Raw genomic sequence first — 57671 nt, forward strand, 5'->3', positions numbered from 1 at the left:
CGGTTCTACCCGGCGGGCCACGTGGCTGCCAATCTGCTGGGCTTTACCAATGTTGATAATCAGGGCATCGAAGGGGTGGAGAAAAGCTTTAACGCCCAGTTGACCGGTAAACCCGGGCGACGTCTGGTGCGTAAAGATAAACATGGTAATGTCATTGAGAACATTACCGAAGTGCCGCCGGTACCGGCGCATAATCTGCAGCTGAGTATTGATGAACGCCTGCAGACGGTGACGGAAGACGCCCTCGACAACGCCGTCCGCTGGAACAAAGCAGAGTCCGGGGCGGCGGTATTGATCAAAATTGATACCGGCGAGATCCTGGCGATGGCCAGCTATCCGGACTTCAATCCGAACAATCGCGATAGCGCGACGCTGGATGATTTTCGCAACCGGGCCATCAGCGACACCTTCGAGCCCGGGTCGACGGTCAAACCGCTGGTGATCATGACTGCGCTACAGCAGGGGATTGTCCAGCCAGACAGCGTGGTGGATACCCATCCGTTCGTCCTCGATGGCCATCGTATTCGCGATGTGGGCTATTATCCGGAGCTGAGCCTGACCGGGATCCTGCAGAAATCCAGCGATACCGGCGTGTCCCATCTCTCGCTCGCCATGCCGGTGCAGCATCTGATCGATACCTATAAAGCTTTCGGCTTTGGCGAACCGACGGGGCTGGGGTTGACCGGCGAAAGCGCCGGGCTGATGCCGCATCGCCGCTACTGGGGGCAACTGGATCGCGCCACCTTCGCCTTCGGCTATGGTTTGATGGTCACCCCGCTCCAGCTCGCCCACGTCTACGCCACCATCGGCGGCTTCGGCATTGCGCGACCACTGTCGATTACCCGCATCGATCCGCCGGTGATGGGCACGCGGGTGATGCCGGAGAGTATTGTGCATAGCGTGGAACATATGATGGAGAGCGTGGCGCTCCCGGGCGGGGGCGGTACCAAAGCGGCGGTACGCGACTACCGGGTGGCGGTAAAAACCGGCACGGCGAAGAAAATTGGCCCGGACGGCAAATATATCGATAAGTATGTGGCCTATACCGCCGGCGTGGCGCCCGCCAGTCGACCACAGTTCGCGCTGGTGGTGGTGATGAACGATCCGAGCAATGGTTCCTATTACGGCGGCGCTGTGTCCGCGCCGGTCTTCAGCCAGATCATGGGCGATGTCCTGCGGCTGGAGAACGTCATGCCGGACGGCATGCCGCAAGGGGCGGAGAATCTGATCGTAATGCACGATAGCCACCCACAGGGGCCGGCGCTGTAACAGTGGTCTGCAGGGGCGAATAGCGCTACACTTTCGCCCTTTCAGCAACACCGGAGCCGTCATGTCATACAGTTGCCCCCTTTGTCACGCGCCGCTCAGCCGTAGCGACAACCACTATTCCTGCCCGCAGCGGCACCAGTTCGATCTGGCGAAAGAGGGGTACGTCAATCTGCTACCGGTGCAGTTCAAGCGGTCGCGCGATCCCGGCGATAGCGCCGAAATGATGCAGGCCCGGCGGGCGTTCCTCGACGCCGGACATTATCAGCCGCTACGGGATGCTATCGCTGAGCGGCTGCGACATTACGCCCCTACGGATTTACTGGATATCGGCTGTGGCGAGGGGTATTACACCCACGCGTTTGCCGCCATCGCCAGCCGCAGCTGGGGGCTGGACGTGTCGAAGCCGGCGATCCGCGCGGCGGCAAAACGCTACCCGCAGGTGAATTTTTGCGTGGCCTCCAGCCAGCGCCTGCCATTTTCCGACGCTAGCTTCGACGCGGTGGTGCGCATTTACGCGCCCTGCAACGCCGAAGAGCTGGCGCGGGTGGTGCGTCCCGGTGGTTGGGTGATCACCGCCACGCCGGGTCCCCGTCACTTACTGGAGCTGAAAGGGCTTATTTACGATGAAGTTCGCCTGCATGAGCTGAAGACGGAAGCGATGCCGGGGTTCCGCCTGGAGGCTCAGCAGCAGCTGGCTTATCCGATGATCCTGACGGGAAGTGAAGCGCAGGCCCTGCTGCAGATGACGCCGTTCGCATGGCGGGCTAAAGCCGAAGTGCACGCCGCGCTGCGTCAGCAGCCGACCTTTGGTTGCCAGACCGATTTTATGATCCACTGCTGGCAGCGCGAAGCGTAAAGCTTAACCGGCGAAATGGCTCCAGAGGATTTCGCTGCCGATGCCAATCAGCACGATACCGCCGAGAATTTCGGCTCGTTTGCCAAGCAGCGGGCCGATAAAGCGACCGACCATCATCCCCAGCGTCGACATGATAAAGGTGGCGCAGCCGATCGCCAGCGCGGTGGTCACAATGCTGACCTGCAGGAAGGCCAGACCGACGCCGACGGCCATCGCGTCAAGGCTGGTGGCGAAGGCGGTGGTGACCAGAAGCCAGAAACCATGTCGGTGAGGCGCCTCGCACGCCTCGTCGCTGTCGCCGCGAAAACCTTCGACGATCATTCGCCCGCCGAGAAACACCAGTAAAATAAAGGCAATCCAGTGATTCCACTCGAGGATAAACTGGCTGGCCAGCATGCCAAGCCCCCAGCCGACCAGCGGTGTCAGGGTTTCAATGGCGCCAAAAATCAGCCCGGTGCGTACTGCCTCTGAAAATTTGGGTTTATGCAGGGTGGCGCCTTTGCCGATGGAGGCTGCGAAGGCGTCCATGGACATGCCGAAAGCGAGAAGAATGGTAGCGGATAAATTCATGTGCGTGTCCTGACCGGGGATAATCCATATGACACATCGCTGCCCCCAGTAAACATACGCGGAGCCGCTCAATGGCTGAGCAATACGTACAGCAGTGATGTATCTATGGTCTCGCCTGATTGAATCTCTTCAACCCGTACGTGCCACGTTTTGCAACGAGTATGTTGACACGTACATTTCCTGGCGGGCAGGAAATCGGCTACTCCCCAACGACGGGCGCAACCTTAACATATTTTTAGAATATAAAACAATAACAGAAGAGGGCTATTTTAATAACCAAATGATAACGATTTTCATTTAAATTTATAAGTGAAAAAATAGTTAATAAAAAAGATAAGGTTAGGCGGGAAATATAGCCGTGGCTATAATATTTCTCCGCTGCTAACGGGAATAATATAGCGCTGGCTATATTTTTAAGTCATTGAGTTGTAATGAGAAGTTTGTATATCTTCTCCAGATCGTCGATATTTCGTACGCGTATCAGCAGCCGCCGTTGCTCTAATTGCATCACCAGCACACCGTCCTCGGATAAATTCATCTCTTTAATCCGCTGATATTCTATCCACACGTTGGCGAAGAAAAAGCCGTGCGGTTTAAAAATGATTTTCGGCGTACGGATCCAGAATAAATAGAGCCCCATCAGCGCCAGCGCAGATAATAGCCAGGTGGTGATCGCCGTGCCGTGCTGGGTGATGTTGTTATAGATCAGAATGGCGGTGAGGCCGACAAAGATCATGCCGTCAACGCGACTGCGGCGAAGCAGGGGGATGGCCAGCAGTACCGGGCCGTTTCGCCTCGGCATAATAAACTGGTCATATATCGCGTAGGCCAGTAGCGCAAGGATAAACAGGATGATCACCAGGTCCGTGAAGGTCATTGCTTTGCGTTTCTCCTGATAAAAAAAAGCCGGGGGCAAGCCCCCGGCGTACAGCCTGGAAATTACAGACCCAGCAGGCCGACCGCGTAGCCGGCGATACCGATGACGAAGAAGCCAACGATGATCCACAGCGGGTTAACTTTCTTACGCAGCAGCCACATACAGGCGAAGGTCAACAGCAGCGGCACCAGACCCGGCATCAGCTGATCAAGGATAGTCTGCACCGTGGTGACGTGAACCTGTCCGTCAGAGCCGGTGATTTTTGACACCACCATCGGAATGTTCACATGCGTCCACTTGTTAACCAGCGCCCCCATGACAAACAGGCCGAGGATTGACGCCCCCTCAGTCAGTTTCTGCAGGAAGCCGCCGCCCATATCTTTAACGATATCCACGCCTTTGCGATAACCATAGGCGACGCCGTAGTAACGGGTCAGCAGACGCACCGCGTTGAACAGGATAAAGAACAGCAGAGGACCGAGCAGGCTACCGCTCATCGCGATCCCGGCGCCTAAGGCTGCAAACACCGGACGCACGGTACCCCAGAAGATCGGGTCGCCAACGCCGGCCAGCGGTCCCATCAGACCGACTTTGATGCCGTTGATAGCGCCATCGTCAATCTCTGCGCCATTGGCGCGCTGCTCTTCCATCGCCAGCGTTACGCCCAGTACCGGAGCGGCAACGTAAGGGTGGGTGTTGAAAAACTCAAGGTGACGCTTAATCGCCTGCTTACGCGCATCGTTGTTCTCCGGGTACAGACGACGAATCGCCGGAACCATAGAGAAGCAGAACCCCAGCGCCTGCATACGTTCGAAGTTCCATGAACCCTGGAACAGGTTAGAACGAATGAACACGCCACGAATATCACTCTGTGTGAGTTTTTTCTCGGTGGTATTTTTAGTCATATCAACCATTTCGCTCACCTGTTAGTCCAGTTCGTTATCGAGATCGTTGTTACCAGCCGCCTGAGCCGGCGCACCGGCGACGCGGTTATATTTCGGGCTCAGCTGGATGTAGAGGATTGCCATGACCGCACCAATCACACCCAGGGCCACCAGGTTGAAGTTGGTGAAGGCGGCGGTGACGAAGCCGAGGTAGAAGAACGGCATCAGATAGCCTGCGCGCATCATGTTGATGACCATTGCATAACCGACAACCACGATCATACCGCCGGCGATGTTCAGACCGCTGGTGACCACTTCCGGGATAGCATTCAGCAGGCCCTGAACTTCGCTGGTGCCGACGGAAATCGCCACGATAACGGCCGGGATAGCGATACGCATCGCCTGCAGGAACAGGGACGAGACGTGCAGCCACGACAGGGCGGTCAGGTTGCCATTCTCCGCCGCTTTATCCGCCGCGTGCTGGAAGGCCACGGTGATGGTGCGCACGATGATGGTCAGCACCTGGCCTGCCGCCGCCAGCGGGATAGCCAGCGCGATACCGGCGCCGATGCTCTGATGGCCGGCAATAACCAGGACGGTGGAAATAATGGACGCCAGCGCGGCATCAGGGGCTACCGCCGCACCGATGTTCATCCAGCCCAGGGCTATCATCTCCAGCGTACCGCCGATGATAATACCGGTTTTCATATCGCCGAGAACGGCGCCGATCAGCGTACAGGCGATCAGAGGACGGTGGAACTGAAATTCATCAAGTACCGACTCCATACCCGCAATACACGCGACGATGAACACCAGCACAATCTGAAGAAGGGTAATCTCCATTGTACTTCTCCTGTTGATTAAGTCTTAAAGTGAAAACTGGGGCGCGATCCGCCGGGTTATTTATCAACCTTAGCGATCAGATCCATCATTTTCAGTTTCGGGTCGGTGGACACTTTACGTGCCTCCAGCTCGATACCGCGGGCGTTCAGCTTTTTAAACGCCTCAATATCTTTGGCATCGACTGAAATCGCGTTGTTAACCTGGGTTTTACCCTGGCGGAACGCCATACCGCCGATGTTGACGCTGGTGATTTTCACGCCGCCCTCGACGATACGTTCAACGTCGGTCGGGTTAGTAAACAGCAGCATAACGCGCTGTCCGGCATACTTGGGGTTGTTGTAGACGCGGATCATTTTGGCCACATCCACCACGTGAGCGGTGACGCCCGGCGGCGCAACCTGGGTCAGCAGAGTTTTACGCACGGTATCCGCGGCCACTTCATCACTGACAACGATGATGCGGGTAACGTTGGTCTCTTTGGTCCAGCGGGTGGCGACCTGACCATGGATCAGACGGTCGTCTATACGCGCAAGGCCAATTACCATGTAGTCGTTCGGGCCCATGGGTTTGGCCGGTGCGGCGGCTTTTGGCGCTGCGGCAGGCGCGGGCGCAGGGGCCGCTTTTTCCACCGGTTTGGCTTTAAGCGCTTTCACGCCTTCGCTGCCGGTTTCAACCGCTAAGGCGACCAGTTCATCAAAGGAAGGATCGTCGTCGCGGGCCATGAAGGTTTCCACCAGCATCGGGATATTGACGCCGGCGATAACTTCGTAATGCTCTTTATCGACGACAATGCGGCTCGCAGCGTTGAAAGGGCTGCCTCCCCATGTATCGACGAGAAATAGCACGCCTTTACTGGTATCCAGTTTTGCCAACTGGGCGTTGTATTTCTCGATCAACGTTTCGGCATTTTCACCCGGAACGAAATCGATCCAGCCAACGTTTTCCTGCTCGCCCAACAGCATTTCTGCTGTTTTCAGCAGCTGTTCTGCAGCCCAACCATGTGTGCCTATTACAATAGCAATCGTCACTTGCTACCTCCTTTATTATCGTGAATGCATCATCTGCTTTGATACATCCTGAATCACTCTTGAGGACAAAATCGATTCAGTTAGGGTGTAAGATAGAAAATAGTTACTACCGCGAATTATTTTAGACAGTGAAAAAATAATTAATGTGATGAAGATCCGTTAATCACGTATCGTCTGCGAATAATTTTGCAGCGCAAAAAATAGCCTTAGTTATTGCAAATTCAGGTAAATTATTTCCAATTTCGATCTATATTTTGCTATGTTTAACTTCCGTTTAATTACTCAGGAGTATAGGGCATAGCCCGCAGTATGGACCGTCATCGACGTCTTTTCACTTTCTGGCATCTGATTGCCACCTCTACGTATCCCGCATTTCTTTCAGCACCTGGTGTCGCGCCCCTGCATGGCATGGCGATGACTGACCTTGCCGCAAACCGGAGTCGTACATGGAATTGTTAATGGATCCCTCAATCTGGGCCGGCCTGTTGACGCTTATCGTTCTGGAAATTGTGCTCGGTATCGACAACCTGGTGTTTATTGCCATCCTGGCGGACAAACTGCCGCCGAAGCAGCGCGATAAAGCGCGTCTGATCGGCCTGTCACTGGCGCTGGTGATGCGCCTGGGGCTGCTGTCGGTCATCTCCTGGATGGTGACGCTGACGAAACCACTGATTACCATCGCCGATTTCTCCTTTTCCGGGCGCGATCTCATCATGCTGCTCGGCGGGATCTTCTTATTGTTTAAGGCGACAACCGAGCTGCATGAACGGCTGGAAAACCGCCAGCACGATGCCGGTCACGGTAAAGGCTATGCCAGTTTCTGGGTAGTAGTATTGCAGATAGTGGTGCTGGATGCCGTCTTCTCCCTGGACGCCGTGATCACGGCGGTCGGGATGGTTAACCATCTGCCGGTGATGATGGCGGCGGTGGTGATCGCGATGATCTTGATGCTGCTGGCCTCCAAGCCGTTGACGCGCTTTGTCAACCAGCACCCGACGGTGGTCGTGCTCTGTCTGAGCTTCCTGTTGATGATTGGCCTGAGCCTGGTGGCGGAAGGGTTTGGCTTCCATATTCCGAAAGGGTATCTGTACGCGGCGATCGGTTTCTCGATCATTATCGAGTTCTTTAACCAGGTGGCGCGCCGTAACTTTGTTCGCCACCAGTCGACGCTGCCGCTGCGCGCTCGGACCGCGGATGCCATCCTGCGCCTGATGGGCGGCCGCAAACAGGCCTCCGTCAGCCATGACGCGGACAGTCCAGCCGCGGTGCCCGTTCCTGAGGGCGCCTTTGCGGAAGAAGAGCGCTACATGATTAACGGCGTGCTGACCCTGGCCCAGCGCTCCCTGCGCAGCATCATGACCCCGCGCGGAGAAATCAGCTGGGTCGACGCTGAGCAGAGTGAAGATGAAATTCGTCGTCAACTGCTGTCGTCGCCGCACAGCCTCTTCCCGGTCTGCCGCGGAGAGCTGGATGAAATCATTGGTATCGTGCGGGCGAAAGAGATGCTGGTGGCCCTGGAGTCGGGGGAAAACGTCGCGGCGCTGGCTTCTGCCTCCCCGGCAATTGTCGTTCCGGAAACGCTGGACCCGATCAATCTGCTCGGGGTCCTGCGTCGGGCGCGCGGCAGCTTCGTCATCGTAACTAATGAATTTGGCGTGGTGCAGGGGCTGGTCACGCCGCTGGACGTCCTTGAAGCCATCGCCGGTGAATTCCCGGACGCTGATGAGACGCCAGAGATTGTCATCGATGGCGATGGCTGGCTTATTAAGGGGTCGACCGACCTGCATGCGCTGCAGCAGGCGCTGGGGCTGGATCCACTGATCAATGACGATGAGGATATTGCCACCGTTGCCGGGCTGGTGATCTCCGCCAATGGTCATATCCCGCGCATTGGCGACGTCGTGTCGCTTCCGCCGCTGCATTTTACCGTAGTGGAAGCGAATGATTACCGGGTCGATCTGGTGCGCGCGGTGGTCACTCGTCCGCCGAGCGACGAAGAAGAGTAATCGCCAGGCTCGCCGGCCGCTGCGGCCGGCGAGTTATTCTGTCGTCTCGCTCTCACTCTCACTCTCACTCTCCTCCCTGCTGGCCAGCCACGCCGGGAACGCCTCCACCGGCATCGGCCGCGCATAATAAAACCCCTGCAGCACATCGACGCCGTGGCTACGCAGGTAGTTTTCCTGCTCCAGCGTCTCCACCCCTTCGGCAACGGTAACAATATGCAGGCGGTTGGCGAGGGCGATAATAATATCTGTCACCGTCGCGTTCACGCTATCTATGCCGACCGAGCTGGTGAACGAGCGGTCGATCTTCAAAACATCCGGGCGCAGCTTTTCCAGCCATGAGAGCGAAGTATTGCCGGTACCAAAATCATCGATCGCCAGCTGTACGCCCTTAAAGTGCAGATGTTCGGCCATATGCTGGTCGCCATCCTGCAGGACATCGCGTTCGGTTAGCTCGACCACCAGCTGCTGCACCGGATCCACGCTGAACCAGTAATTGTGCAGGTCGCGCAGCAGGAGTCCGTTAGCGAAATGGCGCGCGGCGACATTGATCGCGATGTGAAAATGGCGGTCGCGAGGAAAAGCGTCCAGGCGGCGAGCGGTTTCGGCAATCACATAGCGGGTGAGAGGGATGATCAGATTATTGCCTTCGGCGATGGGGATAAATACCTCCGGCGAAATCGTCCCACGGCGGGGATTATTCCAGCGCAGCAGGATCTCCACCCCGCAGCAGCGGCCGCTGCGCGCATCCTGCAGCGGCTGGCACCAGAGGGCAAACTCCCGGGCCGAAATGCCAAGGCTTATTTCCCGCGAGAAACTCATTCTGCCGGCGGTGGCCAGCCAGGCGATGCCGGTCATTAGCAGGCTAAAAATCAGCGCCAGCGGCAGCTCGCCGGGCAGCTCCTCAAGCGCAATCGCCGAGGCGCCAGGGCCGTTAATATTGACAGTAAACGGAAACTCCGTAGAGCGCTGGCGATAAATCACCGTGCCCTGCGGGACATGCGCTTTTTCGAGAAGCCCATGGCGGCTGCTAAAATAACGATCGCCAACCTGCAGGCTGACGTCGCTGATCAGGGCCGATTTTTCATTAAGAATTAAGGTTCCCAGCAGCTCAATATTCACCACCAGCATCACGCCGTCCAGGCCGCTCTCCGCGGCTGGATACCATTGGATCAGTACCGGCGAGCCTTTGAGCAAGGAGCTGTCGTTCGAGAAGAGCAGCAGAGGGCGGGGCGCAGGAAGCGCGGGCTGCAGGCGATGTAAGTCTGCCTGTCGCGGGCCAAAAATACTGGAACAGTAAACGATACCTGACGTGACGAGGGCGACGGAACGAATGGTTTGCAACGAGGCCGCCATTTTGCGCAGCGTCAGATGGATATCAGGGCAGGGTTTGCCCACCAGAGGGAGCAGGGTGGCTCGCTGTGCGCTTAGCGGGCGCAAGATGTCATTGAGCGCCGCCACCCGTTGGCTGGCGGCCGTGCGAATATAATCTTCATTTACGCTGCGCTGCGAAATAAATCGGATGGCTAATGTGGCGCCCAGGGTCGCCAGGGCTACCAGCAGGCAGACAATAATGCGTTTGTGACGATAGGCCGTAATGACTTTTTGTGCAGTCTGCATGTGCGACACCCTGTCGACAGGACGAGTGGTTAAGCGTGGCTTATTTTATAGAGCAAGTGTAGTGGCAGAATATCGCCAGGTATAGAAAAAAGAAAATGCGCCGTTGAAGGCGCATCAGGGAGATTTCAGTCACCAGGGTTAACCCCCTGCGCGCTTTGCAGGCGCAGAGGGGCACGAAAAGTTTAGTCACACTGAACTTTAATCGCCAGGCCGCCGCGCGAGGTTTCGCGGTACTTGGCGTTCATGTCTTTACCGGTTTCATACATGGTCTCGATCACCTTATCGAGCGAGACGCGCGGTTCGCTGGTGCGGCGCATCGCCATTCGCGCGGCGTTGATCGCCTTGACGGAGGCGATGGCGTTACGTTCAATGCATGGCACCTGCACCTGACCGGCGACCGGATCACAGGTCAGGCCGAGGTTGTGTTCCATGCCGATCTCCGCTGCCACGCAAACCTGTTCCGGGCTGGCGCCGAGCAGTTCAGCCAGGCCCGCCGCCGCCATCGAGCAGGCGACGCCCACCTCGCCCTGACAGCCGACTTCCGCGCCGGAAATGGACGCATTCATCTTATACAGCGCGCCGATCGCCCCGCAGGCCATAAAGTAGCGAATATAGATCTCCGGGCTGACGGACTCGATAAAGTGATCGTAATAGGCGAGTACCGCCGGAACGATGCCGCAGGCGCCGTTGGTCGGCGCGGTTACCACGCGACCGCCTGCGGCGTTCTCTTCATTGACCGCCAGCGCGAACATATTGACCCAGTCAACAACGTTCATTGGATCGCTGGAGAGCTTATCGCTGGCCACCAGCAGACGACGCAGCGCCGAGGCGCGACGCGGTACGCGCAGCGGGCCAGGCAGCACGCCCTCGGTGTTCATCCCGCGGTCGATACAGGCGCGCATGGTCTGCCAGACGTTGGCGAAATAATCCTCGATCTCTTTTTTGCTGTGCAGAGCCAGCTCGTTCTGCATCACCATCCCGGAGAGCGACAGGCCAGTCTCTTTGCAGTAGGCCAGCATTTCCTGCGCCGATTTAAATGGGTAGGGCACCTGCAGTTCGTTGGCGTTTTCCTTGCCGAAGTGCTCTTCGTCGACAATAAAGCCGCCGCCGATCGAGTAGTAGGTCTTGCAGTAGATCTCTTTCTCGCCGGCCCAGGCGTGAATGGTCATGCCGTTTTCGTGCAGCGGCAGGTTGTCGCTGCGAAAACGCATGCCGTCATCCGCCGGGAAGTCGACCTCGTGCTGGCCGTTGGCCAGCAGCAGACGACCGCGCGCTTCGACGTCACGGATAAAAGCCGGGATCGCGTCAATATCGACCGTATCGGGCTGATTGCCCGCCAGTCCCATGATAATGGCGATGTCCGTATGGTGGCCTTTGCCGGTTAATGACAGTGAACCGTAGACGTCAACCGCCACACGAGTCACTGCATTAAGCAATCCTTTTTCGACCAGGTCATCGACGAACTGTTTTCCGGCCTTCATCGGGCCAACAGTGTGGGAAGATGAGGGACCAATCCCCACCTTGAACATGTCGAATAGACTAATCACGATAATACTCCTGACAGGGTTACCGCGGGTGCGGTAACGATGTAATAACTGCGCATAGTGTAAGAGGGAAGCGCCCTGTCAGTTCAACTATTCACATGAATTAAACTAATGGCTAACCGCGATTTTACTAATAATGAGAGCGCCCTCTCATTATCAGTATAGCTAAGGACGTGCGCCAATTTGCAGCGCCAGCTCGCGAATGATCCCGGCGGTCATTCCCCAGACAAAATAATGCTGGTACCAGGAGAGCCAGACGCGGTGGTCGTTGCCCCGGCGGTGGATATCGAGTGGATGGTAGCGCCCAAGGCGCAGGGCTTCGGCGAGCGGCATTTCAAATACCGCGGAGACTTCGTCCTGGCTGGCGTGGTAGTGCAGATCCGGGGGAATAATGCCCACCACCGGCGTCACCTGAAAGCCGGTGACGCTGTCCACCGGCGGCAGGACGCCGATCACCTCGACCGCCTCCGGCGGGATCGCCACCTCTTCCTGAGCTTCGCGCAGGGCGGCGGCGATAAGCGTCGCGTCGGTATTATCTACTGCGCCGCCGGGAAAGGCGACCTGGCCGGCGTGCTTGCGCAGCAGCGGCGAACGCTGGGTCAGCAGCAGGCCGGGCTGCGGCCGGCGCACGATCGGCACCAGCACCGCCGCCTGCCGCTGATTGAGCGCATGGCGCGAAGGCTGCGGGCGCAGAAGCTGAAAGCGGGACAGAAAATCATCCAGATTAAGGGCGCGATCCGCCATGGTCTAGTTCTCCAGTTGCTGCAGGATACGATTAACTTTATCAAAAGTTTCCTGATATTCCGCCGCTTCCTCGCTATCCGCCACAATTCCGCCGCCGGCGGAGCAGTACAGCTGTCCCTGCCATGCCGTCAGGGTGCGAATGGTGATGCTGGTATCCATATTGCCGCAATAGCTCAGGTAGCCAATGCTCCCACACCAGGCGTTGCGTCGTTGGGGCTCCAGTTCATCGATAATCTCCATCGCCCGCACTTTCGGCGCGCCGGTGATCGAGCCGCCGGGAAAGGCGGCGCGCAGCAGGTCGCTGGCGTGCAGCGTCATTGGCAGGCGGGCGGTGATGGTGCTGACCAGATGATGGACCGCCGGGAACGGCTCCACCACGAACAGCTCGGGGACCCGGACGCTGCCCGGGACGGCGACGCGGCCGATGTCGTTGCGCATCAGGTCGACAATCATTAAATTCTCGGCGCGATCTTTCGGCGAATTCGCCAGCTTCTCAGCCTGCTGCGCATCTGCCAGCGGCGAATCGAGCCGCGGCAGGGTGCCTTTTATCGGCCGCGTCTGGATCTCCCCCTGGCGCAGCTGGATAAAGCGCTCCGGCGACAGGCTTAAAATCGCCCCTTCATCGAGGCGAATAAAGGCGCTAAAGGGGGCGCGGTTGACGGCGTTCAGCTGGCGGAAGGCCTGCCATTCATCACCGACGTAGCTGGCCTGAAAACGCTGGGCGAGGTTGACCTGATAGCAGTCGCCGCTGTGCAGATAGGCCTGTACCTGGCGAAATTTTTCGCCGTACTGCTGGCGGCTCATATTTGACTGCCAGGCAGAGGTCAGGGCGAAGGTTTCACCCGGCGTCGGCGTTTGCGCCTCCAGCCACTGTAGACGCTGCTGCGGGTCGTCATAGCTGAGCAGCGATATCTGTTGGCGCTGGTGGTCGACGATAAGCGCCCAGTCATAGATCCCCACCGCCATATCCGCCAGCGCGATATCGGCCTGCGCGTGCGAAGGGAGACGCTCAAAGCGACGGCCCAGGTCGTAACCGAATAATCCCAGCGCGCCGCCGAGAAACGGCAGATCGTCATGGGGTTGCGGCGTGAACGGCTGACGATCCAACTGCTGCTGCAGGAGCTGCAGCGGATCTTCCGCTGAGACAACAACGGTTTCGCCGTCGTCGACCCACGTCTGTTCATCGCGCGTCAGTAGCGTGGCGCGCGGGGCAGCCACCAGAATATCAAAGCGGTTATGCGGATGGTCGGCAAAGCCGGAATGCAGCAGCATCGCCCAGGGCAGGGCGCTTAACGGCGCAAAATAGTGTTCGGCCGCATCCGGGCGCCAGGGCAGGGTAATAATCGCGGGGGACAACATCTTTCTCGATCCTGAACGTTGCCGCCCCTCTGGCGTAGTTGGGGACGGCGTGAAATAATTACGCCCCACAATGTAGCAGGAGTAAAAGATGTTTGCAGGTTTACCTTCGCTGAGCCACGAGCAACAGCAAAAAGCGGTCGAACGTATCCATGAGCTAATGGCTCAGGGGATAAGCAGCGGCCAGGCGATTGCCCTGGTGGCGGAAGAGCTGCGCGCAACGCATACCGGCGAGCAGATCGTTGCGCGCTTTGAAGATGAGGATGAGGACGAGTAATTACACCGCGGCGATAATTTTGATCTCAACTTTATACTGCGGGTTCATCAGCGTCGCTTCCACCGTGCAGCGCACCGGGGCGTGACCAGCCACCACCCACGCGTCCCAGGCTTTATTCATCGCCGCAAAGTCGCTTTTATCGGCGAGGAAGATGGTGGCGTCAAGAATACGCGACTTGTCGCTGCCCTGTTTTTCCAGCACCGCGTCAATCTGCGCCAGGGTATTGGCGGTCTGCTCGAAAGCGTCGGCATCGAGATTTGCCGGCACGCCGGTGTAGTACAGGGTCTGGTTGTGGATCACCACGTCTGACCAACGGGCTTCGGCATCAATACGCGTAATTGTCATTGCTTTTCCTCTTTAAGCATTCCATTCGGCTGCGGCAAGACTGCCATAATGTGCCGCTCGCGTCACTACCCGGACTGGCGAAACGCCGTCCTCCCTGACATAATCACTGTCCAAATAACCAGGGGGCAATGTGATCGACGATTTTGCAGCAGACGGCCAGCTAGCCAAAGCCATACCGGGATTTAAACCGCGCGAGCCGCAGCGCCAGATGGCGGTGGCGGTCAGCGAAGCGATTGAGGCCTCCCGGCCGCTGGTGGTGGAAGCGGGGACCGGAACCGGTAAAACCTACGCTTACCTGGCGCCTGCGCTGCGGGCGAAAAAAAAGGTGATTATCTCCACCGGCTCGAAAGCGCTGCAGGATCAGCTTTACAGCCGCGATCTGCCCACCGTCGCCAAAGCGCTCAAATTCACCGGGAAACTGGCGCTGCTCAAAGGGCGCTCCAACTACCTGTGTCTCGAACGTCTTGAGCAGCAGGCGCTGGCGGGCGGCGATCTGCCGGTGCAAACCCTCAGCGATGTGATCCTCCTGCGCTCCTGGTCGAATCAAACCCAGGATGGCGATATCAGCACCTGCGCCAGCGTCGCGGAAGACTCTCAGGCCTGGCCGCTGGTCACCAGCACCAACGATAACTGTCTCGGTAGCGACTGCCCACTGTATAAAGATTGCTTCGTGGTGAAGGCGCGTAAAAAAGCGATGGACGCCGACGTGGTGGTGGTCAACCATCACCTGTTTCTGGCCGATATGGTGGTCAAAGAGAGCGGCTTTGCCGAGCTGATCCCCGAGGCGGAAGTGATGATCTTCGATGAAGCCCATCAGCTGCCGGATATCGCCAGTCAGTACTTTGGCCAGTCGCTCTCCAGCCGCCAGCTGCTGGACCTGGCGAAAGACATCACCATTGCCTACCGCACCGAACTGAAAGACACTCAGCAGCTGCAAAAATGCGCCGACCGCCTGGCGCAAAGCGCGCAGGATTTCCGCCTGCAGCTGGGAGACCCGGGCTACCGCGGCAATCTGCGCGAGCTGCTGGCGGACAGCCACATTCAGCGAGCGCTGCTGCTGCTCGATGACGCGCTCGAGCTATGCTATGACGTCGCCAAACTTTCGCTGGGTCGCTCGGCGCTGCTCGACGCCGCTTTTGAGCGCGCCACCCTCTATCGCGGGCGCCTGAAGCGGTTGAAAGAGATCAACCAGCCGGGCTACAGCTACTGGTATGAGTGTACCTCGCGCCACTTTACTCTCGCGCTGACGCCGCTGACCGTGGCCGAGAAGTTTAAAGAGGTGATGGCGCAGAAGTCGGGGAGCTGGATCTTTACCTCGGCGACGCTGTCGGTGAACGACGATCTGCATCACTTTACCGCCCGGCTGGGGATCGACGAGGCGCAGACTCTACTGCTGCCGAGTCCCTTTGACTATCAGCACCAGGCGCTGCTCTGCGTGCCGCGCAACCTACCCCTGCCGAACCAGCCCGGCGCGGCGCGACACCTGGCGGCGATGCTCAAGCCGCTGATCGAGGCCAACGATGGTCGCTGCTTTATGTTGTGCACCTCGCACGCCATGATGCGCGATCTGGCTGAGCAGTTCCGCGCCACCATGACGCTACCGGTGCTGCTGCAGGGCGAGACCAGCAAAGGCCAGCTGCTGCAGCAGTTCGTCAGCGCCGGCAACGCGCTGCTGGTGGCTACCAGCAGCTTCTGGGAGGGAGTCGATGTGCGCGGCGACGCGCTGTCGCTGGTGATTATCGATAAGCTACCGTTCACCTCGCCGGACGATCCGCTGCTAAAAGCGCGGATGGAAGATTGCCGGCTGCGCGGCGGCGATCCCTTCGATGAAGTGCAGCTCCCGGATGCGGTGATCACCCTCAAGCAGGGGGTGGGTCGCCTGATCCGCGATATCGACGACCGCGGGGTGCTGGTGATCTGCGACAACCGGCTGGTGATGCGCCCCTACGGCGCGGTGTTCCTGGCCAGTCTGCCGCCGGCGCCGCGAACCCGCGATATCCGTCGGGCGGTGCGCTTTCTCGCCGTACCGCCGGCAAGGTAATCCGCACTAAAATGTGTTAAGCTGCGCGCCATTTTGTTAATTAGCGGTTCCCAATAGACTTCGGGCGGCATGGCGGCGGGTTGGCCGTTTGCCGGAAATCAGGCTGCCTGAAGGCCTGAACTATGTAACGAGAGCGTGACCACCCATGCGAATTTTGGCTATCGATACCGCCACAGAGGCCTGCTCCGCGGCTCTGTGGAATGATGGCACCCTTAGTGCTCATTTCGAAATTTGTCCCCGCGAACATACCCAACGTATCCTGCCGCTGGTGCAGGAGGTCCTCACCGAGAGCGGCACCACGCTGAGCGAGCTGGACGCGCTGGCCTTTGGCCGCGGTCCGGGCAGCTTTACCGGCGTGCGCATCGGCATCGGTATCGCTCAGGGGCTGGCGCTGGGCGCCGAACTGCCAATGATTGGCGTTTCCACGCTGGCCACCATGGCGCAGGGCGCCTGGCGCAAAACCGGCGCCACCCGTGTGCTGGCGGCCATTGATGCGCGTATGGGCGAAGTCTACTGGGCCGAGTACCAGCGCGACGAGCAGGGCGTCTGGCATGGCGAAGAGACGGAAGCGGTGCTCAAACCGGACGCGGTAGCCGAACGACTGGCACAGCTTTCCGGCGAATGGGCCACCGTCGGCACCGGATGGCAGGCGTGGCCGGATCTGGCGAAAGCGAGCGGACTGACCTTAAGCAGCGGCGAAATTGAATTGCCGGCGGCGGAGGATATGCTGCCGTTAGCCTGTTACCTGCTGGCGGCGGGGAAAACCGTGGCCGTGGAGAAAGCGGAGCCGGTTTATTTGCGAAACGAGGTGGCGTGGAAGAAACTTCCAGGCCGCGAGTGAATCTCAGTAACAAGAAGACTGAGAAAAGGAGTCGCATCATGGCGGGTCAAAAACAGGGCGTTCGCTGGCTGTTAGCCGCGGCGGTTGCCGTTGCGCTAAGCGGCTGCGTGTCAGTGCCGGATGCCATCAAAGGCACCAGCCCGACGCCGCAGCAGGATTTGGTGCGGGTGATGAACGCCCCGCAGCTGTACGTTGGCCAGGAAGCGCGCTTTGGCGGTAAGGTGGTCAATGTGCAAAACCAGCAGGGGAAAACCCGCTTAGAAATCGCCACCGTACCGCTGGACAGCGGCGCGCGGCCAGTGCTGGGCGAGCCGTCCCGCGGAAGGATTTTTGCTGACGTCAATGGCTTCCTCGATCCGGTGGATTTCCGCGGTCAACTAGTGACCGTGGTCGGACCGATCGCCGGGGTGGTTGACGGCAAGGTGGGCAGCACGCCGTATAAATTTATGCTGATGAACGCCACCGGCTACAAGCGCTGGAACGTAGTGCAGCAGGTGGTGATGCCTCCGCAACCTATCGACCCGTGGATGCTGGGTCCGCGCCCCTGGGGCTACGGCTATGGCGGCTGGGGCTGGTACAATCCCGGCCCTGCTGAGGTGAGAAACGTTGTAACCGAATGATTTTGTTGTTTATGTTAGTTCAAAGAAACAGCGGCCGGTCCGCTGTTTCTTTGTTTTCAGTCGAATAAGAAAAAAAATAGTGACGCGCTTCGCAACCTGCTCATTGCCTAATTAATAAACTGGTACGCTGAGTTAATATAATGTTAACAAAATGTATTATCCAGGGGCTGTGATGACGACGAATAACTATTTCAGAGGTGATGCAGTGAAAAAGGTTTGGCTAAACCGTTATCCCGCAGATGTTCCGGCGGAGATAAATCCTGACCGCTATCAATCCCTGGTTGAACTGTTTGAACATGCCACCACCCGTTACGCCGACCAACCGGCGTTTATCAATATGGGTGAAGTGATGACCTACCGTAAGCTGGAGGAGCGTAGTCGCGCCTTCGCCGCTTATCTTCAGGAGGGGTTGGGGTTACAGAAGGGCGATCGCGTGGCCCTGATGATGCCTAACCTGCTGCAGTATCCGGTGGCTCTGTTTGGCATCCTGCGCGCCGGGATGATCGTGGTTAACGTCAACCCCTTATATACCCCGCGCGAACTGGAGCATCAGCTCAACGACAGCGGCGCGGCGGCGATCGTCATAGTCTCCAACTTTGCCCATACCCTGGAAAAAGTGGTGGCGAAAACTCAGGTCCAGCATGTGATCCTGACGCGCATGGGCGACCAGCTTTCCACCGCCAAAGGCACGCTGGTGAACTTTGTGGTCAAGTACATTAAGCGCCTGGTGCCGAAGTACCACCTGCCGGACGCCATCTCGTTTCGCAGCGCGTTGCAGCACGGCTATCGCATGCAGTACGTCAAGCCGGAGATCGTTGCGGAAGATCTGGCGTTTCTGCAGTACACCGGGGGCACCACCGGCGTGGCCAAAGGTGCGATGCTCACCCACCGCAATATGCTGGCTAACCTCGAGCAGGTCAATGCCACCTACGGCCCGCTGCTGCATCGCGGCAAAGAGTTCGTGGTGACCGCGCTGCCGCTGTATCACATTTTCGCCCTGACCATGAACTGCCTGCTGTTTATCGAACTGGGCGGGCAAAATTTGCTGATCACCAACCCACGCGATATCCCCGGGCTGGTGAAGGAGCTGGCGAAGTATCCTTTTACCGCCATGACCGGGGTCAATACCCTGTTCAACGCCTTGCTGAACAACAAAGAGTTCCAGCAGCTTGATTTCTCCTCGCTGCATTTGTCCGCCGGCGGTGGGATGCCGGTGCAGCAGGCGGTGGCCGAGCGCTGGGTAAAACTGACCGGGCAATATCTGCTGGAGGGCTACGGCCTGACAGAGTGTTCTCCGCTGGTCAGCGTTAACCCGCACGATATTGACTACCACAGCGGCAGCATTGGCCTGCCGGTGCCCTCCACCGAAGCCAAACTGGTGGATGATGATGATAACGAAGTGGCGCCGGGTCAGCCGGGCGAGCTCTGTATTAAAGGGCCGCAGGTGATGCTGGGCTACTGGCAGCGCCCTGACGCGACGGATGAGATTATCAAAGACGGCTGGCTGCACACCGGGGATATCGCGGTGATGGATGAAGAGGGGTTCCTGCGCATCGTCGATCGCAAAAAAGATATGATCCTGGTGTCGGGTTTTAACGTCTATCCGAACGAAATCGAAGATGTGGTCATGCAGCATAGCGGGGTGCTGGAAGTGGCGGCCATCGGCGTGCCGTCAGGCAGCAGCGGCGAAGCGGTGAAGATTTTCGTAGTCAAGAAAGATGCTGCGTTAACCGAAGAGGCGCTGATTACGTTCTGCCGTCGCCATTTGACCGGATACAAGGTGCCGAAGCTGGTGGAATTCCGTGATGAACTGCCGAAATCCAACGTCGGGAAAATTTTGCGGCGAGAACTGCGTGACGAAGCGCGCGCTAAAGTGGACAATAAAGGCTAAGTAACGAATGAGTCGCCTGACGCCGGCTACGCCGGCGTTTTTTATGGGCGCAAGTTAAGAGAGTATGCTTTGAACTATCAGATGATCACCACCGACGATGGCCTGCGCGCTGTCTGCGAAGCGGCAAGCACGGCCTCCGCCGTCGCTCTGGATACGGAATTTGTCCGCACCCGCACCTATTACCCGCAGCTGGGCCTGCTGCAGCTGTTCGACGGCCAGCAGGTCTCTCTGATCGATCCCTTGACGATTAACGACTGGGCGCCGATGCGCGACCTGCTGCTCAACCAGGATGTGACTAAATACCTGCATGCCGGCAGCGAAGATTTAGAAGTCTTCCTTAATGCATTTAACCTGATGCCGCAGCCGCTGATTGACACCCAGATCCTGGCGGCCTTCTGCGGCCGCCCAATGTCCTGGGGCTTCGCCTCGATGGTGGAAGAGTATTCCGGGGTAGCGCTGGATAAAAGCGAATCCCGCACCGACTGGCTGGCGCGCCCGCTGACTGAGCGTCAGTGTGAATATGCCGCGGCCGACGTCTGGTATCTGCTGCCGATCGCCAGCCAGTTAATGGCGGAGACCGATCGCGCTGGCTGGCTGCCGGCGGCGCTCGACGAGTGCCGCGTGATGCAGCAGCGTCGTCAGGAGGTGGTCGACCCGGCCGAGGCCTGGCGCGATATCGGCAACGCCTGGCAGCTGCGTACCCGCCAGCTGGGTTGTCTGCAGCTGTTGGCGGAGTGGCGCCTGCGCAAAGCGCGCGAGCGCGACCTGGCGGTAAACTTTGTGGTGCGGGAAGAGCATCTGTGGAGCGTGGCGCGCTATATGCCCACCAGCCTGGGCGAGCTCGACAGCCTCGGGTTATCCGGTAGCGAAATTCGCTTCCACGGCAAAACGCTGATTAGCCTGGTCGAAAAAGCGCAGGCGCTGCCGGAGTCGGCCCTGCCGGCGCCGCTGCAGAACCTGATCGACATGCCGGGCTACCGCAAAGCCTTTAAAGATATTAAAGCGCTGGTGCAGGAAGTGAGCACGGAGAAGGGCGTAAGCGCGGAGCTGCTGGCGTCGCGTCGGCAGATCAACCAGCTGCTGAACTGGCACTGGCAGCTGAAAACGCAAGCCGGTGAACCTGAGCTGATTTCCGGTTGGCGCGGGGAGCTGATGGCCGAGCGGCTGAAGAGGCTGTTAAACGACTATCCGCGCTAGTTCGCGGCCAGGTTCAGACCATTAAAAAACCGGCGGCGCGTGGCATAGCCGGTTTTTTTCGCGATGGCGCGAAAGGTCAGGATTTCGACTCTTCCGTTTCGGGTAGGGTCACGTTCAGCTCAAGAATGGATATATCCCCGTCCCGCTGCTCCAGCTGCACGCTGACCATCTCCGGGTCGATCTGTACGTATTTACAGATCACTTCCAGGATATCTTTGCGTAACTGCGGCAGGTAATGCGGCTCCGCGTCTCCGCGGCGGCGCTCGGCGACGATGATTTGCAGGCGTTCTTTCGCAATATTAGCCGTGTTCTTTTTTCGCGAGAGAAAAAAGTCGAGTAAAGCCATAATTTATCCTCCGAACAGGCGTTTGAGGAATCCTTTCTTCTCTTCTTCAATGAAGCGGAAAGGGCGTTCTTCTCCGAGCAGACGTTCAACGGTATCGGCATAGGCTTTGCCTGCGTCCGAGGCGGCATCGAGGATCACCGGCTCACCCTGGTTGGATGCGCGCAGGACTGACTGGTCTTCCGGGATCACGCCTACCAGGTTGATGCGCAGAATTTCCAGCACGTCTTCCATGCTCAGCATATCGCCTTTATTAACGCGGCCTGGATTGTAGCGGGTCAGCAGCAGATGCTCTTTGATTGGCTCTTCGCCATTTTCCGCGCGGCGGGATTTAGAGGCGAGAATGCCAAGGATACGGTCGGAGTCGCGAACGGAGGAGACTTCCGGGTTAGTGGTGATGATGGCTTCATCAGCAAAGTAAAGCGCCATCAGCGCACCGGTTTCAATGCCTGCCGGGGAATCACAGACGATGAAATCGAATTCCATTTTCTTCAGTTCTTCGAGAACCTTGTCGACGCCTTCGCGAGTCAGAGCGTCTTTATCCCGGGTCTGGGAAGCCGGGAGAATGTAGAGATTTTCCGTGCGCTTATCTTTAATCAGCGCCTGGTTCAGTGTGGCATCGCCCTGAATGACGTTGACGAAATCATAAACGACGCGACGTTCGCAGCCCATAATCAGGTCGAGGTTACGCAGGCCGATGTCGAAGTCGATAACGACGGTTTTCTTTCCCTTCTGGGCCAAACCTGTAGCGATGGCCGCGCTGGAGGTGGTCTTGCCAACGCCCCCTTTACCCGAAGTCACAACAATAATGCGTGCCATAGAAATTCCTTGTTAAAAAGGGATTAATTTAACGGTTGAATTGCCAAAGCGCTTTCACCTAAACGCAGGCGCGCCGCTTTGCCATAAAATTCGGCCGGGATGTTATCGCTCAGCCAATATTCCCCGGCGATGGAGACCAGCTCCGCCGCAAGGTGGGTACAAAATATCTGGGCGTCTCTGTCGCCACCGGCGCCTGCCAGCGCGCGTCCTCGCATCATGCCATATACATGGATATTTCCGTCAGCGATAAGTTCCGCACCGGCACTCACATGATTTGTAACAATAAGATCACAGTGTGGCGCATAAATGCGCTGACCGGAACGTACCGGCTGATCAATCAAACGCGTTTTTGTGATCTGACTAGCAACTGGCGGCGGCGGGGTGGGTTCGGACGGTGCCGGACGAGAGGCTTTTTCTTTCCCTTCGGTTAATAACGGGATGCCGGCGCGGTCGATTTCGGTTTTCAGGCGCGGAATTTTGCATCCGCTAACGCCCATAATACGTAAACCGGTCGCGGCGATAGCCTCGTTGATGGCGCGCCATTCTACCTCCTCCTCGATGCTGGCGATATTCACCACCACCGGAGCATGACGTAAAAAGGCGGGAGCCTGGGCGATTTTGTCTTCTAACGCCTGACGAATAACCTCGGGATTTGCATCGTGCAAATGAACGACAGATAACGTGAAGCTACTGCCTTTAAGTTCGATTGGCGTATTTGACATCCTGGCCTTACTCAATTTGCTGTTTATCAACCGCCGAAGTGCGGTGATATTCCGAAGACTAAAAGGCATGTTATAGTCACTCATATATTGAGGCAAGTGACCACGGGTCTAATTCCGAGTAAAACTATGTTTTGTGTGATCTATCGAAGTACTAAACGTGAACAAACCTATTTATACGTCGAAAAAAAGGACGATTTCTCGCGCGTTCCTGACGAGCTAATGCGCAGCTTTGGCACGCCGCAAATGGCGATGCTGCTGCCGCTGGATGGGCGCAAAAAACTGGTTAACGCCGATCTGGAAAAAGTGAAACAGGCGTTAAGCGAACAGGGCTATTACCTGCAACTGCCTCCGCCGTCTGAAAATCTACTAAAGAAACACCTGGCGGAACAGGGGAAACAATCCGATTAACCCACGAGGGAAAATAATGTACCAACATCATAACTGGCAGGGTGCGCTTCTGGATTATCCAGTAAGCAAAGTAGTGTGCGTCGGCAGTAATTATGCGAAACACATCAAGGAAATGGGCAGTGCGACGCCGGAAGAGCCGGTGCTGTTTATTAAACCTGAGACTGCGCTGTGCGATCTTCGTCAGCCGTTGGTGCTTCCTGAGGGGCTGGGCTCGGTGCATCACGAAGTCGAGCTGGCGGTGCTTATCGGCAGCACGCTGCGTCAGGCGACGGAAGAGCATGTGCTGAAAGGGATTGCCGGCTATGGTGTCGCGCTGGATCTCACGCTGCGCGACCTGCAGGCGAAAATGAAAAAAGCGGGACAACCCTGGGAGAAGGCCAAAGGCTTCGATAACGCCTGTCCGATCTCCGGCTTTATCCCGGCCGCTGAGTTCCACGGCGACCCGCAGAATACGTCGTTAAGCCTGAAGATTAATGGCGAAGTGCGCCAGCAGGGCACCACTGCCGACATGATCCATAAGATTGTGCCGCTGATCGCCTATATGTCGCGCTTCTTTACCCTCAAAGCCGGGGATGTGATCCTCACCGGCACCCCGGAAGGCGTGGGGCCGCTGCACAGCGGTGACGAGCTGGAGGTCGGCTTCAACGGCCTGGCGCTCACTACCCGCGTGCTGTAAGCGCTATTTGCCGCCTTTTGGGGCGGCAAAACTTGCATCGGCGTGCCAGACTGGTTATAAGGTGCACCCTTAACTGGCAACGACGGACACTCCGATGAGCGAACAACCTTTCTGGCAACAAAAAACACTGGATGACATGAGCGACGCGGAGTGGGAATCGCTGTGTGACGGCTGCGGCCAGTGCTGCCTGCACAAGCTGATGGATGAAGACACTGACGAGATCTACTTCACCAACGTCGCCTGTCGTCAGCTCAATATCAAAACCTGCCAGTGTCGTAACTACGCGCGTCGCTTTGAGTATGAGCCGGACTGCATCAAGCTTACCCGCGAAAATCTGCCGACCTTCGAATGGCTGCCGCCGACCTGTGCCTATCGCCTGCTGGCGGAAGGCAAGCCTCTGCCGGCCTGGCACCCGCTGCTGACTGGCTCAAAAGCGGCGATGCACGGCGAACGCATCTCCGTTCGCCATATTGCGGTGCCTGAGTCCACGGTGGTCGACTGGCAGGACCATATCCTTAATCTGCCTGACAGGGCGCGCTAAGCGCCGTCACGCTTTCTTCGCGTGGAACAGCCCGTTTTCACCGTCGGTTTCTTCCGCCACCCAGAAGTGAATATTGAAGCGGGCGTCGTCACTGAGTTCGACGCGGTGCCAGTACTGCGGCGGACTGGTAGCAAACTGCCCGGCATGAATCACGACTTTTTTCTCCGGCTCCGTCGCCTGTTCATTGGCAAAACCGTAATAGGTCACCGTTCCCTCCATGACGCACAGCTGGCCGAAGACGCCAGCCGCGGTGTTGTGGTGGCTCAGCAGGGCGGCAGGGACATTCTCTTTGGTAAAGAATGGGGTGGAGCGTTTAACTTTCCAGTCTGCGGGGATCAGTAAAGATGACATGTGAGCTCCTGTGGGGTTTTAAAAGATGTATTTAATATGCGCCTTTTGGTGGCTGTGGTCAACCATAGACATGAAACGATTCAGCGATGCGCAGGAGGCATAAAAAAACGCCCCGCAGGGCGTTTCATTGTGGGCTGTACTCGCCGCGGCTTAACGACCAAACAGATCGCGTTTTTTCGCTTTGAAAGGCTGAGCAACGATCACCAGAATAGCGACCAGCAGATAGGCGGCGAAAATCCCCACCAGCCATTGCGGCATCTCCAGCGACAGGAACTGCCACTGACGTACTGAACAGTCTCCGGACGCAACGAAAACCTGCGGCAGCCATTTATCCAGCGGCAGCCAGGTTGGGAAGCGGGCGGCGAAATCGCAGGTCTGGAACGGTGAAGGGTGCAGCTGGATCATCGTATGCTCCCACGCCAGCTGTAGTCCGCGTATCGCGCTGTACAACCAGATTGCCATGGCGACATAGCGCAGCGGCGTTTTGGGGGCGATGGCGCCCACCAGTCCCGCGCCCATGATGCCGAACAGCGCGCAGCGTTCGTAAATACACATGACACACGGCTGCAGCAGCATCACGTGCTGGAACCACAGCGCGACAAGTTCGAGAATAAAAGCGGTCAACGCCATCAGGAGCCAGGCACCGCGTCCTCTTGAGCACTGGTTTAAATATTGCAACATAATCATTTCCCTGGAAGATGCTAAATCATGGCAGTGTAAACGAAAACCGAACCGACGCCAGAGGCGCGGCGGAAAATATTCCGTAACGGGTTATTGATGCGCCCGGGCGAACCCGGGCAAAAACTGACTCAGGGCAGGGTGGGCGTCACCAGCCAGCCGTGCGCCAGCAGCCAGTCGGTGACTGGCATCAGGGTGAACTCGACGCATAACAGGCCGACCAGCGTCAGTACGATGGTGTAGGGCAGCGCCATCCACACCATACGGCCATAGGAGAGCCTAATAAGCGGCGCCAGGGCGGAAGTCAGCAGGAAGAGAAACGCCGCCTGGCCGTTCGGGGTGGCCACCGAGGGCAGGTTGGTGCCGGTGTTGATCGCTACCGCCAGCATCTCAAACTGGGGCAGGCTGATGGCGCCATGTTCGAGCGCCGCTTTCGCTTCGTTGATGTAGACCGTGCCGACAAACACGTTATCCGAAATGGACGACAGCAGGCCGTTGAACAGATAAAACAGCGACAGCTGCGCGTGCGGCGAGGCCTGCAGGACAAACTCGATCACCGGCGTGAACAGCTGCTGATCGATGATAACCGCGACGATGGAGAAGAAGACCGTCAGCAGCGCGGTAAAGGGCAGCGCCTCGGTGAACGCCTTGCCAATGGCGTGCTCATCGGTAACGCCGGTAAAGGTGGTGGCGAGGATGATCACCGACAGGCCAATCAGGCCGACCTCAGCCAGGTGAAAAGCCAGGGCCACGATCAGCCAAACGCCAATGAGCGCCTGGGCAATCAGCCGCAGTCGCTCCTGACGGCTGCGCTGGGCGCGGCTGCGATCGTCAAACTCCTGCAGCACCTTGCGCACCGTCGGCGGTAGCGGTTCGCCGTAGCCAAACAGGCGATACTTTTCGACCAGCAGACAGGTTAACAGACCGCAGACCATCACCGGCAGGGTCACGGGCGCCATGCGAAGAAAGAACTCGCCAAAATGCCAGCCCGCGGCTTTGGCGATAATCAGGTTTTGCGGCTCGCCGACCATGGTCATGACGCCGCCGAGCGCGGTCCCGACGCCGGCGTGCATCATCAGGCTGCGCAGAAAGCCGCGGAACTGCTCCAGCACTTCACGGTAGTGCTGCTCGATATGGCTGTCATCGAGCAGGTCGCTATCGTCCGGGCGCGCCGAGGCGACGCGGTGATAGATGCCGTAGAACCCGACGGCGACGCTGATCACTACCGCCACCACCGTCAGCGCATCGAGAAAGGCCGAGAGGAAGGCGGCCGCCAGGCAGAAGGACAGCGATAGCAGCATTTTGCTGCGGATCCCCAGCAGCAGGCGCGTAAACACGAACAGCAAAAGCTGTTTCATAAAGTAGATACCCGCCACCATGAACATCAGCAGGAGCAGCACCTCCAGATTGCCGGCGATCTCGTCCCGCACGTGCGCCGGGCTGGTCATGCCGATCAGCAGCGCCTCGATAGCCAGCAGACCACCCGGCAGCAGCGGATAGCACTTCAGCGCCATGGCGAGGGTAAAGATAAACTCGACCACCAGCAGCCAGCCGGCGACAAACGGCGCCACGGCGAACACCAGCGGATTTACGATTAAGAAAATGATTAATGCCAGCTTGTACCAGTCCGGCGACTGGCCAAGAAAATTGCGCCACAGCGCGCGGCCATAAGAAATTTCCACGACAGAATCCTTCCCCGTCAATGAGTGCATGGTTTTGTGCATAACGATTGGCAAGAGTACCAGTTGAGCAAAATGAGAAGCAACTTTCTTCGCGCCGTGCTGGCGGTTTGTGAAGATAAGGAAAAGCGCAAAGTAAAAGCGGAAAATGAAACGGCGATCCCTTTTTAATTCACTTGCCATGCTATCTGCGCTATAGCGGCTCTGGTATGATGAGTGCAATTGTAACGCTGTGTAATGGAAATCTTACTATGGTCATTAAGGCGCAGAGCCCTGCGGGTTTCGCGGAAGAGTACATCATTGAGAGTATCTGGAATAACCGCTTCCCTCCCGGATCGATTCTCCCCGCTGAACGCGAGCTTTCTGAGCTGATCGGTGTCACCCGCACAACCCTGCGCGAAGTATTGCAGCGTCTGGCCCGTGACGGCTGGCTGACCATTCAGCATGGTAAGCCCACTAAAGTGAATAACTTTTGGGAAACCTCAGGCCTGAATATCCTCGAAACGCTGGCGCGCCTCGATCACGACAGCGTACCGCAGTTGATTGATAATCTGCTCTCCGTGCGCACCAACATTTCCACGATTTTTATCCGCACCGCGTTTCGCCAGCATCCGGATAAAGCGCTGGCGGTCCTGGACAGCGCCCGGGAGGTGGAGGATCACGCCGACGCCTTCGCCGAGCTTGATTATAATATTTTCCGTGGTCTGGCGTTTGCCTCCGGCAACCCGATCTACGGTCTGATCCTCAACGGCATGAAGGGGTTGTATACCCGCATCGGCCGCCACTATTTCTCCAGCCCGGAAGCGCGCAGCCTGGCGCTCGGTTTCTATCATCAGCTGGCGAAAGTGTGTGAGGCTGGCCTGCATGACCAGGTTTACGAGCTGGTTCGTCGCTACGGCCATGACAGTGGCGAGATCTGGCACCGGATGCAGAAATCGCTGCCCGGTGATTTAGCCATGAATATGCGTTAAGCGGGCTTTTCGCGATCGATATACAGAACAAGGGGGCCAATGGCCCCCTTTGTTATTTTACTCGCCCCGCAATGCTATAGCGCGTTCGGCCGCGCCGGGCAGCGGTCCAACAGCTCAATGCTGCCGTCGGCGTTCTGCTGCTCCAGCAGCACATCGAACCCCCACAGACGATGCACATGCTTCAGCACTTCGCGCCGGCCTTTGTCCAGCGGGACGCGGTTGTGCGGCACATAGCGCAAGGTCAGCGATCGGTCGCCGCGCAGGTCAACGTTCCACACCTGGATGTTCGGCTCAAGATTGCTGAGGTTATACTGCGCGGAGAGCTTATTGCGGATCTCGCGATAACCCTCTTCGTTGTGAATCGCCGAGATCTCCAGATAATTGTTGTGATCGTCGTCGAGCACGGTAAAGAAGCGGAAATCGCGCATGATCTTCGGCGACAGGAACTGACTGATAAAGCTTTCATCCTTAAAGTCGCGCATGGCGAAATGCAGCGTTTCCAGCCAGTCAGAACCGGCGATATCGGGAAACCAGTACTTATCCTCTTCCGTGGGCGACTGACAGATGCGCTTGATGTCCTGGAACATGGCGAAGCCCAGCGCGTAGGGGTTAATCCCGCTGTACCACGGACTGTTGTACGGCGGCTGGAACACCACGTTGGTATGGCTGTGGAGAAACTCCAGCATAAAGCGCTCAGTCACTTTCCCTTCATCGTAGAGATGGTTGAGGATGGTGTAGTGCCAGAAGGTGGCCCACCCCTCGTTCATCACCTGGGTCTGTTTCTGCGGGTAGAAATACTGGCTGACTTTACGCACGATGCGCAGGATCTCGCGCTGCCACGGTTCGAGCAGCGGGGCGTTCTTCTCCATAAAGTACAGCAGGTTCTCCTGCGGTTCGGAGGGATAGCGACGAGCGGATTCAATCGCTTTTTCTTCCTCGCGCTTCGGCAGGGTGCGCCACAGCATATTCACCTGGCTTTGCAGATACTCTTCCCGGCTTTTCTGCCGCGCTTTCTCCTCCTGCAGAGAGATTTTTTGCGGACGTTTATAGCGGTCGACGCCGTAGTTCATCAGCGCGTGGCAGGAGTCGAGCAGTTTCTCTACTTCGTCGACGCCATAGCGCTCTTCGCACTCGGTGATGTACTTACGGGCAAAGATCAGATAGTCGATGATCGAGCTGGCGTCGGTCCAGCTGCGAAACAGATAGTTATTTTTAAAAAACGAGTTATGCCCGTAGCAGGCATGGGCCATCACCAGCGCCTGCATGGTGATGGTGTTTTCCTCCATCAGGTAGGCGATACAGGGGTTGGAGTTGATGACTATCTCATACGCCAGACCCTGCTGACCGTGCTTATAGGCCTGCTCGGTCTCAATAAATTTTTTGCCAAACGACCAGTGCGGATAGTTGATGGGCATGCCGACGCTGGAGTAGGCGTCCATCATCTGCTCGGAAGTAATGACTTCGATCTGGTGCGGGTAGGTGTCAAGACGATAGAGCTTGGCGACCCGGTCCACTTCGGCCAGGTAGGTTTCCAGTAACTCGAACGTCCAGTCGGGTCCATCGCTTAAACGGGTGGTGTCCCTGTTCATGGAGTCAATCGTAGCCATTAGCGCGCCCTCGTTGTTGTTGGTTTTCTCTGAACGGAAAACCTCTAAACAAGCATAGAACACGGTGCAGCAAACTGTGCTGTACGCCAATCGCTTTTCTTCGCGATTTCCCCATCTCAAAGCCGTTTTTTTGCCTTGTTTGCAGAATTTAATGCTGGGTAAAAATAAAGCGCAGCATGAGATCGTAAATCTCACAGCGCAGGGCTGGTGCGGTTTGCTGTGAGTTAAGTCACCATAAATAAAGCGTATGTTGAATAATATTTTCAACTGAGTTATCAATTTGTAATTAGATGATTGTTCTTTAACTGTTACGGAGTCGCTATGCGTGTCGTCATACTGGGAAGTGGGGTGGTTGGGGTAGCCAGCGCGTGGTATTTGAGTCAGGCGGGTCATGACGTGACGGTCATCGACCGTCAGCCCGGTCCGGCAGAGGAGACCAGCGCGGCCAACGCCGGGCAGATTTCTCCCGGCTATGCGGCGCCCTGGGCGGCGCCGGGGGTGCCGCTGAAGGCGATCAAATGGATGTTTCAGCGCCATGCGCCGCTGGCGATCGGTCTTGACGGCACCTCGTTCCAGTTGAAGTGGATGTGGCAGATGCTGCGCAACTGCGACACCCGCCACTATATGGAGAACAAAGGCCGTATGGTGCGCCTGGCGGAGTACAGCCGCGACTGCCTGAAGGCGCTGCGCGACACCACCGGCATTCAGTATGAAGGGCGCCAGGGCGGGACGCTGCAGCTGTTCCGTACCGCCAAACAGTATGAAAATGCCACCCGCGACATCGCGGTGCTGGAGGACGCCGGCGTGCCGTATCAGCTGCTGGAAGCGAAGCGGTTGGCGGAGGTGGAGCCGGCGCTGGCGGAGGTCAGCCACAAACTGACCGGCGGCCTGCGCCTGCCAAATGATGAAACCGGCGACTGCCAGCTGTTTACCACCCGTCTGGCGGCAATGGCGGAACAGGCCGGCGTGACCTTCCGCTTCAACACCGCAGTGGATGCGCTGCTGCACGAGGGCGATCGCATTGCCGGGGTGAAATGCGGCGATGAGATTATTAAGGGCGACGCCTATGTGATGGCCTTCGGCTCCTACTCGACGGCGATGCTTAAAGGGCTGGTGGATATACCGGTCTACCCGCTGAAAGGCTACTCATTGACTATTCCGATCGCTCAGGAGGACGGCGCGCCGGTTTCAACTATCCTTGATGAGACTTACAAAATCGCCATCACCCGCTTCGATGAGCGCATTCGGGTCGGCGGCATGGCGGAGATCGTCGGTTTTAACAAAGCGCTGCTGCAGCCGCGTCGCGAAACCCTGGAGATGGTGGTGCGCGATCTGTTCCCGCGCGGCGGCCACGTGGAGCAGGCGACGTTCTGGACGGGCCTGCGGCCGATGACGCCGGACGGCACGCCGGTGGTCGGCCGCACAGCGTATAAAAATCTGTGGCTCAACACCGGCCACGGCACGCTTGGCTGGACCATGGCCTGCGGCTCCGGGCAGCTTATCAGCGATCTGATCTCCGGCCGCACGCCGGCGATCCCTTACGACGATCTGGCGGTTGCCCGCTACAGCCCCGGTTTTACCCCGGCGCGCCCGCAGCACCTGCACGGCGCACACAACTAAGGAGCTTGCATGACCCGTCCGGTAGTGGCCAGCATCGACCTGCTGGCCTTGCGGCAGAATTTACAGATAGTGCGTCGCGCGGCCCCCGGGTCGCGCCTGTGGGCGGTGGTCAAGGCCAACGCCTACGGCCACGGCGTGGCGCGCGTATGGAGTGCGTTAAGCGCGGCGGATGGTTTCGCCTTGCTCAACCTGGAAGAGGCGATCCTGCTGCGCGAGCAGGGCTGGAAAGGCCCGATCCTGCTGCTGGAGGGCTTCTTCCATGCCGATGAGCTGGCGGTGCTGGATCAATATCGTTTAACCACCAGCGTCCACAGCAACTGGCAGATTAAGGCCCTGCAACAGGCGAAGCTGCGCGCGCCGCTGGATATCTATCTCAAGGTGAACAGCGGCATGAACCGGCTGGGCTTTATGCCTGAGCGGGTCCACACCGTCTGGCAGCAGCTGCGGGCGATAAGCAACGTCGGCGAGATGACGCTGATGTCGCACTTCGCGGAGGCGGAGAACCCGCAGGGAATTGTCGAGCCGATGCGCCGTATCGAACAGGCGGCGGAGGGGCTGGATTGCCCGCGCTCGCTGGCCAACTCGGCGGCGACCCTCTGGCATCCGGAAGCGCATTTTGACTGGGTTCGTCCAGGCATCGTGCTGTATGGCGCGTCGCCTTCCGGGCAGTGGCAGGACATCGCCAACACCGGGCTGAAGCCGGTGATGACGCTGCGCAGCGAGATCATCGGCGTGCAGAACCTGCGTCCCGGCGAGGCGATTGGCTATGGCGGCCTGTACCGCACCACCCAGGAGCAGCGGATCGGCATCGTCGCCTGCGGCTATGCCGACGGCTACCCGCGGGTGGCGCCGAGCGGCACGTCGGTGCTGGTGGATGGCGTACGTACCACTACCGTGGGACGCGTATCGATGGATATGCTGGCGGTCGATTTAACGCCTTGTCCGCAGGCCGGGATCGGCGCGCCGGTCGAGCTGTGGGGCAAAGAGATTAAAATCGACGACGTGGCGGCCAGCAGCGGCACCGTCGGCTATGAGCTGATGTGCGCCCTGGCGCCGCGGGTGCCAGTTGTGACCCTGTAACCTATTCCGGGGCGGATCACTCCGCCTCGTCTTCCGCGACCCGCACCCCAACCTTCAGCACGTGATCGTTCTCTTTTTCAGCTACCGTCCACACCATCCCGGCGAACTCCACCTGGTCGCCCACCACCGGCGCGGCGCCCAGCAGCTGCTGCACCACTTCCCCGAGCGACTGCTGATGCTCGCGGAACTCCTCACCGCCGTCGAGACCGTAGATTTGCGCCACATCGGCGAAGCGGGCCTCAGCATCAAGAATGAAGTCGCCGAAAAAGCGCTGATCGAGCGCCACCGGCGGCGACTGGCTGAACATTTTGCCCAGCGCCGGCAGGTCGTGCTCCCGACCAATAACGCACAGGATATCGCCTTCCCGCAGGCGGGTGCTGCCGGTGGGGTGCAGCAGGACATTGTTGCGAAACAGCGCGGCAATCCGCGTCTCCGGTGGCATGTGCAAGTCGCGCAGCGCCGCGCCGATGCACCACTTATCGGCCCCCAGCTGGTAGACAAACTGCTCCCACGGGTTTTCCGGGTGAATATCCAGCCCGACGCGGGAGATGGGCCAGCTGATGGGCGGCACCACCACTTTGGCTTTTTTCGCCGCCCACGACAGCGAAGTGCCCTGCAGCAGCAGCGACACCAGCACCACGAAGAAGGCGACATTGAAGAACAGGCGGGCGTTGTCCAGGCCGGCCATCATCGGGAACACCGCGAGAATAATGGGCACCGCGCCGCGCAGGCCAACCCAGCTGATAAACACCCGTTCGCGCAGGTTAAAGCCGCGAAACGGCAGTAGGCCGGCAAACACCGACAGGGGCCGGGCAATGAATATCATCCACATCGACAGCAGCAGCGCCGGGATGGCGATCGGCAGCAGGTCGGAGGGCGTCACCAGCAGGCCCAGCACCAGGAACATGGCGATCTGCGCCAGCCACGCCAGGCCGTCGAAGTTCTGCAGGATGCCGTGCCGGTTGCGGATCGGCCGGTTGCCCAGCAAAAAGCCGCAGAGATAGACGGCGAGGATACCGCTGCCGTCGAGGGAGGTGGTGACGGCAAAAATCATGATCCCGCCGCTCAGCGCCAGTAGCGGATAGAGGCCGGCAGGCAGCACGATGCGGTTAATCATCTGCAGCAGCAGGTAGCCGCCGCCGAGGCCGATGGCGATCCCGAGGCCGAACTGCTGAATGATATGCACGGCGAACATCCAGCTGAGGCCGGTTTGGTGCTGCTGGATCATTTCGATCAGGGTGATGGTCAGGAAGACCGCCATCGGGTCGTTACTGCCTGACTCTATCTCCAGCGTCGAGCCGACGCGCTCGTTGAGCCCCTTGCCGCCGAGCAGCGAGAAGACCGCCGCGGCGTCGGTGGAGCCGACAATGGCGCCGATCAGCAGGCCTTCGATCAGATCCAGCTTGAACAACCAGGCCGCCATCATCCCGGTCAGCGCCGAGGTGATCAGCACCCCAACCGTCGCCAGCGACAGCGCGGGCCACAGCGCGACGCGAAAGGAGCTGGCCTGGGTGCGCATCCCGCCATCCAGCAGGATCACCGCGAGCGCCAGGTTACTCACCATATAGGCGAAGGGGTAGTTGTCGAAGGGGATGCCGCCGATGCCGTCAATGCCTGCCAGCATCCCGATGGCCAGAAAGATGACCAGAATCGGGATGCCAAGGCGCGAAGAAAAGGAGCTCAATAAGATACTGCAGGTTACTAAAACAGAACCCAGAATAAACAGACTAATGACCGCAGCGGCGTCCAATGTTCACGTACTCCCTGACTGGCGTGAAAAAATGGCTAAAAGTGACACTATTTTAACAATTCGCAGGGGATCCGCCTATGCGTTCGGGAAATTTATTCTGTCAGCACCGGATGGCCGCCGATCGTCAGGGTGGTGGCCGCCGCCTGATTCACCAGGCGCGCGCGGGCGCCCAGCGGCAGGGTCACCGTGCGCTGCTCGTGGCCAAACTCCAGTCCGCTAATCAGCGGCAGGGATAGCTGCTGGCGCAGATAATCAAAGACCTGCGGCAAATCGTATCCCGCGTCATAGTCGTTCGGCGCGCTGCCGGTGAAGCTGCCGAAGATCACCGCTTTCTGCGCCGCCAGCACGCCGCTGTGCAACAGCTGAAGCAGCATGCGCTCGACGCGGAACGGGTGCTCGTTGATATCCTCCACCACCAGGATGCCGTCGCGGATCGCCGGCAGCCACGGCGTGCCGATAAGCGAGGTCAGCATCGCCAGATTTCCCCCCCACAGGGTGCCTTCCACCCGGCAGTTCGGCCCTTCGCCCGGCCATTCGAGGGTGAATTCCGGCTGGCGTAGCGCCTGCCAGAAATGGTGCTCGGTAAACGGGTCGAGGGTCTCCGCGCCGAAGTTGCCGGCGAGCATTGGCCCGCTGAAGGTGATGACGTTGCCCATGGCCAGCAGGCCCGACTGGATAGCGGTGAAATCGCTGTGGCCGCAAATCAGCAGCGGGTCGCGCTGCTGGCGGGCAACCAGCCCCTGCCAGTCGATATGCGGCAGCAGGCGACTGGCGCCGTAGCCGCCGCGCACGGCGAGGACGATCCGGTTGCGGCCGGGCAACTGGGCCAGCTGGTTAATATCGGCCAGCCGTTCATGTTCAGTCCCGGCGAAACGCTGCTGCCGGCGGGGAATGACCTGCTGGTGGGCCACCTCGTGTCCGGCCTGCTGCAGACGCTCGACGCCGCGGGCTGCCGCCTGCTGGTTGATGCAATACCCGGATGGCGCGACCAGATAAAACTGAGACATGATAATTCCTTGCTATGAATGAAAGGGTTATGATGCCGCCTGGAATGGCGATTGTCATCTCCAGGTGGCTAACTTCAGTCCGCACCCGTCATCCTTCAGGTTGTCGGCAGGCGGGAGATGTACCGCGGCCGTCGTTCTGTAGCATGATGGCGTTTGGGTAGATAAGGATAGATGTGTGAAATTGAGATGGTTGCTTATTTTAGTCGTTTTTCTGGCCGGTTGTAGTTCGAAACATGATTACACTAACCCGCCGTGGAACCCCGAGGTCCCGGTGAAGCGGGCGATGCAGTGGATGCCGATCAGTGAAAAAGCCGGCGCCGCCTGGGGCGTGGATCCGCAGCTGATCACGGCGATCATCGCCATCGAGTCGGGTGGTAATCCTGCGGTGGTGAGTAAATCCGGCGCCGTCGGGCTGATGCAGCTCAAGCCGTCGACCTCCGGACGCGATGTCTATCGGCGGATGGGGTGGCGCGGCGAGCCGTCGGTCAGTGAGCTGAAAAACCCGGAACGTAATATCTCGATGGGGGCCGCCTATCTGAGCATTCTGGAGAACGGTCCGCTGGCGGGGATCAAAGACCCGCAGGTGATGCGCTATGCGGTGGTGGTCTCCTATGCCAACGGCGCTGGCGCGCTGCTGCGTACCTTCTCCTCGAACCGCCAGGACGCCATCGAGGAGATTAACGATCTCGACGCCGATGAGTTCTTCGAGCATGTGGTGAAAAAACACCCGGCACCGCAGGCGCCGCGCTATATCTGGAAACTACAGAAAGCGCTGGACGCCATGTAATCCCTCGTTTGGCCTCCGGTAGTCTCCCGGAGGCCACGTCCTCAGAAATCGTAGCCCACGGTGGCTATAACGCTGCGCTCTGCTCCCCAGTAACAGTTGCCGGTGCCATAGCAGCCGGAAATATACTCGCGGTCGCCGATATTGTTGGCGTTAACCTGCACATAAGCGCCTTTCAGCGTTGGCGACCAGACGCTGAGGTCGGCCCGCATCATGGCGTCCATCAGCGTGACCGACGGCAGCCGCGCGGTGTTGGCATCATCCGCCCACTGTTTACCGATGTAGCGGACGCCGGCGCCAACGGAGATCCCCGCCGGGAACTGATAGCGCGCCCAGAAGGAGGCCATCTGATCCGGGGTCAGCTGCGGCGTGTTATTGTCGGTCCCGTCTTTGGTGTCCTGGAAACGCAGACGATTCCAGGTATACGAGGCGATAGTACTCAGCTGCGGGGTGATCTGGTGGTGCGCTTCCAGCTCAACGCCCTGGGAATGGACCTTACCCGCCGGAATATAGGTGGCGGTGGCGATGTTCGGGTCGCGAGTGGCGACATCCTTTTGCGTCAGGTCGTAAATCGCGATGCTATAGAGATCGCTGCTGCCCGGCGGCTGGAACTTCAGGCCGGCTTCAACCTGTTCGGCGGTGGTCGGTTTCAACGGTTTGCCGTCCGCGCCCGGCAGCATCGCCGGAGTGATCGCCTGGCTGTAGCTCAGGTAGGGCGACAGACCGTTGTCCAGGGCGTACAACAGCGAGGCGCGGCCGCTGATATGGTCGTCTGAACGGCGGTTTGAGGTCCCTTGGGTATCGCTGACCTGCTGGGAAACGATGCGGTCGTAGCGGGCGGAAACATCCACATGCCAGCGGTTCCAGACCATCTCATCCTGCAGATACAGCCCGGTCTGGTAATAGCGGCGATTATTGTCGTCGCTGTAGGTAACGGTATGTCCGGTCTGCGCGGTATAGCCGCTAAACGGGTTAAGGGGCGCCGCGCCGCCGGCGCCGGTCCACAGGTCGTTACGGAAGCGATGATATTCGGCGCCGAGGATCAGGGTGTGCGCCAGGTCGCCTGTATTGAAATCGGCGCGCAGGCGGTTATCGGTTGACCAGCCGTCCAGCGAACCGCGCGAACCGCTGTAGCCGCGGGCCAGCATGTCGCTGTCATCTATCCAGCCGACCTGGTAGACCTGATCGAGGGAGACGTTGGTATGGGTGTAGCTCCCGGCGGAATAGACCGACCAGACGTCGGTGAACTGGTGGTCAAACTCATAGCTGTAGATCTGCTGGCGGCGCTGATAGCCATCTCCCGGATCGCCTTCGTTGGTGCTGGGGGAGAGCTTACGGCCATTGTGCGCGTAGCGGGTGCCGTCCAGCGGCAAAGAGCCGTGGTAGCCGCCGGAAGGATCTTTTTGCAGATAGGCGCGCAGCAGCAGCGAGGTGTCGCTGTCCGGCTGCCACAGCAGGGAAGGCGAAATCGCGTAGCGCTCTTCGCGGGTATGGTCATACTGCGTGTCGCTGCTGCGGGTCATCCCGATCAGCCGCCATGCCCACTGGTCATTGATGGCGTCGGTGTAATCGAAGGCCGCGCCTTTGGTATTTTGCGTGCCGCCGGTCAGGCGGATGTGGCCCTGCTGACTGAACTGCGGACGTTTGGAAGTCAGGTTGACCACGCCGCCCGGCACGCTCTGCCCGTAGAGCGCGGAGGAGGGGCCGCGGATCACATCCACGCGTTCGATAAACCACGGGTCGATTTGCAATACGTTATGGCTGCCGCCGTCGCTCATCAGGCGCATGCCGTCGAGGAACAGGTTATCGACGTCGCCGCCGTGGTAGCCGCGCAGGGAGATGGCGTCGAACCGGGTGGCGCCGCCGCCGAAGCTGGAGTAGACCCCCGGGGTATATTCCAGCGCCTGGCTGATGGTATTCGCCCCCTGATCCGCCATCTGCTGGCGGGTGACCACCGACACCGACTGGGCGGTAGTGATTAACGGTTGGTCGGTTTTCGTCGCCCCGAGCGAGGTGCTGGCGCTGTAGCCCTCCGTCGGCGCGCTGGCGGACGCCGGCGGGGTGGCAGTGACCACCACCGTCTCTTCGGCTTGCGCGGTGAAGGGGAGTGCGACCGCAAGGGCATACAGCAGCCCCGGGCGTTTTCGAGAAATAGCCACGTTCATAAGATCATCCTGAACCAACGCGGTCTGGTACTCCTGTACGCCGCCGCGTGAAAAACGAATCTGTCATTATTCGTTAAAAAGTAATGCGAATTATTATTGTTTGTATTTGTGCGATCAAGCGAAAAGGTGACCTGTTCAACGCGAGGGGGTGGGGAAGTGTTTCCCGCGAGCCGCAGAATGGGTCTGCACGGGACGGTAGTGACCAGGGAGACCGCTTCCCCCTACCGATTTTGGTAGGGGGCGGCAAAGCGTCAGGAGCCGGTCTTTTGCGGTTCCGCAGGGGCGGGGTCGTTAGCCGCGGGCGCCGCAACAGGTTTGTCCTGCGGTGAAGGGGTTGTCGCCGGACGGGTAGCGGGCAGCGCATCGCAGGGTTTCTCCTGCGGGCAGATCAGATCCAACATCTTCAGGGTGACGCCGTTGGTCCAGCCAAAGCCGTCCTGCAGCGGATATTCCCCGCCGCCGCCGCCGGTGCCGGTCGAACTCACGTCATACTTCTCCACCAGCTTTTGCTTACTGTCATAGGTATGCTGCACGTTGGTCAGGAAGCGCCAGGTAACCTCCATGGCGATCTTCTGCTGACCATAGTTTTGCAGCCCCTCGACCGCCACCCACTGCAGCGGCGCCCAGCCGTTGGGAGCGTCCCACTGCTGGCCGCTGTTGACGGTGGTGGTGGTCAGCCCGCCGGGTTTAAGCAGGCGCGACTCGGCGGCGGCGGCCACTTTCGTCGCCCGCTCGCGTGACGCGGCATTAACGTACAGCGGGAACAGCGCCGCCGCGGTCAGTTGATTGCGCACCTTGTGGGTTTTCAGATCGTAGTCGGCGTACCATCCCTCTTTATCATTCCACAGGTATTTCTCGATGGCCTGCTGGCGGGCGTTAGCCAGCGCATCGTACTGCGTAGCGCCAGCGCTGTCCCCGGATGCCTTGCTGGCGCGGGCGAGGGTTTTCTCCAGATGGAACATCAGGGCATTGAGATCGACCGGGACAATCGAGGTGGTGCGAATGGTGGCGAGCTGCTGCGGATTGTCCATCCAGCGGGAGCTGAAATCCCAGCCGGAGGCGGCGGCGGAGCGCAGGTCGCGATAGATCTCGGTTGCCGGACGATTCGGGTTGCTTTTGGCGGTTTTGACGTCGTCAAGCCAGGACTCGGGACGCGGGGTGTCGTTATCGTCCCAGTAGCGGTTGAGCAGCGCGCCGTCCGCCATCCGCACCGCCCGTTTGTCGGCGCTGCCGGGAGCCAGCGCGTCCGCTCCGGCCATCCAGTAGCGATACTCTTTCTCCAGCTGCGGCTGGTAGGTTTTCAGCACCTGGTCGCCATCGTGCGTCGCCAGCAGGCTCACCATAAAGGAGAAGAAGGGGGGCTGCGAACGGCTGAGATAATAGGTGCGGTTGCCGTTGGGGATATGGCCCCAGGCGTCAATTTCCGCGGCGAAGTTGGCGACCATATCCTCGACTTTATCCCAGTGACCGCTTTCGGCAAGACCCAGCATGGTGAAATAGCTGTCCCAGTAATAGACTTCGCGGAAACGTCCTCCGGGCACCACGTAGGGCTTAGGCAGCGGCAGCAGCGAGTCCCATTTTTCCACCTCGACGGTGCTGCGGGTCAGGACCGGCCACAGGCCATCGATATGTTGACGCAGAGTTTGCCCTTTGGGCGGCACATAGGTGTCGTTCTCTTTCGGCAGCGTGAAGTTCAGTTCGACGAAGTGGCGCAGGTCGAAGCTGGCCTGGTTTTTTTGCATCCGGTAATCGGCAAGGATCATCAGCGGATCGCTGTTAGGGATAGCGTCGGCGAAGGTTTTCTGATCGGCAAACAGCTTCGCGCTCTGGACATCATTGAACAGCGGGCCCAGCAGAATATCCGGCGAGGGGGGCGGCGCGGTTTTGCCGTCTTCCGCCTGAGCGTTCAGGCTCATCAGGGCGATCAGAGCGCCGCCGATCGCCAGGCGCAGGGAACAGGGCAAAGCAGCGGGACGACGTGCATCAGTACTCGTCATGGGGAGTTCTCCTTATCATTATCGACTGCGGGCCACGACGTTTGGCCATCCAAAAACCTTAGACGAATATCTGCCGCTGCGCGTGTCAGGGGTAACATTTTGCGCGAAAACAGAGGATTTACCTGCCAGGTCTCCTGAGACCGCCGCGGGCTGGGCCGCCTGGCTGAGGGCGCTGGCGTCCACGATGGCGCAAAAAACGTCGCCCTGCCTCACGACGGTGCAGCCGCCGCCGGGCGCGGGCGGCTGTTTTGGCGATTTTTTGCACAACCAGACGGCGGGGCTGAACCGATTTGCACAACGCCGCGGCGGCAGAGGACCTGGCATAATTAATGCTTATCTCTTAGCGGGATTACCACAAAGTGAGTACAACCGGAGGGGATAGCCATGATTAAAATTACGCTACCTGACGGGCATTATTATGACGAGATGCTGACCGCGCAGGGTGAACAGCGGCCGCACTATAATGCCTGGTGGCAATGGTTTCGCAACACCGATCAATTCTCTATCCGGCAGAAAAAAGCGCAAGCGGAACTGCTTTTTCACCGTATCGGCATCACCTTTAACGTTTACGGCGAGGATGAGGGGACCGAGCGGCTGATCCCGTTTGATAGCGTGCCGCGGATCATACCTGCCGGGGAGTGGCAGCGCATTGACCGCGGCATACGCCAGCGGGTGAAAGCGCTGAACGCCTTCCTCTATGACATCTATCATGAGCAGAATATCCTGCGCGCGGGGCTGATCCCGGCCGAGCAGGTGCTGGCCAACGAGCAGTATCAGCCGTGCATGCAGGGCATCAACCTGCCAAACAACACCTATGCCCATATCACCGGCGTCGATATGGTGCGCAATAACGACGGTCAGTACTACGTGCTGGAGGATAATCTGCGCACGCCGTCCGGCGTCTCCTACATGCTCGAAAACCGTAAGATGATGATGCGCCTCTATCCGGAGATGTTCGAGCAGCATCACATTGCGCCGGTGGAGCGCTACCCGAGCTACCTCCTGCAGACCCTGCGCGAAAGCTCGCTGGTGGATGATCCCTGCGTCGTGGTGATGACCCCGGGTCGCTTCAACAGCGCCTACTTCGAGCACAGCTTCCTGGCGCAGCAGATGGGGGTCGAGCTGGTGGAGAGCGCCGATCTGTTTATTAAAAACGGCGCGGTGTATATGCGCACCACCGAGGGGCCGCGGCGGGTGGATGTGATTTATCGCCGCATCGACGACGCCTGGCTCGACCCGCTGGCCTTCCGCGCCGATTCGATGCTCGGCGTCCCGGGGCTGCTGTCCGTCTATCGCGCCGGCGGCGTAGTGCTGGCCAACGCCATCGGCACCGGAGTGGCTGACGACAAATCGATCTATCCGTACGTCCCGGAGATGATCCGCTTTTACCTCGGCGAACAGCCGATCCTCAGCAATATCCCCACCTGGCAGTGCCGGAAAGCGGAGGACCTGCGCTACGTGCTGAGCAATCTCGAGCTGATGGTGGTCAAGGAGGTCCATGGCGCCGGGGGCTACGGCATGCTGGTCGGCCCGCGTTCGACTAAAGAGGAGCGAGAGGCCTTCCGCCAGCGCCTGCTGGCCAATCCGGCCAACTATATCGCCCAGGACACCCTTGCGCTGTCGACCTGCCCCACCTTCGTTGAGGAAGGTCTGTCGCCGCGACATATCGATTTACGGCCCTACGTGCTGTCCGGGCAGGAGATGCGGCTGGTGCCCGGCGGCCTGACCCGCGTGGCCCTCACCGAAGGGTCGCTGGTGGTCAACTCGTCGCAGGGCGGCGGAACCAAGGATACCTGGGTGATGGAGGATGACGCATCATGCTAAGTCGTACGGCGAGTGAACTGTTCTGGATGGCCCGCTATCTCGAGCGGGCGGAGAGCTACGCCCGGGTGCTGGACGTGACCTGGAAATTATCAATGATCCCCCGCCACAGCCAGCAGTCGCGGGATCTGGCGCTACCGCTGAATTTGTCGATGACCCACGAGTTGTTTCAGGCGCGCCATGCCCGCTTTACCATGAGCAATCTGCTCAACTTTTTTGCCCTTGATGGCAACAACCCCTGCAGTATTTACAGCTGCGTGGAGATGGCGTGGAACAACGCGCACGCGGTGCGCGGCAGTCTGTCGGCCGAAGTGTGGGAGAGCATCAATGCCACCCGCATTGAACTGCGGACCCTCCGCCAGCAGGGGCTGGGCGAGCTGGGGAGCGACGGCTTTTTTGAGTGGGTGAAAGAGCGGGTGCATCTGTTTCGCGGGGCAGTGATCGGCACGCTGCTGCGCAACGACGCCCTGAGTTTTATCGGTATCGGCACCCTGATTGAGCGCGCCTTCGCCACCACCCAGCTGCTGCTGATTAAGGATCAACAGCTGACCAACGACCCGGACCCGGTGCGGGAATACTACCGGCTGGATACCCTGCTCAATGCGGTCAGCGCCCGCGAAGCCTACAACAGCCTCTACCGCCAGCCGGTCAGTCGCGAAACGGTGATGGAGCTGCTGATCCTGCGCAACGATATTCCGCGTTCGCTGCGCGCCAGCATTGCCGATCTGGTGGGCGAGCTGGAGAAGATCGCTAACGACCGCTCCTATCAACCGCTGCGCCTCGCCCATCAGCTTAACGTTGATCTGCGCTTCAGCACCCGTGACGACCTGGCGCAGGCGGACCTGCAGACCACCCTTAACGGGCTGCTGGCGAGAATTAACGCGCTGTCCGACAGCATCAGACAAACCTATCTGGAGGCCTTATGAAACTGGTCATCGATCATCTCACCCGCTATGGCTACGATGAAGAAGTGAAGTTTTCCACCCAGTATCTGCGCCTGACGCCGCGCAGTACCGCCCGGCAGACGATCACCGCCTGGACGCTGACCCTGCCGGACGGCGCGGCGGTGACCACTACCGACGGCTGGGGCAATGTGCTGCATGTGCTGACGCTGGATAACCCGCACAAGGAGATCACCATCCGCGCCAGCGGGATTGTCGATATCGCCGACGAAGGGGAGGAGACGCGTGATGAAGAGGCCGAGCTGCTGTCGCCGCTGGTTTTTCTGCGCTGTACGCCGCTAACCCGCGCCGATACGGCGATCCGTGAGTTTGCCCAGCGCCTCTATCGTCCCGATGCGGCGGAAGAGAGTCTGAATCAACTGATGGCGGATCTGCTGTTAAGAATGCCATACTCCCCCGGCGCGACCCAGGTGCAGGACTCCGCCGCCGACGCCTTCGCCCGCGCGAAGGGGGTGTGCCAGGATCATACCCATGTTTTTCTCGCCTGCTGCCGCGCGCTGGAGATCCCGGCGCGCTACGTCAGCGGCTATGTCTACAGCGATAACGCCCAGCATGTGGCGATGCATGCCTGGGCGGAAGTCTGGCTCGACGGCCGCTGGCTGTCGTTTGATATCACCAATAATACCCGTCGCCTGAATCAGCATTTACGGCTGGCGACCGGGCTGGATTATCTCGACGCCTGCCCGGTACGGGGCACCCGGCTGGGCGGCGGCGGGGAGATTATGTTAACTAACGCTGAAGTGCGCGAACACAGCCAGCAGGCGCAGCAGCAATAATACGGGAATAACCGCAATGACCTACTGTGTGGCCATGTGCCTAGCGGATGGACTGGTGTTTGCTTCCGACTCCCGCACCAATGCGGGCGTCGACCATATTGCCACTTTTAAAAAGCTGCACGTTTTCCATCAGGAGGGGGAACGGGTGCTGGTGCTGCAATCCGCCGGCAATCTGGCCACCACCCAGAGCGTGATAAGCCTGCTCAGCGCGCGCATCCGTACCCAGCAGGAGCCGAATCTGATGCAGGTCACTTCCCTCTACGACGCCGCGATGCTGATCGGTAAAACGCTGCTGGAGGTGATCCAGCGCGACAGCAGCAATCAGCAGACCTGCAGTAACACCAACTTCAACTGCAACCTGTTGCTTGGCGGCCAGATCGCCGGCGAAACCCATCGTCTGTTCCATATTTATCCGGAGGGCAACTTTATTGAAGCCACCCGCGACACGCCTTATTTCCAGATTGGCGAAAGCAAATACGGCAAACCGATCATCGATCGGGTGCTGACCATCGACACGCCGCTGGAGCAGGCGATGTGCTGCGCGTTGATCTCCATTGACTCGACGCTGCGCAGTAATCTGTCCGTCGGCCTGCCGCTGGATACGCTGCTCTACCGCAGCGGCAGCTTCAGCAGTGCCGGGCAGCATCGCATCACCGACAGCGATCCCTACTTCAACCGCATTCGCAAGGCGTGGTCCGAAGGGCTGTTGCACACCTTCCAGACTCTGCCGACCTGGACGCCAGCGGAGCGGGAAGAGGAGTAGTCGCTGTGACGCTCCGCCGGTATCGTCGGCGCGAAGGCGGGTAAGGCGCTGGAGTCCTTAAGTATCCTCGACCTGGCGGTAAAATTTCAGCAACAGCGGTAAATAAATTAACGACAGGCCGCACGGATTGTAGGCCGGGCAAGGCGCAGCCGCCGCCCGGCACAAAAGCGACGCCGCTGTCCTTGTCCGGCGGCGCTGCGCCTGCACCGGCCTGGATGGCCCGGGGAGGGGTTATCCCATAGGCCCGGCAAGCGCAGCGCCGCCGGATGATGGACCGGTTTAAACACCGCCAACCTGTTGCGCCATGGACGGTATTCTCTTTGTCCTGCTGAACACAAACGCGCTTTTTGGCAAAGCTAAGTCAATTAAATACTTTGTTATTTAACGTGTTATCTCACATCTTCGGTGGGAATGAGGCAACACGGCAAGGTATCGGAAGTGACGGAAAAGAAGACGGCTGTCTATGTGGATGACCAACAGCGCATCCTGATCCGCCAGCTGGCGCGCAGCTGGCTGTGGCGCAGCGAGCTGCCGACCTGGCTGCTGATTGTGACGGTTTACGGCGGCTGGTTTGCCTGCGTGGCGGGCTGGCGGACGCTGGGACTGTTTCCGGCCACGCTGCTGTTGATCTGGTTTACCGCCTGGTATATGTCCTTACAGCATGAGCTGATCCATGGGCATCCCACCCGGCTGGCATGGTTTAACCAGCTGTTGGGGACGCTGCCGCTGGCGGTCTGGTATCCCTATGGCGTCTACCGCGACAGCCACCTGGCGCACCATCGCAACCATCTGCTGACGCACCCTGAGGATGACCCCGAATCGTACTACGTAACGGCGGAAAGCTGGCAGCGCTTCTCAGCCTGGCAGCGCCGCCTTATCCACCTGCGCAACACCTTCTGGGGGCGTCTGCTGCTGGCGCCGATGATGGATATTATTCACACCCTGAACAGCGCGCTGCGGGCTTTCCGCGAGGGCGACCGCCGCGCTATCGCCATGTGGAGTCTGCATCTGTTGCTGCTGACGGGCCTGCTGACCTGGATGGCGGCGCAGGGTTTTTCTCCGCTGTGGTTTGTGCTGGCGGTGAGCTACCCGGCGCTGGCCCTGACCAAAGTACGCTCTTTTCTCGAACACCGCGCCGCGGATGACCCGCTGGCCCGCTCGGTGATCAACGAGGCCGGGCTCCCCTGGCGGGCGCTGTTCCTCAATCTCAACTACCATGCGGTGCATCATGATCTGCCAGGGGTCCCCTGGTACGCTTTACGTCAACTGTATCTGCATCGCCAGGCGGCGTATCTGCAGCGTAATCAGGGGTTCCTGGTGCGCGGGTACGGCGAGTGGCGACGCCATTTTAGCCGCCGGGCGGTAGCGGTGAACGCCCATCCGGGCTTTGGCGAGCAGGCGCAGGCGGGAGGAGAACATGGCTGAACGCATGACCTTTCCGATGTATGCCATCCACCGTCAACAGACCCAGGCCCTGTGGCAGACGGTGCAGTCGCTGCTGGACGAACGCGGCGTGATGGTGGCGGGGGACCCTCCGGCGGCTGACCCCGGGGATCTGCTGGCTCACTGGCGCCAGCCGACGCTGTTGCTGAGCCAGACCTGTGGCTACCCGCTGGTGACCCAATTGCCGGAGGTGCAGACGGTGGGCTGCTTCCACTACGCTGCGCCCGGTTGCGAAGGGCGCCGCTATCGCAGCCTGCTGGTGGTCCGCGAAGCGGATAGTCACCGGATGCTGGGGGACTTTTTTGGCCGTCGGGCGGTGTGCAATGCCGAGCACTCGCAGTCCGGCTACAACGTACTGCGTAAAATGGTCGCGCCGCTCTCCCGGGAGGGGCGTTTTTTTTCAGCGGTGATGTTCAGCGGCAGCCATCGGCAATCGCTGCGCGAGCTGCAGCAGGAAAACGCCGATATCGCCGCCATCGACTGCGTGACCTACGCTCTGCTGCAGCGCCATCAGCCGCAGGCTCTGGCTGGCCTGGTGGCGATCGGCTGGAGCCCGGCCGCGCCAGGGCTGCCGCTGATCACCGCCGGCGCCACCCCGGCGGCAACGCTGAATAGCCTGCGCGAGGCGCTCCAGCAGCTGGTAAGCGATGATCGCTATCGTTCCCTGTGCGACGCCTTGCTGATCTGCGGCTATAGCGATATGTCGCGGGAGGCCTATGCGCCGCTGCTGGCGTGGCGGGATGAAGCCGCGGCGCTGGGGGTCAGCCAGCTATAGGCGAAATGCCCGGGCCAGCGATCTGCGCCGGGGCGGGCTTTAGCGGCTGGCCCCACGGCTGGGCGCTAAGATCCATCCGCAGATAGGAAGAGAGCAGGTCGACAGCCAGCTGGTCGCTCATCAGCTGCTCGTTAAGCTGCTGGCGCAGCCGCGGGATCATCTCTTCACGATAGGCCGGGTCGTTGTTTTATGGATTTGTGATCGGCAACACAAATGACTCTCCAATGGCCGTCGTAAAAGATAAATTACCAGGGTTGATTTTAATCAAAGTATGACCAACTGTGCTATGGCGGAAAAAAGATCGCTGCCTATCGCGACCCAAAAGAAAAATTGTGAATTTAATGTTTCTTTGGTGTAAATAATGACCGTGCATTTTCCCCAACCGCCGGGGATAAAATGTGATGCCCGACCGGCTTGTCATTAAATAATGGCGTTTATTACGTCTGCTTTTTATTCTTTACAGCATTAATTTAATTTTCGGCTTTCTTCTCACCCTGATAGCGCGGTCGAATAACGTACAAAAGGCGTATTTTTTATCGCCATTTCGCCGTCGATGTTATCGCCATCAATTATTTTTATCCCCGCATTCGGCCACGGCAAAAGGCGCGCAAATAGCGTTCATGATGCTTTTAATATATTGATTTTACTTTACTTATTCTGGCTCGTGGATCCTGCTTATCCGCCGCGGCGGAGCCTTTGTGAGAGCTCTCACATAACCCGGCAATTGCGATTTGTTACACTTTCCGCCGTCAACAAAGGAATGAAAGTGAGACGTGATGAATACTTTTTCTCTGCCTAAAACACAGCATCTGGTAGTTTTCCAGGAAGTGATCCGCAGCGGGTCAATCGGGGCCGGAGCAAAAGCGTTAGGACTCACTCAGCCGGCGGTCAGTAAAATTATTGGCGACATGGAGAGTTATTTTGGCAGCGAATTAATCGTCCGGCGAAATACCGGCGTCTCGCTCACCGAGGCCGGGCAGGTATTTCTCAACTGGTCAGAAGCGATCACCCGTGAAATGAAAAATATGGTCAATGAAATGAATGCTCTGACCAACAGCGCGGTGGTGGATGTCTCCTTTGGTTTCCCTTCGCTGGTCGGGTTTACCTTTATGTCGGAGATGGTGCATCAGTTTAAAATGACTTTCCCCAAGGCGCGGGTCTCGATGTATGAGGCGCAGCTCTCCGCCTTTTTGCCGGCAATCCGCGACGGGCGCCTCGACTTCGCCATCGGGACGCTGAGCGATGAGATGAAACTGCAGGACCTGCACGTCGAGCCGCTGTTTGAGTCTGAGTTTGTGCTGGTGGCGAACCGGGCGCGGATCGGCAACGGCACCGTCCGCCTGGCCTCGCTCCAGCACGAGCAGTGGGTGCTGCCGGAGACCAATATGGGCTACTACAGCGAACTGCTGACCACCCTGCAGCGCAGCGGTATCCGCCGTGAAAATATCGTTAATACCGATTCGGTGGTGACGATCTATAACCTGGTGCTCAATGCCGATTTTCTGACGGTGATCCCCTGCGACATGACCACGCCGTTTGGCTCGAGCCAGTTTGTCACCATCCCCATTAAAGAGGCCTTGCCGGTGGCGCGCTATGCGGCGGTATGGTCGAAAAATTACCGGTTAAAAACCGCCGCGGCGTCGCTGGTGGAGATGGCGAAACACTATTCCTCGGGGCAGGGCAACCGCCACTGGCAGCCATTACAAATTATTGCGTAACTGAAAGTCGTTAAATAATCCAACACACGTCCTCGCTGTTATCAGCAGGATGACGCCCGGTCATTGACTTTATATTAAGATACAGAGGCCATAATGCATATTACCTACGATCTTCCGGTATCTATTGACGATATTCTCGAAGCGAAACAACGCCTCGCGGGAAAAATATATAAAACAGGTATGCCCCGTTCGAATTATTTTAGCGAGCGCTGCCAGGGCGAAATATTTCTTAAATTCGAAAATATGCAGCGCACGGGTTCATTTAAAATTCGCGGCGCCTTTAATAAACTGTGCGGTTTAACCGCGGCGGAAAAACGCAAAGGGGTGGTGGCCTGCTCAGCGGGCAACCACGCCCAGGGCGTCTCGCTCTCCTGCGCCATGCTCGGCATTGACGGGAAAGTGGTGATGCCGAAAGGGGCGCCGAAATCGAAAGTTGCCGCCACCTGTGATTATTCGGCGGAAGTGGTGCTACATGGCGATAATTTTAACGATACCCTCGCCAAAGCCAGCGATATTGTTGAACTTGAGGGCCGCATTTTTATTCCCCCCTATGACGACCCGCAGGTTATCGCCGGGCAGGGGACGATTGGACTCGAAATATTAGAAGATCTGTATGACGTGGATAATGTCATCGTGCCCATTGGCGGCGGCGGCTTAATTGCCGGTATCGCGATTGCGATTAAATCCATTAACCCGACAATCCGCATTATCGGCGTGCAGTCGGAGAATGTTCACGGCATGGCCGCCTCCTGGTATGCCGGGGAAATCACCAGCCATCGCCACGCCGGCACCTTAGCCGATGGTTGCGACGTCGCCCGCCCGGGGAAACTGACCTATGAAATCGCCCGCCAGCTGGTGGATGACATCGTCCTGGTGAGTGAGGATGACATTCGCCAGAGCATGGTCGCCTTAATTCAGCGCAATAAAGTGATCACCGAAGGGGCCGGGGCGTTAGCCTGCGCCGCGTTATTAAGCGGCAAACTCGACAGCTATATCCAGAACCGCAAAACGGTCAGCCTGATTTCCGGGGGCAATATCGATCTCTCCCGGGTATCGCAAATTACCGGTTTTGTTGACGCTTAATTCAATACATAAGTGAGGACAGGATATGAGTACGACTGAGAGCATTGCATCCAGCCAGACAAGCCTTTCGTCCTGGCGTAAATCTGACACCACCTGGACCCTGGGCCTGTTTGGCACCGCTATCGGCGCCGGGGTGCTGTTTTTCCCGATCCGCGCCGGCTTCGGCGGGCTGATCCCGATCCTGGTGATGCTGGTGCTGGCCTATCCCATCGCCTTTTATTGCCATCGGGCGCTGGCCCGGCTATGCCTGTCGGGGGCTAACCCCTCCGGCAATATCACCGAAACGGTGGAAGAGCATTTTGGCAAAACCGGCGGGGTGGTGATCACCTTTCTGTACTTCTTCGCCATCTGCCCACTGCTGTGGATTTATGGCGTCACAATCACCAATACCTTTATGACTTTCTGGGAGAACCAGCTGCAGATGCCGGCTCTCAACCGCGGGGTGGTGGCGCTGCTCCTGCTGCTGCTGATGGCGTTTGTCATCTGGTTTGGTAAAGACCTGATGGTCAAGGTGATGAGCTATCTGGTGTGGCCGTTTATCGCCAGCCTGGTGGTGATCTCCCTGTCCCTGATCCCCTACTGGAATAGCGCGGTGATTGACCAGGTCAACCTCAGCGATATCGCCTTAACCGGTCACGACGGCATTCTGGTGACGGTATGGCTGGGCATCTCCATCATGGTGTTCTCCTTCAACTTCTCGCCGATCGTCTCCTCGTTTGTGGTCTCCAAACGCGAAGAGTATGAAGCGCAGTTTGGCCGCGAGTATACCGAACGCAAATGCTCACAGATCATCTCCCGGGCCAGCATGCTGATGGTGGCGGTGGTGATGTTCTTCGCCTTCAGCTGCCTGTTTACCCTCTCACCGCAGAACATGGCGGACGCCAAGGCGCAGAATATCCCGGTGCTCTCCTATCTGGCGAACCACTTTGCCTCGATGTCGGGCACCAAATCCACCTTTGCCACCCTGCTGGAGTATGGCGCGTCGATCATCGCCCTGGTGGCCATCTTCAAATCGTTTTTCGGCCACTATCTCGGCACGCTCGAAGGGCTGAACGGTCTGATCCTGCGCTTTGGCTATAAAGGGGATAAAACCCGGGTCTCCAGCGGCAAGCTCAATACCCTGAGCATGGTGTTCATCATGGGCTCGACCTGGGTGGTGGCGTATGCCAACCCCAATATCCTCGACCTGATTGAGGCCATGGGCGCGCCGATTATCGCCTCGCTGCTGTGCCTGCTGCCGATGTACGCCATTCGTAAAGCGCCTTCGCTGGCCAAATACCGTGGCCGTCTCGACAACCTCTTTGTGACCGCTATCGGTCTGCTGACCATCCTCAACATTGCTTACAAACTGTTCTAATCCAGCTCAGGCCACGCGGAGTACAACATGACTGAATTTCCGGTAGTACTGGTGATTAACTGCGGCTCGTCGTCAATCAAATTTTCCGTCCTGGACGCCGCCAGCTGCGACTGCCTGCTCAACGGCGTGGCCGAGGGCATCAACGCGGAACGGGCGTCTCTCTCGCTCAACGGCGGCGAGCCGGTGGCGCTGGCGCAGCGCGGCTACGAAGGCGCCCTGCAGGCGATTGCCGGGGCATTAGCCCAACGCGACCTCATCGACAGCGTGGCCCTGATTGGCCACCGCGTCGCCCACGGCGGCGACCTGTTCACCGAGTCGGTCATTATTAGCGAGGAGGTTATCAATAACATTCGCCAGGTATCGTCCCTGGCCCCGCTGCATAACTACGCCAGTCTCAGCGGCATCGCCTCGGCGCAGCGGCTGTTCCCGGAGGTGATGCAGGTGGCGGTCTTTGATACCAGCTTTCACCAGACCCTGGCCCCGGAAGCTTTTCTCTATGGTCTGCCGTGGGAGTATTACCAGAATCTCGGGGTACGCCGCTACGGTTTCCACGGCACCTCGCACCGCTATGTGTCCCAGCGCGCCCTGGCGCTGCTCGGGTTGCCGGAGCAGGAGAGCGGCCTGGTGATCGCCCACCTGGGCAATGGCGCCTCGATCTGCGCGGTGCGTAACGGCCGCAGCGTGGACACCTCGATGGGGATGACGCCGCTGGAGGGGCTGATGATGGGCACCCGCAGCGGTGATGTCGACTTCGGCGCCATGGCGTGGATTGCCGGGGAAACCCGGCAGACCCTCAGCGACCTGGAGCGGGTAGCCAACACCGCCTCCGGCCTGCTGGGGATCTCCGGTCTTTCCTCCGACCTGCGGGTGCTGGAGCAGGCGTGGCATGAGGGCCATGCCCGCGCCCGCCTGGCGATTAAAACCTTTGTCCATCGTATCGCCCGCCATATTGCCGGCCACGCCGCGGCGCTGCAGCGTCTCGACGGCATTATTTTCACCGGCGGGATTGGCGAGAACTCGGTGCTGATCCGTCGGCTGGTGAGCGAGCGGCTGGCGGTCTTTGGCCTTGCGATGGACGCCGCCCGCAATCAGCAGCCCAATTCGGCCGGCGAGCGCCTGATCTCCGCCGACGGCAGCCGGGTGCGCTGCGCGGTTATTCCTACCAATGAAGAGCGCATGATTGCCCTCGATGCGATCCGCTTAGGCCGGATCCACACCGCGGCGGCACTGGCCTGACTTTTTATTCTGTAGAGAGACGATGTTCATGAAAGTAGATATCGATACCCAGGATGTACGATACGCCGACGCCTGGCAGGGCTTTCGCGGTACGGCGTGGCAAACGCAGATCGACGTTCGCGACTTTATTCAGCATAACTACACCCCTTACGAGGGCGATGAGTCTTTCCTCGCTAACGCGACGCCAGCGACCACCGCCCTCTGGGAGCAGGTGATGGCCGGGATCCGCGTCGAGAACGCCACCCATGCGCCGGTGGATTTCGACACCAATGTCGCCACCTCCATCACCGCCCACGCGGCGGGCTATATCAACCAGCCGCTGGAAAAGATCGTCGGCCTGCAAACGGACCAGCCGCTGAAGCGCGCCCTGCATCCTTTTGGCGGCATCAAGATGATCAAAAGCGCCTTCGAGGCCTATGGTCGCGAAATGGATCCTGACTTTGAGTATCAGTTTACGGCGCTGCGTAAGACCCACAATCAGGGCGTTTTTGACGTCTATTCCCCGGATATGCTGCGCTGCCGCAAATCCGGGGTGCTGACCGGGCTACCGGACGGCTATGGCCGCGGACGGATCATCGGCGATTACCGACGCGTGGCGCTGTACGGCATTCGCTACCTGGTCCGCGAACGTGAGCTGCAGTTTGCCGACCTGCAGCCGGCCCTTGAGCGCGGCGAGGCGCTGGAGGCCACCCTGCGCCTGCGCGAAGAGCTGGCCGAACAGCGGCGCGCGCTGCTGCAGATGCAGGAGATGGCGGCCCGCTACGGCTGCGATATCGCCCACCCGGCGCGCACTGCCCGGGAGGCGGTGCAGTGGCTCTACTTCGCCTACCTGGCGGCGGTGAAGTCGCAGAACGGCGGCGCCATGTCGCTGGGGCGCACGGCCACCTTCCTCGACATCTATATCGAACGCGATCTGCGCGCCGGTTTATTGAATGAGGAGCAGGCCCAGGAGCTCATTGATCACTTCATCATGAAGATCCGCATGGTGCGTTTCCTGCGCACCCCGGAATTTGATTCGCTGTTCTCCGGGGATCCCATCTGGGCGACGGAGGTGCTGGGCGGCATGGGGCTGGATGGTCGCACCCTGGTCAGCAAAACCACCTTCCGCTATCTGCATACTCTGCACACCATGGGCCCGGCGCCGGAGCCGAACCTGACCGTGCTCTGGTCGCAAGCGCTGCCGGCGGCGTTTAAAAAATATGCCGCCCGGGTCTCTATCGCCACCTCGTCGCTGCAGTATGAGAACGACGATCTGATGCGCAGCGATTTTCACAGCGACGACTACGCCATCGCCTGCTGCGTCAGCCCGATGGTGATCGGCAAGCAGATGCAGTTCTTCGGCGCCCGCGCCAATCTCGCCAAAACGCTGCTCTACGCGATTAACGGCGGGGTGGATGAGAAACTGAAGATTCAGGTGGGGCCGAAAACCGCACCGTTGCGCGATGAGGTGCTGGACTACGGCACCGTGATGGCCAGCCTCGACCACTTTATGGACTGGCTGGCGGTGCAGTACATCAGCGCGCTGAACATCATCCATTGCATGCATGATAAGTACAGCTACGAGGCGGCGCTGATGGCCCTGCACGACCGCGACGTCTACCGCACGATGGCCTGCGGCATCGCCGGCCTGTCGGTAGCGGCGGATTCGTTGTCGGCGATAAAGTACGCCCGGGTGAAGCCGGTGCGCGATCACCACGGGCTGGCGGTGGACTTTGTCATTGAAGGCGACTATCCGCAGTACGGCAACAACGACGATCGGGTCGATGCCATTGCCTGCGACCTGGTGGAGCGCTTTATGCGCAAAATTCAGGCGCTCCCCACCTGGCGTCAGGCGGTGCCGACCCAGTCGATCCTGACCATCACCTCCAACGTGGTATACGGCCAGAAAACCGGCAACACCCCGGACGGACGTCGGGCGGGGACGCCGTTCGCTCCGGGGGCCAATCCGATGCATGGTCGCGACCGGAAAGGGGCGGTGGCGTCGCTGACCTCGGTGGCGAAACTGCCGTTTACCTACGCCAAAGATGGCATCTCGTATACCTTCTCCATCGTGCCGGCGGCGCTCGGCAAAGCCCCGTCAGCGCAGGAAAACAACCTGGTGGGCCTGCTGGACGGCTACTTCCACCACGAGGAGACGGTGGAGGGGGGACAGCATCTCAACGTCAATGTGCTGAACCGGGAAAAGCTGCTCGATGCGATAGAACACCCGGAGCAGTATCCGAATCTGACGATCCGCGTCTCCGGCTATGCGGTCCGCTTTAACGCGCTGACCCGCGAACAGCAGCAGGATGTGATCTCCCGAACGTTCACCAGCCAACTCTGAGCGGCCACCGGGCCACAGGAGAGCCTTTAATGGGCTCTCCTGTTATCATCTTCACATTACCGCAACAAAATAATCACCACTGTTGATCATATTCGCATTTTTGCACCACGCCGGCGCGCAGCGACCGCTAACTGCATCTATGTTTAGCTCACGGGCCGGTACGGATACCGCGTTGTCCGGCTCGCCACGTGATGGCAACCGATCTCCTGACCTGAAAGGGAATGCGCCCTTGCCGGATGCGGCACGGGTTGCCGTCGCGTGCGTACCGACCGGGGCGACTGTTCTCCGGTGTTCCACTCCTTCCTGGCGGGATTTTTGCTTCTTCCACCCTGGCCGTCCTGGCGCTGCGCCAACGTCGGCACCACACGGTAAGTGATATTTTCTGCGTCATTCCATGACGCCAGGCTTTACATCGCTGAGGAATATCCGAATGTCTTTGAAACTGAAAACAATGACGCTTCATGTTGTGATAGCAGGTTGTATGAGCATGGCCTTTTACGCCCAGGCAGACGTGAAGATCGGCGTCGCCGGGCCCTTTACCGGCCCCAACGCCACCTACGGCGCCCAGTACTGGAAGGGGGCCTCGCAGGCGGTGGCCGATATCAATGCCGCCGGCGGCATCAAAGGCGAAAAGATTGTGCTGGTGCAGGGGGATGACGCGTGCGAACCGAAGCAGGCGGTGGCGGTGGCCAACCGGCTGGTGGATGAAGCGAAAGTCTCCGCCGTGGTGGGGCACTTTTGCTCTTCCTCAACGATGCCGGCCTCCGAGGTATATGACGAAGCCGGGATCCTGACCATTACCCCCGGCTCGACCAACCCGCAGATCACCGAGCGCGGCATGAAAGATCTCTTCCGCATGTGTGGTCGTGACGATCAGCAGGGGGCGATCGCCGCCAACTATATGCTGGACGTGCTGAAGGCGAAGAAAATCGCCGTCATCCACGATAAAGACACCTATGGTCAGGGGCTGGCCGATGCCACCCGCGCGGCGCTGGCGAAGCGGGGTACCAAAGAAGTGTTGTACGAAGGCCTTTCCCGCGGTGAAAAAGACTTTAACGCCCTGGTGACCAAGATCGGCGCCCTCAAGCCGGACGTGGTCTACTTTGGCGGCTGCCATCCGGAAGCGGGCCCGCTGGTGCGCCAGATGCGCGAGCAGGGCGTGCAGGCCAAATTCTTCTCCGGCGACTGTATCGTCACCGAGGAGCTGGTCACGGCCGCCGGTGGGCCGCAGTTCACCAACGGCGTGCTGATGACCTTTGGTCAGGATCCGCGCACCCTCCCGGACGGCAAAGCGGTGATCGAGAAGTTCCGCGCCAGCGGCTTTGAGCCGGAAGGTTATACCCTCTACGCCTACGCCTCTATTCAGGCTATCGCCGCGGCCTGGAACGCCGTCGGTACCGATAACGCCAAAGCCAGCGACTGGCTGAAGAGCCACGACGTCGAGACGGTGATGGGCAAGAAAGCTTGGGATGGCAAAGGCGACCTCAAGGTGTCCGACTACGTGGTCTATCAGTGGGGCGACAAGGGCAAATATCACCAGCTCTGATCGGCCACGACCTGAGGACGCTCTGTCCTTTTGACTTGCGAATTGTCACATGACGGCGGTTGACCGGGAACGGAACCCGGCGGCCGTCTGCCTGGCGGCTGGAGGGGCTATGACGGCGTTTTTTCTGCAACAACTGATCAATGGGCTGACGCTGGGCGCAGTGTACGGCTTAATCGCCATCGGCTACACCATGGTGTATGGGATCATCGGCATGATCAACTTCGCCCACGGCGAGGTGTATATGGTCTCCGCCTACCTGTGCGCCATCGGCCTGGCGCTGCTCTCTTTCTTCGGGATCCACTCCTTTCCGCTGCTGATTTTCGCCACCCTGGTGTTCACCATCGTGGTCACCGGCGTATACGGCTGGGCGATCGAGCGCATCGCCTACCGGCCGCTGCGCAACTCGACGCGGCTGGCGCCGCTGATCTCGGCTATCGGGATGTCGCTGATCCTGCAGAACTATGTCCAGCTGAGCCAGGGGCCGAACCAGCAGGGGATCCCGACGCTGCTTAGCGGCGCGTTGCGCATGACGGTGGGCGATGGGGTGGTGCAGATCACCTGGACCAAGGTGTTTATTCTCGTCGCGGCGCTGGTGGGGATGCTTATCCTGACCTGGATTATTCAGTATACCCGGCTGGGGCGCATCTGCCGCGCCACCCAGCAGGACCGGCGCATGGCGGCGATCCTTGGCATCAATACCGACCGGGTGATCTCCCTGGTGTTTGTCATCGGCGCGGCGATGGCCGGTCTGGCCGGCGTGCTGGTGACCATGAACTACGGCACCTTCGACTTCTATATCGGATTTATTATCGGCATCAAAGCCTTCACCGCCGCGGTGCTGGGCGGGATCGGCTCGCTGCCTGGCGCGATGCTGGGTGGTCTGCTGCTTGGGGTGGCCGAAGCCCAGTTCGCCGGGCTGGTGAATTCGGATTACAAAGATGTCTTTTCCTTTGCGCTGCTGGTGGCGATCCTGATTTTTCGCCCGCAGGGGCTGCTGGGACGTCCGCTGGTGGCCAAGGTCTAAGGAGGCTTTATGGGTGAAATTACGCGCCAGCCTGCGCGGGCTATCCAAAACGCGCTGATCGACAGCGTACTGGCCGGCCTTTGCGCGTTAATTGTCTTTGGCCCGATCGTCGGCGTGGTGCTCAAAGGGTATGGTTTTACCCTCGCGCCTGCGCGGGTGGCGATTCTGGTGGCGGTGGTGATGGCCGGCAGGCTGGCGCTCAGTCTGCTGCTGCAGAGCCACAGGGGAAAAGCCTTTATTGCCCGCTTTGAGGGGGCGGATGACGGGGTGTACGTCCGGCCGCCGGGCTACCGCTCGCGGCTGCGCTGGATAATACCGCTGCTGGTGGGGCTGGCCATTGTCTTTCCGTTTCTCGCCACAAAATATCTGCTGACCGTGGCCATTCTTGGGCTGATCTACGTTCTGCTTGGCCTGGGGTTGAATATTGTGGTGGGCCTCGCGGGCCTGCTCGATCTGGGCTATGTGGCGTTTTACGCCATCGGCGCCTACGGCCTGGCGCTGGGCTACCAGTACCTGGGACTTGGCTTCTGGGCGATGCTGCCGCTGGGGGCGGTGATGGCGGCTCTCGCCGGGGCGTTGCTGGGCTTTCCGGTGCTGCGTATGCATGGCGACTATCTGGCCATCGTCACCCTCGGCTTTGGCGAAATTATCCGCCTGGTGCTTAACAACTGGGTGAGCTTCACCGGCGGCCCTAACGGCGTACCGGTGCCATCCCCCACGCTGTTTGGCCTCGAGTTTACCCGCCGGGCCAAGGACGGCGGCATCCCCATCCATGAGTTTTTCCACGTCAGCTACAACCCCAACCTGAAATTCATCTTTCTCTACGCCGTGCTGTGCCTG

General features: G+C 59.1%; 54 protein-coding genes and 3 pseudogenes (2 of these 57 only partly in view). 33 read left to right on the forward strand and 24 right to left on the reverse strand.

The genetic code is table 11. The features are described 5' to 3' along the window. On the forward strand, positions 1-1269 hold the 3' portion of the coding sequence (gene ftsI / locus KB892_RS08400) for a peptidoglycan glycosyltransferase FtsI (RefSeq protein WP_002910924.1). It extends 480 nt beyond the left edge of the window; only the last 1269 of its 1749 coding nucleotides appear in the window; the start codon falls outside the window, past its left edge; it ends in the stop codon at positions 1267-1269. 61 nt (positions 1270-1330) lie between these two features. Beyond that, positions 1331-2125 (forward strand): 23S rRNA (guanine(745)-N(1))-methyltransferase, encoded by a 795-nt coding sequence (gene rlmA / locus KB892_RS08405; protein ID WP_002910922.1) that lies wholly within the window; start codon positions 1331-1333, stop codon positions 2123-2125. Between the two features lie 3 nt (positions 2126-2128). Here rlmA and mntP read toward each other — a convergent pair whose 3' ends face one another. From mntP to manX, 5 genes are all read right to left on the reverse strand, one after another. After that, complete coding sequence (gene mntP / locus KB892_RS08410) at positions 2129-2695, reverse strand: manganese efflux pump MntP (RefSeq protein ID WP_002910921.1); 567 nt, start codon at positions 2693-2695, stop codon at positions 2129-2131. Positions 2696-3113: 418 nt separating this feature from the next. After that, positions 3114-3572, reverse strand: a complete 459-nt coding sequence (locus tag KB892_RS08415; RefSeq protein ID WP_020801810.1) for a DUF986 family protein — start codon at positions 3570-3572, stop codon at positions 3114-3116. 62 nt (positions 3573-3634) lie between these two features. Further along, positions 3635-4486 (reverse strand): PTS mannose transporter subunit IID, encoded by an 852-nt coding sequence (locus tag KB892_RS08420; RefSeq protein WP_004145526.1) that lies wholly within the window; start codon positions 4484-4486, stop codon positions 3635-3637. Positions 4487-4498: 12 nt separating this feature from the next. Next, on the reverse strand, positions 4499-5299 hold the full coding sequence (locus KB892_RS08425; RefSeq protein WP_002910918.1) for a PTS mannose/fructose/sorbose transporter subunit IIC: 801 nt from the start codon (positions 5297-5299) through the stop codon (positions 4499-4501). A 56-nt stretch (positions 5300-5355) separates the two neighbouring features. After that, on the reverse strand, positions 5356-6327 hold the full coding sequence (gene manX / locus KB892_RS08430) for a PTS mannose transporter subunit IIAB (RefSeq protein ID WP_002910917.1): 972 nt from the start codon (positions 6325-6327) through the stop codon (positions 5356-5358). Positions 6328-6773: 446 nt separating this feature from the next. Between manX and yoaE the strand changes: the two genes are divergently transcribed. After that, positions 6774-8333: a CNNM family cation transport protein YoaE gene (yoaE, locus tag KB892_RS08435; RefSeq protein ID WP_004145524.1), complete on the forward strand. Its 1560-nt coding sequence runs from the start codon at positions 6774-6776 to the stop codon at positions 8331-8333. A gap of 33 nt (positions 8334-8366) precedes the next feature. On the opposite strand, the gene KB892_RS08440 is transcribed toward yoaE, so the two are convergent. From KB892_RS08440 to pabB, 4 genes are all read right to left on the reverse strand, one after another. Next, a complete protein-coding gene (locus KB892_RS08440) occupies positions 8367-9950 on the reverse strand; it encodes an EAL domain-containing protein (protein WP_004189287.1) in 1584 nt (527 codons plus the stop codon). Positions 9951-10132: 182 nt separating this feature from the next. Next, positions 10133-11497 carry an L-serine ammonia-lyase gene (gene sdaA, locus KB892_RS08445; RefSeq protein WP_004151445.1) on the reverse strand — a complete coding sequence of 455 codons (1365 nt, stop codon included), beginning with the start codon at positions 11495-11497 and terminating at the stop codon, positions 10133-10135. A gap of 162 nt (positions 11498-11659) precedes the next feature. Beyond that, positions 11660-12238, reverse strand: coding sequence for a CoA pyrophosphatase (locus KB892_RS08450; protein ID WP_004180429.1), 579 nt, complete (start codon positions 12236-12238; stop codon positions 11660-11662). A 3-nt stretch (positions 12239-12241) separates the two neighbouring features. Beyond that, positions 12242-13597, reverse strand: coding sequence for an aminodeoxychorismate synthase component 1 (gene pabB, locus KB892_RS08455; RefSeq protein ID WP_004189289.1), 1356 nt, complete (start codon positions 13595-13597; stop codon positions 12242-12244). An 88-nt stretch (positions 13598-13685) separates the two neighbouring features. Between pabB and KB892_RS08460 the strand changes: the two genes are divergently transcribed. Beyond that, a complete protein-coding gene (locus tag KB892_RS08460) occupies positions 13686-13871 on the forward strand; it encodes a YoaH family protein (protein WP_004145519.1) in 186 nt (61 codons plus the stop codon). Here the strand turns inward: KB892_RS08460 and KB892_RS08465 are convergent, their stop codons facing one another. Beyond that, positions 13872-14216 carry a RidA family protein gene (locus tag KB892_RS08465; RefSeq protein ID WP_002910910.1) on the reverse strand — a complete coding sequence of 115 codons (345 nt, stop codon included), beginning with the start codon at positions 14214-14216 and terminating at the stop codon, positions 13872-13874. Between the two features lie 130 nt (positions 14217-14346). Here KB892_RS08465 and KB892_RS08470 point away from each other — a divergent pair, with 130 nt between their 5' ends. From KB892_RS08470 to rnd, 5 genes are all read left to right on the forward strand, one after another. After that, a complete protein-coding gene (locus tag KB892_RS08470; RefSeq protein WP_004175456.1) occupies positions 14347-16257 on the forward strand; it encodes an ATP-dependent DNA helicase in 1911 nt (636 codons plus the stop codon). Between the two features lie 145 nt (positions 16258-16402). Continuing rightward, positions 16403-17098: a tRNA (adenosine(37)-N6)-threonylcarbamoyltransferase complex dimerization subunit type 1 TsaB gene (gene tsaB / locus KB892_RS08475; RefSeq protein WP_004151443.1), complete on the forward strand. Its 696-nt coding sequence runs from the start codon at positions 16403-16405 to the stop codon at positions 17096-17098. Between the two features lie 38 nt (positions 17099-17136). Then, entirely contained in the window at positions 17137-17718 is a 582-nt protein-coding gene (locus KB892_RS08480; RefSeq protein ID WP_002910905.1) for a Slp family lipoprotein, read from the forward strand. Positions 17719-17923: 205 nt separating this feature from the next. Continuing rightward, positions 17924-19609, forward strand: coding sequence for a long-chain-fatty-acid--CoA ligase FadD (gene fadD / locus KB892_RS08485; RefSeq protein ID WP_002910904.1), 1686 nt, complete (start codon positions 17924-17926; stop codon positions 19607-19609). Positions 19610-19690: 81 nt separating this feature from the next. Next, complete coding sequence (rnd, locus tag KB892_RS08490) at positions 19691-20806, forward strand: ribonuclease D (RefSeq protein ID WP_014343235.1); 1116 nt, start codon at positions 19691-19693, stop codon at positions 20804-20806. A gap of 76 nt (positions 20807-20882) precedes the next feature. Here the strand turns inward: rnd and minE are convergent, their stop codons facing one another. Genes minE through minC form a run of 3 tightly spaced genes read right to left on the reverse strand, consistent with a single transcriptional unit; the run spans position 20883 to position 22690 of the window. Next, positions 20883-21152: a cell division topological specificity factor MinE gene (minE, locus tag KB892_RS08495; protein WP_002910902.1), complete on the reverse strand. Its 270-nt coding sequence runs from the start codon at positions 21150-21152 to the stop codon at positions 20883-20885. Between the two features lie 3 nt (positions 21153-21155). Next, positions 21156-21968 (reverse strand): septum site-determining protein MinD, encoded by an 813-nt coding sequence (gene minD / locus KB892_RS08500; RefSeq protein WP_002910900.1) that lies wholly within the window; start codon positions 21966-21968, stop codon positions 21156-21158. Between the two features lie 23 nt (positions 21969-21991). After that, positions 21992-22690, reverse strand: a complete 699-nt coding sequence (gene minC, locus KB892_RS08505) for a septum site-determining protein MinC (protein ID WP_002910899.1) — start codon at positions 22688-22690, stop codon at positions 21992-21994. A 126-nt stretch (positions 22691-22816) separates the two neighbouring features. On the opposite strand from minC, the gene KB892_RS08510 reads away from it, so the two are divergent. The 3 genes from KB892_RS08510 to KB892_RS08520 all read left to right on the forward strand — a co-directional run bounded on the left by KB892_RS08510 (position 22817) and on the right by KB892_RS08520 (position 24315). Then, positions 22817-23098: a YcgL domain-containing protein gene (locus tag KB892_RS08510; RefSeq protein WP_002910898.1), complete on the forward strand. Its 282-nt coding sequence runs from the start codon at positions 22817-22819 to the stop codon at positions 23096-23098. Positions 23099-23114: 16 nt separating this feature from the next. Continuing rightward, positions 23115-23774 (forward strand): fumarylacetoacetate hydrolase family protein, encoded by a 660-nt coding sequence (locus KB892_RS08515; protein WP_004189297.1) that lies wholly within the window; start codon positions 23115-23117, stop codon positions 23772-23774. Between the two features lie 94 nt (positions 23775-23868). Next, complete coding sequence (locus KB892_RS08520) at positions 23869-24315, forward strand: YcgN family cysteine cluster protein (RefSeq protein WP_002910896.1); 447 nt, start codon at positions 23869-23871, stop codon at positions 24313-24315. Positions 24316-24321: 6 nt separating this feature from the next. On the opposite strand, the gene KB892_RS08525 is transcribed toward KB892_RS08520, so the two are convergent. The 3 genes from KB892_RS08525 to nhaB all read right to left on the reverse strand — a co-directional run bounded on the left by KB892_RS08525 (position 24322) and on the right by nhaB (position 27026). Beyond that, positions 24322-24666 (reverse strand): TehB family protein, encoded by a 345-nt coding sequence (locus KB892_RS08525; protein WP_002910895.1) that lies wholly within the window; start codon positions 24664-24666, stop codon positions 24322-24324. Between the two features lie 150 nt (positions 24667-24816). Next, positions 24817-25347, reverse strand: coding sequence for a disulfide bond formation protein DsbB (dsbB, locus tag KB892_RS08530; protein WP_002910894.1), 531 nt, complete (start codon positions 25345-25347; stop codon positions 24817-24819). Positions 25348-25475: 128 nt separating this feature from the next. Beyond that, positions 25476-27026 carry a sodium/proton antiporter NhaB gene (gene nhaB / locus KB892_RS08535; protein ID WP_004189299.1) on the reverse strand — a complete coding sequence of 517 codons (1551 nt, stop codon included), beginning with the start codon at positions 27024-27026 and terminating at the stop codon, positions 25476-25478. A gap of 36 nt (positions 27027-27062) precedes the next feature. Between nhaB and KB892_RS31430 the strand changes: the two genes are divergently transcribed. Together KB892_RS31430 and fadR are read left to right on the forward strand one after the other, a co-directional pair. Further along, positions 27063-27194 (forward strand): hypothetical protein, encoded by a 132-nt coding sequence (locus tag KB892_RS31430; protein ID WP_020480987.1) that lies wholly within the window; start codon positions 27063-27065, stop codon positions 27192-27194. Between the two features lie 80 nt (positions 27195-27274). Continuing rightward, on the forward strand, positions 27275-27994 hold the full coding sequence (fadR, locus tag KB892_RS08540; RefSeq protein ID WP_002910890.1) for a fatty acid metabolism transcriptional regulator FadR: 720 nt from the start codon (positions 27275-27277) through the stop codon (positions 27992-27994). Positions 27995-28068: 74 nt separating this feature from the next. On the opposite strand, the gene KB892_RS08545 is transcribed toward fadR, so the two are convergent. Then, a complete protein-coding gene (locus KB892_RS08545; RefSeq protein WP_002910889.1) occupies positions 28069-29601 on the reverse strand; it encodes a SpoVR family protein in 1533 nt (510 codons plus the stop codon). A 76-nt stretch (positions 29602-29677) separates the two neighbouring features. Between KB892_RS08545 and KB892_RS08550 the strand changes: the two genes are divergently transcribed. From KB892_RS08550 to dadX, 3 genes are all read left to right on the forward strand, one after another. Continuing rightward, complete coding sequence (locus KB892_RS08550; protein WP_004145506.1) at positions 29678-29824, forward strand: hypothetical protein; 147 nt, start codon at positions 29678-29680, stop codon at positions 29822-29824. Between the two features lie 98 nt (positions 29825-29922). Then, a complete protein-coding gene (locus KB892_RS08555; protein ID WP_032417301.1) occupies positions 29923-31221 on the forward strand; it encodes a D-amino acid dehydrogenase in 1299 nt (432 codons plus the stop codon). Between the two features lie 9 nt (positions 31222-31230). Next, a complete protein-coding gene (gene dadX, locus KB892_RS08560) occupies positions 31231-32301 on the forward strand; it encodes a catabolic alanine racemase DadX (protein ID WP_062955018.1) in 1071 nt (356 codons plus the stop codon). 16 nt (positions 32302-32317) lie between these two features. On the opposite strand, the gene KB892_RS08565 is transcribed toward dadX, so the two are convergent. Further along, complete coding sequence (locus tag KB892_RS08565; protein WP_002910885.1) at positions 32318-34051, reverse strand: potassium/proton antiporter; 1734 nt, start codon at positions 34049-34051, stop codon at positions 32318-32320. 92 nt (positions 34052-34143) lie between these two features. Further along, positions 34144-35058 (reverse strand): muramoyltetrapeptide carboxypeptidase, encoded by a 915-nt coding sequence (gene ldcA, locus KB892_RS08570; protein WP_002910883.1) that lies wholly within the window; start codon positions 35056-35058, stop codon positions 34144-34146. A 175-nt stretch (positions 35059-35233) separates the two neighbouring features. Here ldcA and emtA point away from each other — a divergent pair, with 175 nt between their 5' ends. Then, entirely contained in the window at positions 35234-35845 is a 612-nt protein-coding gene (gene emtA / locus KB892_RS08575) for a membrane-bound lytic murein transglycosylase EmtA (RefSeq protein WP_002910846.1), read from the forward strand. Positions 35846-35886: 41 nt separating this feature from the next. Here the strand turns inward: emtA and KB892_RS08580 are convergent, their stop codons facing one another. Further along, positions 35887-38007, reverse strand: coding sequence for a TonB-dependent siderophore receptor (locus tag KB892_RS08580; RefSeq protein WP_040237968.1), 2121 nt, complete (start codon positions 38005-38007; stop codon positions 35887-35889). Between the two features lie 251 nt (positions 38008-38258). Further along, a complete protein-coding gene (locus KB892_RS08585) occupies positions 38259-40004 on the reverse strand; it encodes an alpha,alpha-trehalase (protein ID WP_004175476.1) in 1746 nt (581 codons plus the stop codon). A 184-nt stretch (positions 40005-40188) separates the two neighbouring features. Between KB892_RS08585 and KB892_RS08590 the strand changes: the two are divergent. From KB892_RS08590 to KB892_RS08620, 7 genes and pseudogenes are all read left to right on the forward strand, one after another. After that, positions 40189-40317 (forward strand): annotated as a pseudogene (locus tag KB892_RS08590) (biopolymer transporter TonB); the annotation flags it as partial. A gap of 71 nt (positions 40318-40388) precedes the next feature. After that, positions 40389-41828 (forward strand): circularly permuted type 2 ATP-grasp protein, encoded by a 1440-nt coding sequence (locus tag KB892_RS08595; RefSeq protein WP_004211064.1) that lies wholly within the window; start codon positions 40389-40391, stop codon positions 41826-41828. After that, positions 41822-42751 carry an alpha-E domain-containing protein gene (locus KB892_RS08600; RefSeq protein WP_002910835.1) on the forward strand — a complete coding sequence of 310 codons (930 nt, stop codon included), beginning with the start codon at positions 41822-41824 and terminating at the stop codon, positions 42749-42751. Before KB892_RS08595 ends, KB892_RS08600 begins: the two co-directional genes overlap by 7 nt. Further along, positions 42748-43563 (forward strand): transglutaminase family protein, encoded by an 816-nt coding sequence (locus KB892_RS08605; RefSeq protein ID WP_002910832.1) that lies wholly within the window; start codon positions 42748-42750, stop codon positions 43561-43563. The genes KB892_RS08600 and KB892_RS08605 overlap by 4 nt, the downstream gene beginning before the upstream one ends. Positions 43564-43579: 16 nt before the next feature. After that, a complete protein-coding gene (locus tag KB892_RS08610) occupies positions 43580-44326 on the forward strand; it encodes a proteasome-type protease (RefSeq protein WP_002910830.1) in 747 nt (248 codons plus the stop codon). A gap of 438 nt (positions 44327-44764) precedes the next feature. Further along, positions 44765-45751, forward strand: coding sequence for a fatty acid desaturase (locus KB892_RS08615; RefSeq protein WP_032431967.1), 987 nt, complete (start codon positions 44765-44767; stop codon positions 45749-45751). Continuing rightward, entirely contained in the window at positions 45744-46544 is an 801-nt protein-coding gene (locus KB892_RS08620; RefSeq protein WP_009484363.1) for a phosphate/phosphite/phosphonate ABC transporter substrate-binding protein, read from the forward strand. The genes KB892_RS08615 and KB892_RS08620 overlap by 8 nt, the downstream gene beginning before the upstream one ends. 40 nt (positions 46545-46584) lie before the next feature. Here KB892_RS08620 and KB892_RS08625 read toward each other — a convergent pair. Together KB892_RS08625 and KB892_RS08630 are read right to left on the reverse strand one after the other, a co-directional pair. Continuing rightward, positions 46585-46704: pseudogene (locus KB892_RS08625) on the reverse strand (nitrilotriacetate monooxygenase); the annotation flags it as partial. 297 nt (positions 46705-47001) lie between these two features. Continuing rightward, positions 47002-47144: pseudogene (locus tag KB892_RS08630) on the reverse strand (hypothetical protein). A 176-nt stretch (positions 47145-47320) separates the two neighbouring features. Here KB892_RS08630 and tdcA point away from each other — a divergent pair. From tdcA to pflB, 5 genes are all read left to right on the forward strand, one after another. Beyond that, a complete protein-coding gene (gene tdcA, locus KB892_RS08635) occupies positions 47321-48262 on the forward strand; it encodes a transcriptional regulator TdcA (protein ID WP_002910764.1) in 942 nt (313 codons plus the stop codon). Between the two features lie 93 nt (positions 48263-48355). After that, entirely contained in the window at positions 48356-49345 is a 990-nt protein-coding gene (tdcB, locus tag KB892_RS08640; RefSeq protein WP_002910762.1) for a bifunctional threonine ammonia-lyase/L-serine ammonia-lyase TdcB, read from the forward strand. Between the two features lie 25 nt (positions 49346-49370). Further along, positions 49371-50702, forward strand: a complete 1332-nt coding sequence (gene tdcC / locus KB892_RS08645) for a threonine/serine transporter TdcC (protein ID WP_004145486.1) — start codon at positions 49371-49373, stop codon at positions 50700-50702. Between the two features lie 27 nt (positions 50703-50729). Then, complete coding sequence (tdcD, locus tag KB892_RS08650; protein WP_002910759.1) at positions 50730-51938, forward strand: propionate kinase; 1209 nt, start codon at positions 50730-50732, stop codon at positions 51936-51938. 28 nt (positions 51939-51966) lie between these two features. Then, positions 51967-54261 (forward strand): formate C-acetyltransferase, encoded by a 2295-nt coding sequence (pflB, locus tag KB892_RS08655; protein WP_062955027.1) that lies wholly within the window; start codon positions 51967-51969, stop codon positions 54259-54261. A gap of 51 nt (positions 54262-54312) precedes the next feature. Here the strand turns inward: pflB and KB892_RS08660 are convergent, their stop codons facing one another. Continuing rightward, entirely contained in the window at positions 54313-54459 is a 147-nt protein-coding gene (locus tag KB892_RS08660) for a hypothetical protein (RefSeq protein WP_004225356.1), read from the reverse strand. A 289-nt stretch (positions 54460-54748) separates the two neighbouring features. Here KB892_RS08660 and KB892_RS08665 point away from each other — a divergent pair, with 289 nt between their 5' ends. The 3 genes from KB892_RS08665 to livM form a co-directional block, all read left to right on the forward strand. Further along, positions 54749-55807 (forward strand): branched-chain amino acid ABC transporter substrate-binding protein, encoded by a 1059-nt coding sequence (locus tag KB892_RS08665; protein ID WP_160463744.1) that lies wholly within the window; start codon positions 54749-54751, stop codon positions 55805-55807. A 109-nt stretch (positions 55808-55916) separates the two neighbouring features. Continuing rightward, on the forward strand, positions 55917-56831 hold the full coding sequence (locus tag KB892_RS08670) for an ABC transporter permease subunit (protein ID WP_004175489.1): 915 nt from the start codon (positions 55917-55919) through the stop codon (positions 56829-56831). A gap of 9 nt (positions 56832-56840) precedes the next feature. Further along, positions 56841-57671, forward strand: partial view of a high-affinity branched-chain amino acid ABC transporter permease LivM gene (gene livM / locus KB892_RS08675; protein WP_004148804.1) — the 5' portion only. 456 nt of this gene lie beyond the right edge of the window; 831 of the gene's 1287 nt are visible here — the first part of the coding sequence; the start codon lies at positions 56841-56843; its stop codon lies beyond the right edge, outside the window.

Source organism: Klebsiella sp. P1927, assembly GCF_018204675.1.
In the GTDB taxonomy this organism is placed as follows: Bacteria; Pseudomonadota; Gammaproteobacteria; order Enterobacterales; family Enterobacteriaceae; genus Klebsiella; species Klebsiella pneumoniae.

Excerpts from the sequence above, each read along its gene's own strand:
- rlmA (WP_002910922.1), top strand. The coding sequence starts at position 1,331 with ATGTCATACAGTTGCCCCCTTTGTCACGCGCCGCTCAGCCGTAGCGAC.
- mntP (WP_002910921.1), bottom strand. The coding sequence starts at position 2,695 with ATGAATTTATCCGCTACCATTCTTCTCGCTTTCGGCATGTCCATGGAC.
- KB892_RS08415 (WP_020801810.1), bottom strand. The coding sequence starts at position 3,572 with ATGACCTTCACGGACCTGGTGATCATCCTGTTTATCCTTGCGCTACTG.
- KB892_RS08420 (WP_004145526.1), bottom strand. The coding sequence starts at position 4,486 with ATGGTTGATATGACTAAAAATACCACCGAGAAAAAACTCACACAGAGT.
- KB892_RS08425 (WP_002910918.1), bottom strand. The coding sequence starts at position 5,299 with ATGGAGATTACCCTTCTTCAGATTGTGCTGGTGTTCATCGTCGCGTGT.
- yoaE (WP_004145524.1), top strand. The coding sequence starts at position 6,774 with ATGGAATTGTTAATGGATCCCTCAATCTGGGCCGGCCTGTTGACGCTT.
- KB892_RS08440 (WP_004189287.1), bottom strand. The coding sequence starts at position 9,950 with ATGCAGACTGCACAAAAAGTCATTACGGCCTATCGTCACAAACGCATT.
- KB892_RS08450 (WP_004180429.1), bottom strand. The coding sequence starts at position 12,238 with ATGGCGGATCGCGCCCTTAATCTGGATGATTTTCTGTCCCGCTTTCAG.
- pabB (WP_004189289.1), bottom strand. The coding sequence starts at position 13,597 with ATGTTGTCCCCCGCGATTATTACCCTGCCCTGGCGCCCGGATGCGGCC.
- KB892_RS08460 (WP_004145519.1), top strand. The coding sequence starts at position 13,686 with ATGTTTGCAGGTTTACCTTCGCTGAGCCACGAGCAACAGCAAAAAGCG.
- KB892_RS08465 (WP_002910910.1), bottom strand. The coding sequence starts at position 14,216 with ATGACAATTACGCGTATTGATGCCGAAGCCCGTTGGTCAGACGTGGTG.
- tsaB (WP_004151443.1), top strand. The coding sequence starts at position 16,403 with ATGCGAATTTTGGCTATCGATACCGCCACAGAGGCCTGCTCCGCGGCT.
- KB892_RS08480 (WP_002910905.1), top strand. The coding sequence starts at position 17,137 with ATGGCGGGTCAAAAACAGGGCGTTCGCTGGCTGTTAGCCGCGGCGGTT.
- rnd (WP_014343235.1), top strand. The coding sequence starts at position 19,691 with ATGATCACCACCGACGATGGCCTGCGCGCTGTCTGCGAAGCGGCAAGC.
- minE (WP_002910902.1), bottom strand. The coding sequence starts at position 21,152 with ATGGCTTTACTCGACTTTTTTCTCTCGCGAAAAAAGAACACGGCTAAT.
- minD (WP_002910900.1), bottom strand. The coding sequence starts at position 21,968 with ATGGCACGCATTATTGTTGTGACTTCGGGTAAAGGGGGCGTTGGCAAG.
- minC (WP_002910899.1), bottom strand. The coding sequence starts at position 22,690 with ATGTCAAATACGCCAATCGAACTTAAAGGCAGTAGCTTCACGTTATCT.
- KB892_RS08510 (WP_002910898.1), top strand. The coding sequence starts at position 22,817 with ATGTTTTGTGTGATCTATCGAAGTACTAAACGTGAACAAACCTATTTA.
- KB892_RS08515 (WP_004189297.1), top strand. The coding sequence starts at position 23,115 with ATGTACCAACATCATAACTGGCAGGGTGCGCTTCTGGATTATCCAGTA.
- KB892_RS08520 (WP_002910896.1), top strand. The coding sequence starts at position 23,869 with ATGAGCGAACAACCTTTCTGGCAACAAAAAACACTGGATGACATGAGC.
- KB892_RS08525 (WP_002910895.1), bottom strand. The coding sequence starts at position 24,666 with ATGTCATCTTTACTGATCCCCGCAGACTGGAAAGTTAAACGCTCCACC.
- dsbB (WP_002910894.1), bottom strand. The coding sequence starts at position 25,347 with ATGTTGCAATATTTAAACCAGTGCTCAAGAGGACGCGGTGCCTGGCTC.
- fadR (WP_002910890.1), top strand. The coding sequence starts at position 27,275 with ATGGTCATTAAGGCGCAGAGCCCTGCGGGTTTCGCGGAAGAGTACATC.
- KB892_RS08545 (WP_002910889.1), bottom strand. The coding sequence starts at position 29,601 with ATGGCTACGATTGACTCCATGAACAGGGACACCACCCGTTTAAGCGAT.
- KB892_RS08555 (WP_032417301.1), top strand. The coding sequence starts at position 29,923 with ATGCGTGTCGTCATACTGGGAAGTGGGGTGGTTGGGGTAGCCAGCGCG.
- dadX (WP_062955018.1), top strand. The coding sequence starts at position 31,231 with ATGACCCGTCCGGTAGTGGCCAGCATCGACCTGCTGGCCTTGCGGCAG.
- ldcA (WP_002910883.1), bottom strand. The coding sequence starts at position 35,058 with ATGTCTCAGTTTTATCTGGTCGCGCCATCCGGGTATTGCATCAACCAG.
- KB892_RS08580 (WP_040237968.1), bottom strand. The coding sequence starts at position 38,007 with ATGAACGTGGCTATTTCTCGAAAACGCCCGGGGCTGCTGTATGCCCTT.
- KB892_RS08585 (WP_004175476.1), bottom strand. The coding sequence starts at position 40,004 with ATGACGAGTACTGATGCACGTCGTCCCGCTGCTTTGCCCTGTTCCCTG.
- KB892_RS08595 (WP_004211064.1), top strand. The coding sequence starts at position 40,389 with ATGATTAAAATTACGCTACCTGACGGGCATTATTATGACGAGATGCTG.
- KB892_RS08600 (WP_002910835.1), top strand. The coding sequence starts at position 41,822 with ATGCTAAGTCGTACGGCGAGTGAACTGTTCTGGATGGCCCGCTATCTC.
- KB892_RS08605 (WP_002910832.1), top strand. The coding sequence starts at position 42,748 with ATGAAACTGGTCATCGATCATCTCACCCGCTATGGCTACGATGAAGAA.
- KB892_RS08610 (WP_002910830.1), top strand. The coding sequence starts at position 43,580 with ATGACCTACTGTGTGGCCATGTGCCTAGCGGATGGACTGGTGTTTGCT.
- KB892_RS08620 (WP_009484363.1), top strand. The coding sequence starts at position 45,744 with ATGGCTGAACGCATGACCTTTCCGATGTATGCCATCCACCGTCAACAG.
- tdcA (WP_002910764.1), top strand. The coding sequence starts at position 47,321 with ATGAATACTTTTTCTCTGCCTAAAACACAGCATCTGGTAGTTTTCCAG.
- tdcB (WP_002910762.1), top strand. The coding sequence starts at position 48,356 with ATGCATATTACCTACGATCTTCCGGTATCTATTGACGATATTCTCGAA.
- tdcC (WP_004145486.1), top strand. The coding sequence starts at position 49,371 with ATGAGTACGACTGAGAGCATTGCATCCAGCCAGACAAGCCTTTCGTCC.
- tdcD (WP_002910759.1), top strand. The coding sequence starts at position 50,730 with ATGACTGAATTTCCGGTAGTACTGGTGATTAACTGCGGCTCGTCGTCA.
- pflB (WP_062955027.1), top strand. The coding sequence starts at position 51,967 with ATGAAAGTAGATATCGATACCCAGGATGTACGATACGCCGACGCCTGG.
- KB892_RS08665 (WP_160463744.1), top strand. The coding sequence starts at position 54,749 with ATGGCCTTTTACGCCCAGGCAGACGTGAAGATCGGCGTCGCCGGGCCC.
- KB892_RS08670 (WP_004175489.1), top strand. The coding sequence starts at position 55,917 with ATGACGGCGTTTTTTCTGCAACAACTGATCAATGGGCTGACGCTGGGC.